The following is a 42,216-nucleotide window of genomic DNA, read 5'->3' on the forward strand; positions in this document are numbered from 1 at the left end:
CCCCCGCGCTGGCCGCCCTGACCCCCCGGGAGACCGACGTCCTGCGCCTGGTCGCCGAGGGCCTGTCCAACGCCGAGATCGCCGGGCGCCTGGTGGTCGGCGAGGAGACGGTCAAGACCCATGTGAGCCGGATCCTCCGCAAGCTCGGCCTCCGCGACCGCGCCCAGGCCGTCGTCACGGCCTATGAGACCGGCCTGGTCATCCCCCGCGCGCGCTGAGGGCGTTCAGCGGGACCCTCCTCCGGGGCGCCGGCGGCGCTCTGGACGGCCCCTTTGCCCTCGCCTACATTGCCGGGGTCAACTCATGTCAGGGACAGGCCAATTCCTCCCGCGGGGAGTCACATCGACCATGAAGCGCCTGACCGCCGCGATCGTCGCGGCCCTCAGCTTGGCCCTGACCGTCCTGGTGGGGCCCGCCGACGCCGCCCCGGCGGCGGTGGACGACCCCGCCGGGTCGGCCACCCCGTACCACCGGGCGTTCGCTCTGTTCCGCAGCGCGAACATGTCGTCCCCCGACCGGCTCGCCTCCGGCGTCGGCTTCCACTCGTTCCGGATCCCCGCCGTGGTCACCACCGCCAGTGGCAGGCTGCTCGCCTTCGCCGAGGGCCGGCGGCACAACAACAAGGACTACGGCGACATCAATCTCGTCTACAAGCGCACCAGGACCACGACCGACAACGGCGCGGAGCCGGGTGACTGGGAGCCGTTGCGGGAGGTCGTGGGGTCGGGCAACGGCACCTGGGGCAACCCCACGCCCGTCGTCGACGGGAATTCCGTGCATCTGTTCATGTCGTGGAACGCGGGCGACCGCAGCTTCCACGGCAACGAGCCCCTGCCGGACGGCTCCCTCACCAGGAAGGTCGACGCGACCGAGGAGGGCCGCCGCCGCCTGTTCCTGACCACGAGCACCGACGACGGCGCCACCTGGTCGACACCCCGCGACATGACCGCGCAGCTCACGCCCGACGGCTGGTCGTGGGACGCCGTCGGCCCCGGCAACGGCATCAGGATGAGCTCGGGGCAGCTGGTGGTGCCCGCCAGGAACCGCAACATCATCGGGACCGGGTCCCCCGGCAGCCGCACCTGGTCCTCCCAGCCCCTCAGCGGCGGGGGCGACGAGGGCACCATCGCCCAGACCCCCGACGGCAACCTCTACCGCAACGACCGGCCCACCGGCAGCGGCACCTACCGGCGGGTCGCCCGCGGCACGCCCGACGCGTTCGGCGCGTTCGCCAACGACACCGGCCTGCCCGACCCGCGCTGCCAGGGCTCCCTGCTCTCCTACAACTACGACGCCCCGGCCCGCACCGTCTTCCTGAACGCGGCCTCCACGACCAGCCGCAGGACGATGCGCGTACGCATCAGCTACGACACCGACGCCGGCACGTTCGACGTCGGCCGCGACCTCGGCGACGCCCCGGTCTCCGGGGTCGGCAACGAGGGCGGCTACTCCAGCATGACCAAGACCGCCGACTACCGGATCGGCGCCCTGGTGGAGACCGACTTCTTCAACGACGGCACGGGCGGCGACTCCTACCGGGCCATCGTCTGGCGCCGGTTCAACCTCTCGTGGGTCCTGAACGGCCCCGACAACTGAGGCCCCCGGCCACCGCCTTGCCCTCCACCCCGCTTCATCCCACCCATCCCGCCACCTCACTTTGTCTGGTGGCGGGATGAAGTGGGCGTGAGTGTGGTCAAAGTGGTTCCCCGCCGGGGCGATCGTTGTTACCTTCCTGTGGTGTAACGACCCGGCGCGACGGCGCGCGCCTGTGCAACTGCTCGATGACCTGCCCCGTTGCTTCACGGAGGACTCGCGTGCACAGGAGATTCCGAAGGCTTTCCGCTGTCGTCATGGGCGCGATGCTCGCCCTGGCGGGCACCCTCACCGCCTCGCCCCAGGCCCTCGCCGGGACCGGCGGGACCGGCGGACCCGCGGCGCCCCCGGCGCCCGCCGCGCCCGTCACGTCCCAGGCACCGCCCGCCGCGCCTGCCCCGGCCGCCGCCCCCCTGACCGACGTCCTGGTGTTCTCCAAGACCGCCGGATACCGGCACTCGGCCATCCCGGCCGGGATCGCCGCCATCGAACGCCTCGGCGCGGAACACGGGTTCTCCGTCGCCGCCACGGAGGACGCCGCCGCGTTCACCCCCGGCAACCTCGCCCGGTACCAGGCCGTCGTCTGGCTCTCCACCACGGGCGATGTGCTCAACGGCGCCCAGCAGTCCGCCTTCGAGGAGTACGTCGCGGCGGGCGGCGGCTATGTCGGCGTCCACGCCGCCGCCGACACCGAGTACGACTGGCCCTGGTACGGCGGCCTCGTCGGCGCCTGGTTCGCCTCCCACCCGGCGACGCAGGAGGCCACCGTCGTGGTCGAGGACCGCTCCTCGGCGTCCACCTCGCACCTGCCGGAGCGCTGGACGCGCACCGACGAGTGGTACGACTACCGCGCCAGCCCGCGGTCCTCGGTGAAGGTCCTCGCCGCCCTGGACGAGTCCTCGTACAGCGGGGGCGCCATGGGAGAGGACCACCCCATCACCTGGTGCCACGACTACGAGGGCGGCCGGTCCTGGTACACGGGCCTGGGCCACACCGAGGAGTCGTACGCCGACCCGGACTTCACCGCCATGCTGCTCGGCGGCATCCGGATCGCCTCCGGCGACCGGGCCGCGGACTGCCGCCCCGAGACGGGCTACACCCCGCTGTTCGACGGCACCCAGGCCAGCCTCGACCAGTGGCGGCAGGCGGGCCCCGGCGGGTTCACGCTCGACGACGGCACCCTCACCTCGTTCGGCGGCATGGGGCTGCTCTGGTACCCGGCGGCCTCCTTCGGCGACTACTCGCTGAAGGTCGACTGGATGATGCCGGGCGATGACAACGGCGGCGTGTTCATCGGCTTCCCCGATCCGCAGGGCGACCCCTGGGCGCCGGTCGACCTCGGGCACGAGATCCAGATCGACGCGACCGACGCCGACCCCAGCCGCACCACCGGCAGCGTCTACAGCTTCGCCGCCCCCGACACCGCCGCCCGGGACGCCGCCCTCAACCCGCCGGGATCCTGGAACAGTTACGAGATCACCGTGCGCGACCGCCAGGTCGAGGTCCACCTGAACGGCGTCAAGGTCAACGAGTACACCAGCGACCGCGCCATCGACCTGGGCCACATCGGCGTCCAGAACGACGGCGAGGGTCTGGACATCCACTACCGCGACATCCGGATCCGCCAGGACGGCACGCAGGCCACCGACCTGGCGCGCGGCCGTCCCGTCACCGTCTCCAGCGTGGAGCCCGGCAGCCCCCACGTGGGTGCCAACGCCGTCGACGGTGACCCCGCCACCCGCTGGAGCAGCGCGTACTCCGACCCCCAGCGGATCACCGTCGACCTGGGCGCCGTCCACACGCTCACGGGCGTCCGGCTGTCGTGGGAGACCGCGTTCGCCTCGGCCTACTCGGTCCGGACCTCGACGGACAACGCGACCTGGGACACCGTCCACACCACCGCGGCGGGCGACGGCGGCCTGGACGAGGTCGCCGTGAGCGGCGCCGCCCGCTATGTGCGCGTCGAGGGCACCGCGCGGGCCACGGCGTGGGGCTACTCCCTGTGGGACCTGGCCGTGCTCGGGCGCTGAGCCCACGCCCCACGCGCCGCCGGCGGTCCTCGACCTGGACGGCCGCACCGTCACGGGACCGGGCGTCAGCACCCCTGACCGCCGCGGGAATCCCGCGTCCCCACCCCGCCCCCGGCCGTCCCCACAGCGGCCGGGGGCGGGGCGGGTGCCGAGGGGGGCGACCTTGACAGACCGGCAATGAAGAATATATACATATAATCGAAACCCTGAGTCCGCCTTCATGAGAATGGCTCCATCGCAGGCGACTCGTATCTCAGGCGACTTCGTCACGCGCTTCGCGCGTAGAACCGATCACAGATCTGGCGCACCCACTGCCGGTGGTTGTCATCGCCGAGCCCGCGACCGCACCGCCGGCCGCGGGCTCGTTTCTGGTGGTCGATGGCCTCGATCGGACGCCACGTCGGCATCAAGCCGCTCGTAAGCGGGATGAGTACGGCACTGGGCATATACCCGAGCCCGCCCCCGGGATCGCACCGAAATCAGCGGAATGACGGCTGATTCGCTGTGCCCCGATCCGGGCGGCACCGGGAGACTGCGAGAAAGAAATCCTCACGTACCAAAGGTGAACTCTACAGAAAGTAGATTCCAGACATGCCAAGGCTATGCAAGCCGTCGGTGAGTGTGCCGGAATATGTCATCACGATGGAAGAGACCCTGGAATTTGCCGAACGGGTACACGCCGGAAAGCCGCAGCTTCCGTTGGCGCTTCGACTGATCCAGAACACGGGGGTGCGGAAGCGGCATATCGTACAGCCCATCGAGGAAACGCTTCTCCACCCGGGCTTCGAGGAGCGCAACCGCATCTACGAGGTCGAGTCCAAGAAGCGGTGCCCCGAGGTCATCGAACGAGCCCTGGGGAACGCCGGTTTAGGGGCACGCGACATCGACGCGATCATCTACGTGTCGTGCACCGGGTTCCTGATGCCGTCGCTGACGGCGTGGCTGATCAACATCATGGGGTTCCGGTCCGACACCCGGCAGATCCCCATCGCGCAGCTGGGGTGTGCGGCGGGCGGCGCGGCGATCAACCGGGCCCACGACTTCTGCCTGGCCCACCCCGAGAGCAACGTCCTGATCGTCTCGTGCGAGTTGTGCTCGCTGTGCTACCAGCCCGGGGACGACGGGGTCGGTTCCCTGCTGTCCGACGGGCTGTTCGGTGACGCGGTCGCGGCCGCCGTGGTGCGGGGCAGCGGAGGCACCGGCATAGAGCTGGAGCGCAATGCCTCCTATCTCATCCCGAACACCGAGGACTGGATCTCCTACGCGGTGCGCGACACCGGCTTCCACTTCCAGCTGGACCGCCGGGTGCCCGGGACCATGGAGCCGCTCGCCCCGGTGCTGCGGGACCTCGCCACGGACCATGGCTGGAATATCCGCGACCTCGACTTCTACATCATCCACGCCGGCGGTCCGAGGATTCTGGACGATCTCGCCAAATTCCTCGACGTCGACCGGGAGATGTTCCGCCACAGCTGGGCGACCCTCACCGATTACGGCAACATCGCCAGCGCGGTCGTCCTCGACGCGCTGCGCAGGCTGTTCGAGGAGGACACGCCGACGCCGGGTGCCGCCGGAATCGTCGCGGGTTTCGGTCCCGGCATCACCGCCGAAATGGCGCTGGGCAGATGGGACGTCGACGCACCGGGGACCACCGCCTGAGTTCAACGGGTGCGTGGGCACCCTCCCTTGAGCGAGATTCCACACAGACGACAAGGAAGCGAATCGCATGAGCGGCCTTATTGTCCCCTCCGGGCAGGGTCGAAAGCTGACCACAAAGATGCAGGAAGTCACCTTCAAGGCCACGGCCGCGGACGGCTCCTCCATATCGTGCTTCGAGGTGGTCGTCCCGCCCGGCTTCGACGTCGGGGCGCACACCCACCACCGCTCGCAGGAGTTCTTCTACATTCTCGAAGGAGAGCTGGACCTCCTGGCATTCGAGCCGACCAAGCGCACGGAGGAGAGCTGGGAGGACTGGGAGTCCTCCGGCGGAGACCGGGTCGTCCGCGCGGGCGTGGGCAGCTGCATGTTCGTTCCGCCCGGATGCCCGCACGCGTTCAGGAATGCCACCGACAAGCCGGCGCGCATGCTGTTCCAGAGCTACCCGTCGCCCGATCACGAACTCTACTTCGAGGAGATCGTGGAGATCTTCTCGGCCGGTGGACCGGTGAACGCCGACGCCGTGCAGGAGTTGCGCGACCGGTACGACGTCAGCCAGATCACGCCGCTCCGGTTCCAGCCCCCCACTCCCCCGAACGGGCGGTGACCACGATGGACACGATTCCCCTGGTTCACGCGAGTCTGGGTGAGCGCGAACTGGCTGCCGTGGCCGAGGTGTTCGCCTCGGGCTGGCCTGCCGGTCAGGGCCCGCGGGGCAAGGCCCTGGAGGCCGAGCTGGCCGAACGGTACGGCGTGGGCGGCGCGGTCGCGCTGAGCAACTGCGGCGCCGCGCTCCACCTGGCCATGCTCGCGCTCGGCGTCAAGCCGGGCGACGAGGTCATCGTCGCCGACTACACGTTCCCGGCCCCCGCCCACGCGGTGCGCTACGTCGGGGCGGACCCCGTCTTCGCCGACGTGCGCGCCGACACCGGCACCGTCGACCCGCAGGCCGTGGCGGACCTGGTCGGTCCGCGAACGGTGGGGATCATCGCGGTGGACACGGTCGGACTGCCCGCCGACTACGCGGAGTTGCAGGCGATCGCGGATCGCCACGGGCTGTTCGTCGTCGAGGACGCCGCGTGCTCCGTCGGCGCGACCTACCAGGGGCGCGAGGCGGGCGCGTTGGCGCCGGTGGCCTGCCTGTCCTTCCACGGGCGCAAGGGAGCCACCAGCGGCGAGGGCGGGGCGCTGCTCACCGCCGATCCCGCGCTCGCGGCGGACGCGAGGATACGGTCGTCCTTCGGCATAGGGAGCATCTTCGACCAGGCGCAGGTCGTCGGCCTGCCGATTCCCGTGTTCACCGAGATCGGCTACAACTACAAGCTGTCCGACATCGCCGCCGCGATCCTCCAGGTGCAGCTCGGCCGGATCGGCGAACTGCTCGACCGCCGCAGCGCCGTCGCGGCGCGTTACGCCGAACTGCTCGGTGAGGACGAACTCCTCACCCTGCCGCACGTGCCCGAGGACCGCACCCACGCCTGGCAGTCCTACATGGTGACGCTGGACGCGAGCGTGGACCGTGCGGGGGTCGCCGCCGACCTCCGCGCCCAGGGCATCGGTTGCGGGCACGGGACATGGGCGTCCCACCTTCAGCCCGTCTACGAGGCGAAGCAGTCCTGCCCGGTCTCGGCGGACCTCTTCGAGCGCAACCTCGCCATCCCGATGCACGCCGAGCTCAGCATGGCCCAGGTCGAACGGGTCGGTGAGCGCCTGCGTGCCACCATCCGGACCCACGCGCGGCCGTGACGGGACCGGAGCCGGCGGCGTGACGAGCGACCACCGGCGCCCGAGCGGCTGGTGAGCCGGTAAGGGCCCCGCGCCACCTCGGCCGTCCGCGACAGCGTCGTCGACGGCGGCCGAAGCGGCCCGCCCCTCCCACCGATCCCCGCCCCGGGTCCCGGCCGGACCGGGACACCCCGGCGCACGTCCACCTCGCCCTGCCCGCCGACGGCCTCGCGGGCCGGGGCCGGTCCTCGGGCACAGCCCGGCGCGGCGGCCCGGCGGAGGGGGAGCACCTGTACGCGGAGAAGCACCCGCACGTGTTGGAACACCCGGCCGCGACGGCCCGGGCACCCCTCGGGACTGCCCGGACCACCTGGCCGACGCCGGCGTTCCCGCCGGGGCACCCCGTGGCGCGATGGCGGCGCGGAGCTCACGGCACGGAGCCGGCAGGGAAGCGATCCCGACTTCTGAAAGGAGAAGGCCAGTGGAATCTCACAGATCACAGGACGGTTCGGCCACGACCGCCCCCGGGGGCGTCGTTCTGGCCGAGCCGAGAGGGTTCTGCGCGGGAGTGCGCCGCGCCATCGGCATCGTGGAGCGGGCGCTCGAGGTGCACGGCGCACCCGTCTACGTGCGCAAGGAGATCGTTCACAACCACTACATCGTCTCCGAACTGACCAAGCGTGGCGCGCGTTTCGTGGACAGCGAGGAGGAGGTCCCCGAGGGGGCCATCTGCGTCTTCTCCGCGCACGGCGTGTCGCCCGCGGTGCACGACGCGGCCCGGCGGCGGGAGTTGGACGTCATCGACGCCACCTGCCCGCTGGTGGCCAAGGTGCACCAGGAGGCGGTGCGCTTCGCCCGCGACGGCCGCACCGTGCTGCTCGTGGGCCACGAGGACCACGAGGAGGTGGAGGGCACCCGGGGCGAGGCGCCGGACGCCATCGTGGTGGTGGAGACCGAGGAGGACGTGGCCCGTCTCGACCTGGCCGACGACGCGCCTGTGGCCTACCTGACGCAGACCACCCTGTCGATCGACGAGACGGCGCGCGTCGTGGAGGCCCTGCACCGCAGGTTCACCAACATCGTCGGCCCCAACGGCGACGACATCTGCTACGCCAGCCAGAACCGGCAGAACGCCGTGAAGGAACTGGCCCCGCTCAGCGACGTGGTGCTCGTCGTCGGCTCCGCCAACTCCAGCAACTCCGTGCGCATGGTGGAGGTCGCCCGCGACCTCGGCGCCGAGGCGTACCTGGTGCCCGACGTGGACCACCTGGACGAGAGCTGGCTCAGCCCCGGGAAGACCATCGGCATCAGCTCCGGGGCCAGCGCTCCGGAGATCCTGGTGCGCCAACTCCTCGACCGGCTGAAGGAGTTGGGCCACAGCGAGGTGACGGTCCGCCAGGGCGAGCCCGAGGACGTGGTGTTCTCCATGCCGGGGCGGCTGGCCGACGCCGAGTACGGGCGGATCCCGCGGACGGAACTGGCCGAGGAGAGGCAGGCATGAGCACCGGACAGGCCATGGGCGCGGCCGAGGCGCTGTCTCCTCGCGAGGCCACACGGGCGATCCTGGTCGATGTGGAGCGGACGATGGAGTCCGTGCTCGCCGACGAGCGCGCCCGCTGGGCCACCGAGGCGCCTCGGGGGCTCGCGCTCGTGGACACCGTCGGGGCCCTGGTCGCGGCGGGCGGCAAGCGGCTGCGTCCGGCGTTCTGCGTCAGCGGCTTCCTCAGCGCCGGCGGCGACCCGACCGACCCCCGGCTGCCGAGGCTCGCCGCCGGGCTGGAACTGCTGCACGTGTCCGCGCTCTTACACGACGACATCCTCGACTGCGCGGACCAGCGCCGGGGGCAGCCGTCGGCGCATGTGCGGCACGAGGCCACGCACCGCGCCGCGGGCTGGCGCGGCGACCCGCGACGGTACGGCGAGAGCGTGGCCATCCTCGCCGGCGACCTGGCCCTGGTCTACGCCGACCAGGTCGTCGACGCGGCACGGGACGCGGTTCTGCGGGAGTGGACCATGCTCCGCTCCGAGATGATGGTGGGGCAGTTCCTGGATGTCACGATTGCCGCGGAGTACGACGCCGACCCCGACCGGTCCCGCTGGGTCGCGGTCTGCAAGTCCGGCAGCTACTCCATCCACCGCCCGCTGAGCATCGGCGCGCAACTGGCGGGCCGCAGCGACCTCGCGGGGGCCTTCCAGACGTACGGGGCCGCGCTCGGCGAGGCGTTCCAGCTCCGCGACGACCTCATCGACGCCTTCGGCGACGACGCGGCGGTCGGCAAGCCGACCGGGCTCGACTTCGAGCAGCAGAAGATGACGCTGCTGCTGGCGCTGGCCATCCGGCGCGACGCGCGGGTGCGGAAGCTGGTGCTGCCGAACGGCGGCGGCCCCGCGGACGGCGCGGCCGTCGACACGGACGAACTGCGCGGGCTGCTCATCAGCAGCGGCATACGCGACGAGGTGGAAGCGCACATCGACACGCTCGTCGCGGGCGCCGTCGCCGCGCTGGACGACACCCCGCTCGCCGAGCCGTGGCGGCGCGAACTCACCGCCATGGCACACGAGGTCGCCTATCGCGACCGGTGACCCGCGACCGGTGACCCGCGAGCGGCCCATCGGCCCCGCCCACCAGGAGACCGAACTCCCCGAAGCAGAGAGGAACACCATGCGGCAACTCGATGCGATCAAGGGCCCCGACGACGTTCGAGACCTCTCCCTCACCGAGGCGGAACAACTGGCCAGCGCCATCCGGGAGTTCCTGGTGGACAAGGTCAGCCGGACGGGAGGTCACCTCGGCCCGAACCTGGGCGTGGTCGAGCTCACCCTGGCCCTGCACCGGGTCTTCGACTCCCCACGCGACCGGCTGCTGTGGGACACCGGCCACCAGAGCTACGTGCACAAGATCCTGACCGGCCGGGCGGGCGCGTTCGACACCCTCCGCCAGCCGGGGGGGCTGTCCGGCTATCCCTCGCGCGCCGAGTCCGAGCACGACGTGATCGAGAACAGCCACGCCTCGACGGCCCTGTCCTACGCGGACGGCCTGGCGAAGGCGTACGAGGTGCGCGGCGTCACCGACCGCGCGGTGGTCGCGGTGGTCGGTGACGGCGCGCTGACCGGCGGCATGGCCTGGGAGGCGCTGAACAACATCGCGGCGGCCAGGAACCGCCCCCTGGTCATCGTCGTCAACGACAACGAGCGCTCCTACGCCCCGACCGCGGGCGGCCTGGCCGAGCACCTGTCCGCGCTGCGCACCGCGCCCGGCTACGAGCGGTTCCTCGCCCGGGTCAAGGACCAGCTGCCGAACGTCGCGGTCGTGGGCAGCCCGCTCTACGAGATGCTGCACGGCGCCAAGAAGGGGCTGAAGGACCTGCTCGCCCCGCAGGGCATGTTCGAGGACCTGGGCCTGAAGTACATCGGTCCGGTCGACGGCCACGACCTGCGGGGGCTGGAGACCGCGCTCACCAGTGCCAAGCACTTCGGCGGGCCGGTCATCGTCCACTGCATCACCGAGAAGGGGCGCGGCCACGCGCCGGCCGAGCAGGACGACGTGGACCGCCACCACGCCGTGCGCGCCCGGCCCGAGAAGTCGGCGCAGCCGGCCGCGGGCGCCACCCACCCGTCGTGGACCTCGGTCTTCGGCAAGGAGCTCGCCGAACTGGGCGCCACCCGGCCGGACATCGTGGCCATCACCGCCGCGATGCTGGAGCCGGCGGGGCTCGGCGAGTTCTCCCGGCGCTATCCCCAGCGCACCTACGACGTGGGCATCGCGGAGCAGCACGCGGTGACCTCCGCGGCCGGGCTCGCCCTCGGCGGCGTGCACCCGGTCGTCGCCCTGTACGCGACCTTCCTGAACCGGGGCTTCGACCAGCTCCTGATGGATGTCGCCCTGCACCGGGCGCCGGTGACCTTCGCCCTGGACCGGGCCGGCGTGACCGGCGACGACGGGGCCTCCCACAACGGCATGTGGGACCTGTCCCTGCTCCAGCTCATTCCCGGCATCCGGGTGTCCGCCCCGCGCGACGCCGCCACCCTGCGCCGCGTCCTGGCCGAGGCGGTGGCCGTCGACGACGGACCCACGGTCCTCCGTTACCCCAAGGGCAGCACCGGGCCCGACATCCCCGCCGTCGGAACGGACGGCGGAATGGACGTGCTCCACCGGCCCGCACGCCAGGACGTGCTGCTGGTGTCGGTCGGTCCCATGGCGACGACCTGCCTGGACACGGCGCGGCGGCTGGCCGATCAGGGCCACGGCGTCACCGTCGTGGACCCCCGCTGGGTCACCCCGGTGCCGCAGCGGCTGCTGGAGCTGGCCCGGGAGCACCGCATGGTCGCCACGGTCGAGGACAACGGGCGCGTGGGCGGCGTTGGTTCCGCGATCCGGCACGCCCTGCACGACCGGGGCACCTACATCCCGACCCGCGTCTTCGGCGTGGCCCAGCGCTTCCTCGACCATGGCAAGCGAGCCGCCCTGCTCGCCGACAGCGGCCTGACCGCCCGGAACATCTCCCAGGTGATCGCCGAGGACCTGCTCGCGCTGGGGGAGGGAGTTCCGGCGATCGCCGGGGTCGACGGCCCCCTCCCGGCATGAGCCGCACATTCGCGGGTGGTTGCAACCCCTCTGCCGGAACGGCTCCCTCCCGGGGCCGGCGCCGTGCCGAGGGGCCCCCGGGGCGCGACAAGGCGACCTTGACAACCTGCGGTGAAGAATCTATACACATAATAGTCCCCTGAGTGTGCCCGCATGGCCGTAGTCCCGTCCCGGGCAACTCCGTTATGTGCTCGGTGCGGAAACGTTGCCCATCGCAATCGCCATGGTCTCGTGCACCGCTGCCGTGCTGCTGGATCGACCGGCGCCCATTCCCCTGCGCACTCCCCACGAAAGAGCGGCTCTGCCGCTCGCCGGTGTGCTGAAACGACGTGTCCTCATTCAAACAGACGCCAAGATTGACGCTTGGAGGAAGAATGTCGGGAACTGATGAGTTGGCGGATCTCTACTCGGCCATTGAAGAATCAGCTGGGCTGCTGGATGTGGCCTGCTCGCGTGACAAGGTCTGGCCCATCCTGTCCGCGTACGACGTGATCCAGCAGGACATCATCGCGTTCAGGGTGGCGACTGATACGCGCAATGCGGGGGACTTCAACTGCCGCTTCTCGCTTCACAAGGGTGTCGACCCGTACGCCGTCGCGCTGTCGGAGGGGCTCATGAAGGGGACCGACCACCCGGTCGGCTCCCTCCTCTCGGACATCGACGAGCACTGCCAGGTCGACAGCACCGGTGTCGACTTCGGCGTCGTCGGCGGATTCAAGAAGATCTGGGTGTACTTTCCCGACGACGACTTCCCCACGATGTCGCGGCTGATCGACCTCCCGTCGATGCCCCGGAGCCTGGCCGAGAACGCCAGCCTTTTCGCCCGCCACGGCATGGGCGAGAGGGTGGACGTGATCGGGATCGACTACCAGGACAAGACGGTGAATCTGTATTTCCCGGAGTCACCCGAACCGGAGACCATCCTGGCGATGCACCGGGAAATCGGGCTGCCCGAGCCGAGCGAGCCGCTGCTCAAGCTCTGCGAGCTGGCGTTCGGGACTTATACCACCCTGACCTGGGATTCCCCGCGGGTCGAGCGGATCTCCTTCGGCCTGAAGGCCCAGGATCCGATGGCACTTCCCGTTGATCTCGGTCCGAAGATCGCCAAGTTCCTGGAGAGCATGCGGTACGGCAACGACGATCCGAAGAACGTCTATGCCGCCATGACGTCGACCGGCGAGGAGTACCTCAAACTCCAGTCGTACTACCGGTGGCAGCCCCGCGGTCGCCGCGCGGGTCGTGGATATCCCAAAACCCGGTCCGCGAACTGAGGTCCCTGTGCGGGCCACCGCGTTCACGTCGACACGCGGAGGCTTATTCGGATCGGGTACGCGGCCGGATGCCGGCGTGCCCGGTGGTATTCCTCACGGGAGGTAGGTGACCGGCCATGGTTCCTCGTGAATCGCAGCTGGTGGAGCTCGTCGATGTGGATGGCACCGCCGTCGGTTCGTGCACGGTCGCCGAGGCGCACGCCGCACCCGGTCGGCTGCACCGGGCGTTCTCGGTGATGATCCTGGACGAGCTGGGCCGCGTCCTGGTGCAGCGGCGGGCCGTGGAGAAGACGCGGTTCGCGCTGCGTTGGGCCAACGCCTGCTGTGGCCATCCCGCCCCGGGGGAGACGCTGTTCGGCGCCGCCGCCCAGCGGCTGGTCGAGGAGATCGGGGTGAAGAACGTCACGCTGGGCGACGCCGGCGTGTATCTGTACCGGGCCGAGGACCCGCGGACGGGCCGGGTGGAGCACGAGTTCGACCATGTCGTGGTCGGCCGGGTGCCCGTGGACTCGCCCCTGGACGTGGACCCGGCCGAGGTGGCCGACGTCCGCTGGGTGGCGCCGGACCGGCTGCGCGCGGACGTGGCGGAGAACCCGGACCGGTTCGCCCCCTGGCTGGGCGGCGTGATCGCGGTGGCCACCGAGGCGGCCGGCCGGCTGCCGGAGGCCGCCGGGCTCGCCCTTCCGTAGGCCGGTGAGGCCGTGTTCGTCGCGGCCGGTCCCCGGCCGAGTCCCGGTCCCGGTCCCGAGCAGTTCCGGGCCCGGGACGGGCTGAGACGCGTCTGCTCCGTGCGGACGCCGTTCGGCCTGCCCGTCGTGTGTGCCGACGCCGTCCTGGCGTCGGCGTTGTGTTCATGTCCTCGCGCACTGCCGGGCGGGTGACAGTCCGTGTGTCCATCGAATCACCGCAGAGGAGGCAGTCTCGATGAAGGGCTCCACGGTCTACAAGTCGATACGAGAGGGCGGTCTTTATCTCGGCATGCTGCCGGAGAAGGCCGCGGCCATCAACAGCTCGACGCCGATCACTCTCGACCACGATCTGGACGTCCTGCCCGATGTGGGGCGGCGCCTGACGGTGGCCGAGCTCGCCGGGCATGTGGACGATCTGGCGGGCCGGTTGTGGGCGGCCGGGGTCCGGCCGGGCGAGCACATCGTCATCCACAAGTCCGCCAACTCCGACGTCTGGGTGCTCGCGACCGCGGCGGGGCGCATCGGGGCGGTGCCCGTGATGCTCTCGCCCGCCCTGGACGCCGCGACCGTCGGCGCCCTGCTCAACCGGCTGGACCAGCCGAACCTCCTCACCGACGTGCGCAAGCTCGACGCGCTGGCCGAGGTGCCGGTGGCCGACCTCGCCCAGCGGGTGATCGTCGTGGCCGGAAGCAGGTCGGGCGCGGTGTCGCTCGGTGAGCTCGCCGGGTCGCCGCGGGTGGAGCCGGTGCTCGGGGCGCAGGACGATCCCGCGATGATCACCCACACCTCCGGCACCACCGGGCTGCCCAAGCTGGTCGTGCACACGCCGCGGACCATGGGCGAGCGGCTCACGCCGCAGTGGCGGCTGCTGTCGCTGATGCGGAAGCGGGAGACCGTCGCCATCCACATCTCCTTCGTGCACTCGCGGATGTTCGCGGCGATGGCCCTGGCGCTGCTCAAGGAGATGCCGGTCCTGCTCATGAACGAGTCCGATCCCGAGGAGGTCGCCGGGCTGTTCCTGGAGAACCGGCCGGGCTTCATCGAGGCGCTGCCCAACTCGCTGATGGAGTGGGAGGGACTCGCCGACGACCCGCGGAAGCCGTTCGCGTCGGTCAAGTACTTCAGCAGCACCTTCGACGCGATCCACCCCAGGACGATGAGCCGGCTGGTCAAGTCCTCCGAGCGGCGGGGGGCGCTGTTCTTCCAGATCTACGGGCAGAGCGAGGTCGGCCCGGCGGTCGGCAGGGCCTACTTCCGCAGGTCCGCCCACCGGGCCAACGGGCGCTGCGTGGGCTGGGTCATGCCGAAGGGCTGCGCGAAGGTCCGGGTGGTGAGCCGGGACGGCAAGCGGCCCTCGGAGAAGAACCCCGGCTTCATAGAGGTCGCCTGGGACGGCCTGGCGCAGACGTACTTCGCCGAGCAGGACCGTTACGACGAGAACCGGTTCGGCGACTGGTGGCGGACCGGGGACGTCGGCTACCGCACCAAGCTCGGCTGCCTGCACATGCTCGACCGCGAGGTGGACATGATCGCGGGGGTGCGCAGTTCCCTGGAGGTCGAGGACCTCGTGCTGGGCAAGATGGAGGAGCTCAGCGAGCTCGTCGTGGTGCTCGGCCCCAACTCCGAGCCGGTCCCGGTGATCTGCACCCACGACGACCGGCCGCTGGACCGGGACCGCTGGCGCGCGGCCGTCGCCGACTTCCCGCAGCTGGCCGACCCGGTCCAGATACCCCAGGCCGAACTGCCCCGCACCGCCACCCTGAAGGTTCAGCGCATCGCACTTTCCCACCGGCTCAAGGAACTGCTCGACGACCGGGCCTGACCAGGCATCAACCGATCGCCGCGGCGGTGGGGACAACCAACTCGAAAGGGATCATTGCAATGACTCCGGAAGCCACGCTCGGGCGTTTTCGTGAATACATGGTGGGGCCGGCGCGGTTCATGACCCTCCTGTCCTGCTTCGAGCTCGGCATCGTCGACGCGCTCAGGGAGAAGCCCGGCATGACCGCGGCCGAGCTCGGCGCCGCGGTGGGCGCGAAGCCGGACGCGGTGGAGCAGCTCCTGTTCCTGCTGGTCAAGGAGGGCTTCGTCTCGCACGACGAGGGTTCCGGCGCCTACGCCCTGGACGCGCTCGCGGGCGTTCCCGAGGGCGATCTGCGACGGGCGCTCACCTACATGAACATGATCAAGGTGGTCGCGCTCAGGCAGTTGTTCTACCTGACCGAGAGTGTGAAGACCGGCTCGCTCGTCGGGCTCAAGGAGCTCTACGGGGTGTCCGAGGGAACCCTCTACGGTGCCGTGGCGGAGCACAAGGACCTGCGTGAGTCCTGGGCGACGCTGATGGACAATGTCACCGCCCGTATCGATCCCTGGTTCTTCGGCAACATCGACATCCCGGCCGGCACGCGGGTCCTGGACCTCGCCGGGAACACCGGCCTGGGTGCGATCCACACGTACCAGATGAAGGAGTCCCCCGGGCTCCGGGTGACGACCTTCGACCTGCCGGAGAAGGAGAAGGAGTGCCTGGAGAACTTCCGGGCGCACGGTGTGGACGAGCACTGCTCGTTCATCGGCGGCAATGTCTTCGACGAAATCCCCAAGGGCTTCGACACCGTGCTGATCAAGCACTTCCTGGACATGTTCGACAAGGACGACGTGTTCCGGATCCTCCAGGGTGTCAACAAGTCGCTTGAGGTCGGCGGGCAGGTCAACGTGATGGTTCCGGTGTATCCGGAGAACATCCAGGACACCGACAACTACAACGTCGACTTCTTCCCCGCCTTCTTCATCGGCTGCACCATGGCCCAGGGCGGACCGCAGAAACTCTCGACCTACCGCGCCTGGCTCGAGGAATGCGGATTCACGGTCACCAAGACCATCACCAAGGACGCCGCCGAGATACCCCAGGACGTCATTCCCATTCCGGCCATCCTGACGGCGACAAAGACTGCCTGACCCACCGGGCCCGGCTGCCGTGACGGCCGACTCATCGCCGAGACGGCGTGAACGAGCGGCGGCCGGGGTGGTGATGACCAAGGCGGCGCAGAATCTTCACATGTGACCACAATGCCGGGGCGGGGCCTCTCCGGGGTGCCCCCGGCGAACACCATGGCTCGTTGAGCCGGACATTCAGCTCTTCTCTGATCAGGTGGCTGAATAGCGGAAGTTGGCGATGAATCGTCATGCGCCGGACCGTGCCGGGTCCGGAATGCGCGGGGGGGCATCGCGGGTTTGGCGGAGGGGAAGATCAGGGAATATGGATCGCGGGATTCCCTGTTGTAAGTAAGCCCTCAACACTCGGAGGAAAAATGTCCGGAACCACTGAGGTTGAAAAGACCGATCCGGGGAACGCGCCGTCGACGGCGTCTGCCGATCGAGCTCTGCAACGGGAGGCGGTCGCCGCGCTCTACGATGCGAAGACGCGTGACGGCGACGCCCTGAATGCTCGCCTGGCGTCAGGCGACCTGTTGTTCTTCAACCACAATGGAGTGGTCGATCCGAAGCGGGGGCGCAATGTCGACGAGCCGCTCGACGAGGCGGCCCGTCTGCAACTGCTGCACGAGCTCGAAATCGACCTCGTCGCGGTCGGTCTCGACCATCTCGGCCCTCTCGGGCCGTCGGCGCTCGTGCTCGACTCCGGATGCGGCGCGGGCGGCGGTGGCCTCTCGATCAACCGGCGATTCGGCTGCGGCGTCGAGGGCTTCACGCTGTCGACCGAGCAGGCGCGCTTCGGCAATGCCGCCGCCACGATCCTGCATGTCGACGACCGTGTCCGCTTCGACACCGCGGACCTGCGTGAGAAGCCCTTCGAGCCGGCGCGCTACGACGCGGTCTGGGCCTGCGAGAGCACGGAGCACTTCGAGGACCTGCCCGCGCTGTTCTCGCGTTTCCGCGCGGCGTTGAAGCCGGGCGGTCGCGTCGTGGTCATCGCGTGGTGCGCCGGCGAGGGCGAGGAGGCCGAGCGGCTCAAGGCTCAGATCGACGAGCACTATCTGACCCTGATCCACACGCCGGCCGCCTACCGGGACGCGATCCGGGAGGCGAAGATGACGCTTGTCGATCATGTCGACCTGACCGACATGACGACGCCGTACTGGCGTCTGCGTGAGCGTTCCGAGCACGCGACCGGCAGCGAGCGGTTCATGGGAGACGGTTACGCGCAGCGGCTGACGACCTACGAGCTGTTCGCGTTCGAAGCGGCGTGAGCCGTCCTCGGGGCGGCCGGCGGCCGTACCCGGTCCCCTGATGAGCAAGCGAGAACACACCGGGAAGAGGCCCCGCCCAGCCGCGTGAGCGGTTCGGCGGGGCCTCTTCCCGCGTCATCGGACGGAAAACCGCTCAGCCCTCGATCATCTGGCTCCGAACCAAGGAACGCTCGCAGGAATTCCGCACGGGAGGAGAGCACGTTGAAGGGTCACGTACACTCGCCAACCGAGCACGTGAGCGTCCTGGACAGACACAGCGGTCCGGTTTTCCAGTTCAGCCGGATGGAGAGGCTGCTCCGAGGGCACTCCGTCCGCAATCTGACGGTGGACGGCGTCGACGCCGTGTTCGTCAACGACCCCATGCTGGTCCGCTCGATCCTGGTGAAGGACAGCGGGAACTACGGGAAAGGCGAGCTCTTCCAGAAGGGCAGGAACATCAGCAAGGCGGGGATGCTCGCCGAGGACGAAGTCCTGCACCGGCACTACCGGCGGCTGGCGAACCCGTATCTGCGGGCGTCGAAGATCGGCGATTACCACGCCACCATGCGCGGCATCGCCCAGGACGCGGTGGCGTCATGGCGCCCCGGGCATGCCGTCGACATCCAGACCGAGATGTGCCGGCTCGCGGGTGCGATCGCCCTGGGCACCCTCTTCCCCGGCATGCCGCCCGGGACATCGGCGGACCTCACCGAGCGCCTTGCCGCGCTGAACTGGGAAACGATCAGGCGACCGCTCTACGGCAAGCACCTGTCCCGTGCGCGGGGGCAGGGCACGTCCGCGCATCGGCTGGCGCGGGCTCGCGCGGGCGTCCGGGAACTCCTCCTCACCTGCATCGAGGACCACCTGCGTTCCCCGGATGCCGAGAACGGGTATCTCTCCTCGCTGCTGTCGGATTCCGAGGAGAAGGGCGGCCGGTCCCTGACGGTGGACGAGGTCTGCGACGAGGCGGTCATGATGCTGACCGCGGGAACGGTCACCACGGCCTCCGTGATGTCGTGGGCCCTGTATGTGCTCTCCGAAGAACCCCTGATCGAGAAGAACCTGATCGAGGAACAGGCGAAGGCGGAGGACGGATCCGCCGGGCACGGCAGGGAACGCCGCCCGTCCGGCTACACGTTGCGCTTCCTGATGGAGATCCTGCGGCTCTATCCGCCCGTGTGGATATCGTGCCGGAAGACCCGTGCGCAGGTCACGCTGGGCGGGCATTCGATTCCCGAGGGCGCGAACGTGGTGTTCAGTTCGTATCTCCTGCACAGGAATCCCGAGCGCTATCCGGAGCCGCACCGGTTCGATCCCGACCGGTGGCTTTCCACTCGGACCAGCATCGCGGACGGCGCCATGTACATTCCCTTCGGCGCGGGGTCGAAGGGGTGCATCGGAGAATCATTCGCCTGGCAGGAGCTCGACATTCTCCTCGGTACGGTGCTGCGGACGTGGCGGCTGAGCACCGAGCCCGGCGCCCAGGTCCGCACGGCGCCGGAGACCACGCTCCATCCCCGCCGGCTTCTCATGATCCCCCGGCCGCGGTAACGCCCCCGGGCCCGGGAGCGGAGGGACGGCGGAGCCGGGGGAGACCCCGGCGTCCCCACCCGCCGCGTCGGGTGGCCCCGGTGGCGCGGACGGCGCGCGGCGCGCCCGCCCGCCCGCTCGCTCGCCCTCAGTCCTTAGATGCCGTCTCATTTGGATTGTTCGATAGCCTGGGGTTGTGGGGATCGTGGAGCGTCTGGTGCCGGACGAGTTGTGGGAGTTGTTCGAACGGGTGGTGCCTGCGGTGCCGTCCCGGCCTCAGGGTGGTGGTCGGCGGCGGTACGGGGACCGGGAGGTGTTGGCGGCCATCGTGTTCGTGGCCACGTCGGGCTGCACGTGGCGGCAGCTGCCACCCACGTTCGGGCCGTCTGGGCCGACGGCCCACCGCCGGTTCACCGAGTGGACCCGCGCCCGGGTGTGGGCCAAGCTCCACCGCCTGGTCCTGGACGACCTTGGCGCGCGGGGCGAGTTGGACTGGTCGAGGTGCGCGATCGACTCGGTGAACATGCGGGCCCTGAAAGGGGGGAGCTGACGGGTCCGAATCCTGTCGACCGGGGCAAGAACGGCTCGAAGATCCACTTGATCACCGAGCGGACCGGTCTGCCCCTGTCCATCGGCATCTCGGGGGCGAACCTCCACGACAGCCAGGCCCTGGAGCCGCTCGTGCGCGGCATCCCGCCGATCCGCTCCCGCCGGGGCCGGCGCCGCCGACGCCCCGCAAAGCTCCACGCCGACAAGGGCTACGACTACGACCACCTGCGGCGATGGCTCCGCAGTCGCGGCATCACCCACCGCATCGCCCGCAAGGGCATCGAATCCTCCACCCGACTGGGCCGACACCGCTGGACCATCGAACGCACCATGTCCTGGCTCGCCGGATGCCGCCGACTCCACCGCCGCTACGAACGCAAAGCTGAGCACTTCCTCGCCTTCACCGCAATAGCGTGCACCCTCATCTGCTACCGCAGACTCACCAAATGAGACAACGTCTTAGCCGCCCCGCCTCGCCGGCGGGGCGGTTTCCTCATGCCCGGGTACGCCCGCTCGGTGTGAGGAGATGCCCACGGCGGTCGGGGTCTTGACGATCGAGCAGCGAAGAACCTATACATATAATCGCAACCCCGGAGTCCGCCCTCTTGGCGCTGATTCCAGGTCAGACGCCCTTCGTACCGTCCGTACTCCGGCCGCCACGGTCCCCTGTGCCGGTGCCTGGTGACGGGCCGTGGACAATGCCGCGGCCGGGCCGATCGCCGCCACGCGCCACCGAGGAAGACAGCCACGCGAACCGGGGCTTTCCCGCGCCCTGTGCCATGGTGTGTGGCACCTGAGACGCTTCGCCCCGTCGAACCGGGCACGGGGCCCGGCCTCTGATCAGGTTGCCGAACCGCGGGAGTCGGCGGCGTCGGATTGTTTGCAAGCACTGAAGTCGGCACTTGGAGGATAAATGCCAGAATTCGCCGTGGCGGAAGATGTGTATTCGGCCATCGAGGAAGCGGCCCAACTGGTGGGCGCGACCTGCTCACGTGAGAAGGTCTGGCCGATCCTCACCGCGCACGGGAAGGCGCTCTCAGAGGCCGGAATAGTGTTCAACGTGACGACCGGTGGACGCCACGTGGGAGATCTCGACTATTCCATCACCATGCCTCCGGCGGTGGGCGATCCCTATGCCCTTGCGCTGTCGAACGGCCTTGTCACGGAGACGGATCACCCTGCCAGTGCGCTGATCCCCGACATCCAGAAGCGCATCTCCATCAGCGACTACCTTGTCGACTACGGAATCGGCGGCAGCCTGAACAAGATCTACCCCCACTATCCCCAGGACATGCGGACGGTGTCGAATACCGCCGACATCCCGTCCATGCCCCCCGCCCTGGGGGAGAACGCCGCTTTCTTCGCCCGCCACGGTCTGGACGACGTGGTGATGGTCGGGGTCGACTACCAGCACAAAACGGCGAATGTGTACTTCCAGCTCTCCGCCGAGAAGCGCCTTGAGTCGAAGGTCATCCTGTCGATGCTCCGCGAGATCGGGGCACCGGAGCCGGACGAGCGGTTGCTGTCCTTCGCCCAGGGGGCGTTCAGGGTCTATGTCACCCTCGACTGGGATTCCCCGAAGATCCACCGGATCTCCTTCGCCCGCCCGCCGGGCCGCGGCTTGATGAGTTCGGACGTGGCGACGCTTCCCACCCGTATCGAACCGGAGATCGTGCAGTTCCTGAAGAGCGCTCCGCACACGTACGCCGGTGAGCGTATACAGATTGTGGCCATCAAGTGGTCGCCGGACGGAGAAAGCCTCAGCTTCGGGTCGTGCTATCAGCTTTCACCTCTCCAGCGGAAGATACTGGCGCCCAACGAGGAATAGATATCCGTTCTCGGCGAACAACCGGCTACAACCTGGGGCGAGGTCCGTTCACGGACCTCGCCCCAGGTGCGTAGAGCCCCCTTTTACAAAGAAGAGGAAACAACCCATGACGACGACGTCCGGACGTTCTCCCGTATCAGGCTTGTCACCGCGGCGCAGGTCGGTGCTGCTCGGTGGGATCGGTGGTGCCTCGACCGCGGCGCTGGCCACCCTGGGTCACAGTGGAACGGCCGCGGCCAGCCAGTCGACCGGATCGGCGGCGGAGCCGGCAGCCCAGCCGGCCCAGATCGAATTCGACTTCGACAACGACAACTTCATGCGGGACCTGCTCTCCAACCCCGACGGTGCCTCGCCGGTGCTTGAGGCCATCGCCCCGATGGACGTGACCATATTCATCCGGATCACCAATCTGATGCAGGTCGCGTGGTTCGACGCGCTGGCGCCCTACCACCCCACCGCGGTCGGCGTGTACTCCCGGCTCGGCCGGCGGCCGTCCAGCGAGTCGGCGACCAACCGGAACATGAACATCGCCGGCCTGCACGCCTCGAACCAGGTGCTGAAGAGCGCGTTCCTGGAGCGGCTGCCGGTGCTCCGGGACCTGATGGCCGCGATCGGGCTGAACCCCGACGACGAGTCGGAGGACCCGACCACCGCGGTCGGCATCGGCAACCTGGCCGGCAAGGCCGTCATCGCGGCCCGCGAGCGGGACGGCATGAACCAGATCGGCGACGAGGGCCGCAAGTACAACTTCCAGCCCTACCGGGACTACACCGGCTACCGGCCGGTGAACACCGCCTTCGACCTGGTCAACCCCTCGCGCTGGCAGCCGCAGCTGGGCCCCCACAACCGCCGCCTGGGCCCGGGGCTCGGCGACAAGGGCATCTTCATCGTCCAGCACTTCATCACCCCGCAGTTGCGGCTGACCAAGCCCTACACCTTCGATGACCCGAGCGACTTCAGGCTCGCCGCTCCCCGGCACAGCGACCACACCCGGGAGAGGGACTACAAGCGCTCGGTGGACGAGATCCTGGAGGTCTCGGCCAACCTCACCGACGAGCAGAAGGTGATGGCCGAGTTCTACGACAACAAGATGCTGGGCATCGGGCTCTCGGTGCTCGCCGCGGCCCAGGCCCACGACCTCGACATCCACGGCTGGGCCCACCTGCTCCTGACGAACTCGGTGGCGCTCTTCGACACGCTCCTCGCCGCCTGGCACCACAAGAACCATTACGACGCCGTGCGGCCGATCAGCGCGGTCCGGCACGTGTACGGCGACCGCCGGGTGACCGCCTGGGGCGGACCGGGCAAGGGCACGGTCAGGGACATCCCCGCCAACGAGTGGACCAGCTACCTGGCCGTGGGGGACCACTCCGAGTACCCCTCCGGCTCCACGACGCTCTGCTCCGCCGAGGCGCAGGCGTCGCGGCGCTTCTTCGACGACGACGTCCTGGCCTGGACCCAGAGCTTCCCCGCCGGTTCGACGCTCGTGGAGCCGGGGGTCAGCCCCGCCAGGGACCTCGAACTGCACTGGGAGACCTGGACCGACCACGTGGAGGACTGCGCCACCAGCCGGGTGTGGGGCGGGGTGCACTTCTCCAAGACGGTCGAGAGGTCCGTCGTCTTCGGCGAGCAGTTCGGCGACCTGGCCTACGAGTTCGCCCAGCGGCACATCAACGGCGACGTCGAGGACTGACCCACCCACCGCGGCGGCGGGCACCGGACGACGGGCCCGCCGCCCTCCGTGTACGGCACCCCTTTTAAAGAAAAGGAAGCAACCCATGACGACGACGTCCGGACGTTCTCCCGAATCAGGCTTCTCGCCGCAGCGCAGGTCGTTGCTGCTCGGCGGGATCGGTGGTGCCTCGACCGCGGCGCTGGCCCTGGGAGGCGGCGGAACGGCCGCGGCCAGTCAGTCCACCGGCTCGACGGCCCAGTCGGCCGCCCAGCCCCCCGAATTCGACTGGGACAACGGCAACTTCCTCTCGGACTTCAGGGACGTCGACGCCATGGGGGCGGGGGACATCGCCCCCATGGACGTGACTCCCCTGATCCGGATCAACGACTTGATGACGCACTCGTGGTTCGACGCGGTGGCGCCCTACCACCCGACCGCGGTCGGCATCTACACCCGGATCGAGCGCCGTCCCGCCAGCGAGGGGGAGACCAACCGGAACAGGAACATCGCCGTCATCTACGCCACGTACCGCGTGGTGCAGGGCGTGTTCGAGGAGCGCGAGCCACTCCTCCGGGAGGTGCTGGTCTCCCTCGGCCTGGACCCCGACGACGAGTCGGAGGACCCGACCACCGCGATCGGCATCGGCAACATGGCCGGGAAGGGCGTCATCAACGCCCGCCTCGGGGACGGCATCAACCAGCTCGGCGACGAGGGCCCCAAGTACAACGGCCGTCCCTACGAGGACTACACCGGCTACCGGCCGGTGAACACCGCCTTCGAGGTGGTCAACCCCTCGCGCTGGCAGCCGCAGTTGGGCCCCCACAACCGCCGTCAGGGCGTGGGGCAGGGCGACAAGGGTGCCTTCGCCGTCCAGCACTTCGTCACCCCGCAGCTGCGGCTGACCGAGTCGCACACCTTCGATGACCCGAGCGAGTTCGAGCTTCCCCCGCCCCGGTTCACCGACCACACTCGGGAGAGGGACTACAAGCGCTCGGTGGACGAGATCCTGGAGGTCTCGGCCAACCTCACCGACGAGCAGAAGGTGATCGCGGAGCTCTTCGACAACAAGGTGGTGGGCATCCGCCTGCCGATCTTCGCCGCGGGTGACGCCCACCCGGGACTGGACATGGACGGCTGGGTCCAGGTCTTCCTGATGCACACGGTGGCGATGTACGACTCGCTGATCGCCGTCTGGCACAACAAGGTCCTGCACGACGCCGTGCGTCCCTGGACCGCGGTCCAGCACGTGTACGGCGACAGGCCGGTGCGGTCCTGGGGCGGCGTGGGCATGGGGACGGTCAACGACATGCCCGCCGACGAGTGGGCCAGCTACCTGAAGGTCGGGGACCACGCCGAGTACCCCTCCGGCTCCACGACGATCGCCTCCGCCGAGGCGCAGGCGACGCGGCGCTTCTTCGGTGACGACAAGCTGGACTGGTCCTACGCCGTCGAGGCCGGCGGGGCCGTGGTGGAGCCGGGCGTCACGCCGGCCCGCGACATCGAGCTGCGCTGGGAGACCTGGACCGAGTTCGTCGAGGACTTCGGCTACAGCCGGGTGTGGGGCGGGGTGCACTTCTCGAAGACGGTCGAGAGGTCCATGGAATTCGGCAAGCAGTTCGGCGACATGGCCTACGACTACGTGACGCGGTACGTCAACGGCGACGTCGAGGACTGATCCCCGACGCGGCGGCGGGCCTGAGGAACGACGGCCCGCCGCCGCCCGTTGCCCTGTCCTCCACCGCAACCCGGTCGGCGCGGGAGGACACCACAGCTTCCCTCTCAGAGACAAGGACACACCCCCATGACGACGTCCGGACGTTCTCCCGTCCCAGGCTTCTCACCGCGGCGCAGGTCGGTGCTGCTCGGTGGGATCGGTGGTGTCTCGACCGCGGCGCTGGCCACGCTGGGGCACAGCGGAACGGCCGCCGCCGGCCAGCGCGCCGGCTCGACGGCACAGTCGGCGGCCCAACAACCCGGATTCGACTTCGACAACGGCAACTTCATCCGGGATCTGCGAGGCGAGGACGCCCAGGGCGGGGCGACCTCCAGCGTCGCCTTCATGGACGTGACCGTCGTCATCCGGGACAACGTCCTGATGAACCTCGCGTGGTTCGACGCGCTGGCGCCCTACCACCCGACCGCGGTCGGCATCTACTCCCGGATCGGCCGCCGCCCCTCCAGCGAGTCCTCCACCAACAGGAACCTGAACATCGCCGGCCTGTACGCCACCTACCGGGTGGCGCAGGGCGCGTTCAAGGACGAGCGGGCCCCGGCCCTCGGCGCGGCGCTGACCGCGTTCGGCCTGGACCCCGACGACGAGTCGGAGGACCCGACCACCGCGGTCGGCATCGGCAACATGGCCGGCAAGGGCGTCGTCGCGGCCCGCGAGCGGGACGGCATGAACGCCCTCGGCGACGAGGGCCGCAAGTACAACCCCGTGCCCTACCGGGACTACACCGGCTACCGGCCCGTGAACGGCGCCTTCGACCTGGTCGATCCCTCGCGCTGGCAGCCGCGGTTGACGACCCACAACCGCCGCCTCGGCCACGGGGTGGGTGACAAGGGCGTCTTCACCGTCCAGCACTTCATCACCCCGCAGCTGCGGCTGGTCCAGCCCCACACCTACCAGGACCCGGCCGAGTTCCGGCTCGCCGCTCCCCGGCACAGCGACCACACCAGGGCCAGGGACTACAAGCGCTCGGTGGACGAGGTCCTGGAGGCGTCGGCCGCCCTCACCGACGAGCAGAAGGTGAAGGCCGAGTTCTTCGACCACATGCTGCTGGGCATGCGTCTCTCCCAGTACGCCGCGGCCGACGCCCACGACCAGGGCACCGGCGGCCTGGACATGCACGGCTGGGCCCACCTGTTCCTGACGCACTCGGTGGCGCAGCACGACGCGTTGATCGCCGTCTGGCACCAGAAGCACAGGTACGACGCCGTGCGGCCGTTCAGCGCCATCCGGCACGTGTACGGCAGCCGTCCGGTGAGTGCCTGGGGCGGAGTCGGCGAGGGCATGGTCAACGACATCCCCGCCGACCAGTGGGCCGGCTACCTGAACGTGGGCGACCACCCCGAGTACCCCTCGGGCTACGTGGCGATCGGCTCCGCCGAGGCGCAGGCGACGCGGCGCTTCTTCGACGACGACGTGCTGGCCCTGACGCGTCAGGTCCCGGCCGGCTCCGGGGTGGTGGAGCCGGGGGCCACCCCGGCCGGCGACCTCGAACTGCGCTGGGACACCTGGACCGACTTCGTCGAGGACTGTGCCACCAGCCGGGTGTGGGGCGGGGTGAACTTCACGAAGACGGTCGAGAGGGCCATCCCCTTCGGCGAGCAGTTCGGCGACCGGTCCTACGAGTACGTGCAGCGGTACGTCGACGGGGACGTCGAGGACTGACCCTCATCGCGGCGGCGGGCACGGCGCACGACGGCCCGCCGCCGCCCCGAAGGGCACAGCCCTCTGGAAAATCCGGTGCCCCCGCTGGTCGTCCCCGAAGACCGCGCCTCGGACGTGCAGAGCCACCTTTTCAGAGATAAGGACACAACCCCATGACGATGCCCGGACGTTCTCCTCTATCAGGCTTCTCACCGGGGCGCAGGTCGCTGCTGCTCGGCGGGATCGGTGGTGTCTCGACCGCGGCGTTGGTCCTGGGGCACGGCGGCTCGGCCGCGGCCGGCCAGGCGACCGGCTCGGCGGCGCGGTCGGCGGCCCAGATCGACTTCGACTTCGACACCGACAACTTCATCCGGGACTTCACGAGCTTCGACGTCGGTGACCCCGACGGGGACCAGGTCACGGGGTTCGTCGCCCCGATGGACGTCACGCACCAGATGCGCATCAACAACATGGTGTATCTCGCGTGGTTCGACGCGCTGGCGCCCTACCACCCGACCGCGCTCGGCGTGCACACCCGGTTCGAGCGCCGCCCCTCCAGCGAGTCGGCCACCAACAGGAACATGAACATCGCGATCGTGTACGCCACGTTCACGGTGATCAAGGGCCTGCTGCCGGAACGGGTCGCGGTCTACCGCGAGATCCTGACCCTGCTCGGCCTGGACCCCGACGACGAGTCGGAGGACCGGACCAGCCCGATCGGCATCGGCAACGTGGCCGGCAAGGGCCTCCTCGCCGCCGGCGAGCGGGACGGCATGAACTCCCTCGGCGACGAGGGCCGCCGGTACAACGGCCGTCCCTTCGAGGACTACACCGGCTACGAGCCCGTCAACAGCGCCTTCGAGCTGAGGAACCCCTCGCGCTGGCAGCCGCAGCTCACCACCCACAACCGCCGCCACGGCGAGTCGCTGGGTGACAAGGGCGTCTTCACCGTCCAGCAGTTCCTCACCCCGCAGCTGCGGGTGGGCAGGGCCTACACCTTCGACGACCCGGCCCGGTTCGGGCTCGCCCCGCCCCGGCACAGCGACCACACCAGGCCGCGCGAGTACAAGCGCTCGGTGGACGAGATCCTGGAGGCGTCGGCCGCGCTCACCGACGAGCAGAAGATGATCGCGGAGTTCGTCCACAACAAGCTGCTGGGAGTCGGCCCCCCGGCGTACGCCGCGGCGCACGCCCACGAGCTGGACCTGCACGGCTGGACCCAGCTGTGGGTGTCGTACTCGATGGCGAGCTGGGACGCGATGGTCGCCACCTGGCACTACAAGGCCCTGTACGACGCCGTGCGGCCGTTCAGCGCGGTCCGGCACGTGTACGGCGACAGCAAGGTGACCGCCTGGGGCGGTCCCGGCAAGGGGACGGTCGACGACATCCCCGCCGACCAGTGGGTCGGCTACCTCAACGTGGAGGACCACCCCGAGTACCCGTCCAGCTCCGCGGTGGTCTTCGCCGCCGAGGCGCAGGCGACGCGGCGCTTCTTCGACGACGACGTCCTGGACCTCACGCTGACCTTCCCCGCCGGCTCGGGGGTGGTGGAGCCCGGGGTCACCCCGGCCGGCGACCTCGAACTGCGCTGGGACACCTGGACCGACTTCGTCCAGGACTGCGCCGACAGCCGGCTGTGGGCCGGGGCGCACTTCTCGAAGACGAACCAGACGTCCATCCCCTTCGGTGAACAGTTCGGCGACCTGGCCTACGAGTACGTGCAGCGGCACGTCAGGGGCGACGTCGAGGACTGACCTCCTTCGTGGCGGCGGGCACGGGCACCACAGCCCGCCGCCGGGCCAGTGGCGCGGTCCACCACCGTGCCGCCGGCCGCCGAAACGGCGCCGCGTCCGCCGGGCCTCGGAAGGTCCAGACGCGCAGAGCCGACCTCTATATAAGAAAGAAAAGGACAACCCATGACGATGTCCGGACGTTCTTACCTCCCAGGCTTCCTCCCCGGGCGCAGGTCCCTGCTGCTCGGCGGGATCGGTGGTGTCTCGACCGCGGCGTTGACCCTGGGGCACAGCGGCTCGGCCGCCGCGGCCCGGTCGGCCGGTTCGACGGCGCAGCAGCCGCCCCAGATCGACTTCGACTTCGACACCGGCAACTTCGTCCGGGACATGCCGACCTTCGACATCGGTGAGCCCGACGGGGACCAGGTCGGCGGATTCATCGCCCCGATGGACGTGACCCTTCAGATACGCACCAACAACATGGTGCACTTCGGGTGGTACGACGCCCTGGCGCCTTACCACCCCACCGCGGTCGGCGTCCACACCCGGATCCCCCGCCGCCCCTCCAGCGAGTCGGCGACCAACCGGAACATGAACATCGCCGGCCTGCACGCCACCTATCACGTGATCGCGGGCATACTGCCGGAGCGGCTGCCGGTCTACCAGGAGATCTTCACCCTGCTCGGCATGGACTACGAGGACGAGTCGGAGGACCTGACCAGCCCGGTCGGCATCGGCAACGTGGCCGGCAAGGGCGTCGTCGCGGCCCGCCTGCACGACGGCATGAACCAGCTCGGCGACGAGGGCCCCCGGTACAACGGCCGTCCCTACGAGGACTACACCGGCTACGAGCCCGTGAACACCGCCTTCAAGCTGAGGAACCCCTCGCGCTGGCAGCCGCAGCTCACCACCCACAACCGGCGCCTCGGCCCGCCGATCGGCGACAAGGGCGTCTTCACCGTCCAGCACTTCGCCACCCCGCAGTTCGCGCTGGTCAAGCCCTACACCTTCGACGACCCGGGCCAGTTCGAGCTGGCCGCGCCCCAGCACAGCGACCACACCAGGCCGCGTGACTACAAGCGCTCGGTGGACGAGATCCTGGACGCCTCGGCCAATCTCACCGACGCGCAGAAGGTGATGGCCGAGTTCTTCGACAACAAGCTCCTGGGCATCGGCTTCTCGGTGCACGCCGCGGCGCACGCCCACGAGCTGGACCTCCAGGGCTGGGCCCAGCTGTTCCTCACGCACTCGATCGCGCTCCACGACGGGCTGGTCGTCGCCTGGCACAACAAGAACAGGTACGACGCCGTGCGGCCGTTCAGCGCGGTCCGGCACGTGTACGGCAACAGCAAGGTGACCGCCTGGGGCGGAGTCGGCAAGGGGACGGTCGACGACATCCCCGCCAGCGAGTGGGCCAGCTACCTGGCCGTGGGCGACCACTCCGAGTACCCGTCCGGCTCCACGACGCTCTGCTCCGCCGAGGCGCAGGCGACGCGGCGCTTCTTCGACGACGACGTCCTCCAGTGGACGCACCCCGTCCCCGCCGGTTCGACGCTGGTGGAGCCGGGTATCAGCCCCGCCGCCGACCTCGAACTGCGCTGGGACAGCTGGACCGCCTTCGTCGAAGACTGCGCCACCAGCCGGGTGTGGGGCGGGGTGCACTTCAAGACGACGGTGGAGAGGTCCGTGGAGCTCGGCGAGCAGTTCGGCGACCTGGCCTACGAGTTCCTGCAGCGGTACATCAACGGCGACGTCGAGGACTGATCCTCATCGCGGCGGCGGCGGGCACCTGCACGGCAGCCCGCCGCCGGCGCCCGCAGCCGTCAGTGCCCCTGCGTGTTCACCGCCATCGGACGTGGTGCGCGCGGCCGTCCGGGCCACCCCCGGCCGGCCGCACCCACCTCGGCTCTCAGCCATCTGTCTCTGCACAAGCGGAATGCCCCACAAGAATTCTGCACGAGAGGTGAGCGCATTGAAGAGTCACACAGACTCGACAGCCGATTACTTAAGTGCCTCGCATGGACAAGGCGGTCCGGCTTTCCGATTCAGTCGAATGGAGAAACTCCTCCAAGGTCGTGCGACCCGCGGTCTGACGGTGGACGGCATCGATGCCGTATTCGTCAACGACCCGCTCCTGGCCCGCTCGATCCTGGTGAAGGACAGCAAGAACTACGGAAGGGGCGAACTCTTCCAGAAGGGCAGGAACTTCAGCAGGGTGGGAATGCTCGCCGAGGACGAGGCCGTCCACCGCCACTACCGGCGGCTGGCGAATCCCTACCTGCGGGCGACGAAGGTCGACGAGTACCTTCCGACCATGCGCGGCATCGCCGAGAAGGTGGTGTCCTCATGGCGCGCCGGCCAGCCGATCAACATCCAGGTCGAGATGTGCCGGATCGCGGGCTCGATCGCCCTGGCCGCGCTCTTCCCGGGCCTGCCGTCCGAGACGACGGCGGCTCTCGACGAGCGCCTCGCCGTACTGAACTGGGCGACGATCAAGCGACCGCTCTACGGCAAGGCGGCGATCCGCGCACGGGTGCAGGGGCCATCGAGGGAGCTGGTCCGCGCGCGCGAGGACGTCCGGGCCCTGCTTCTGACCTGTATCAAGGACCAACTGAACTCCCCCGACTCCCACACCGGCTATCTCTCGGCGCTGCTGTCGGACGCCGACGGCAAGGGGAACCGCCTCCTGACGGCGGACGAGGTCTGCGACGAGGCGGTCATGATGCTGACCGCGGGAACGGTCACCACGGCCTCCGTGATGTCCTGGGCTCTCTACAAGCTCTCCGAGGACCCCTCGATGGAGGAGAGGGTCATCGCGGACCTGGCGACATCGGGGAACGACTCCGCCGCGCCCGGCATCGAACGCCGTGAGCACAGCTACACCATCAGGTTCCTGATGGAGGTCCTGCGGCTCTACCCGCCCGTGTGGATCTCGTGCCGCATGACCCGTTCACCCGTCACCCTGGGCGACGAGTCGCTTCCCGAGGGCGCGAACGTGGTCATCAGTTCGTATCTCCTGCACAGGAATCCCGACCGCTATCCGGAGCCGAACCGGTTCGATCCCGACCGGTGGCTCTCCCTTCGGCCCGGCATCGCGGAAGGCGCTCTGTACATCCCGTTCGGGACGGGGCCGAAAGGGTGCGTCGGAGAACCGTTCGCCTGGCAGGAACTGGACGTTCTCCTCGATACGGTGACGCGGGCGTGGAAGCTGAGCACCGAGCCCGGCAGCCAGGTCCGCACGGCGGCGGAGACCACGCTCCATCCCCGCCAACTCCTCATGACCCCCCGGCCGCGGTCGCACTGACCCCACCGGCGCGGGCGCGTCCAGCAGCGACAACAGGGCCTCCCGGCGCCCGGTGGAACATGTGTTCCCCGAGTCGCCGGGAGGCCCTGCTCATGCCCCCACCGTGAGAGAAGACCGGCCGGAGCCCCGCCCGACGCCCTACAGCGTCAGGCCGCGCTCCAGCACCGACAGCGCCCGGTCGATCATCTCCAGGAGGTTGCCCTCCTGGCCGTCGTCGCCCCAGTCGAGCAGCACCTGGTGGAGTGCGCCCATGATGGCGCCCACCACGACCCGGAGTTCGAGGTCGTCCTCCGGCCGCCCGGTCCGCTGGGCGAGTGCCGCGCTCATGGCCCCGACCAGCTTGTGCTGCGCCTCGTGCATCAGCGCCCGCACCGCGGGCACCTCGCGCACCAGCTCCATCCGCCACGTGTACTCCGCGCTGAAGTCCTCGTAGAGGATGCGCATCATCCCCGTCACCGCCGCCCGCATCGCCACCAGTGGAGGCTCGTCCGCCGGGCGGGCGAGGAGGAACCCGATGCTGGAGACGGCGTAGTCGTTCGTCAGAACGATGTGTTCCTTGCTGGGGAAGTAGCGGAAGACGGTGCTGGGCGAGACCTCGGCGGCCGCGGCGATCAGCTCGATGGTGGTCTTCTCATACCCTCGCTCCTCGATCAGCCGGTGGGCCGCCTGCCGGATCGCCTGACGCGTGCGCAGCTTCTTGCGCTCGCGCAGGCCGAGGCCGGCTTCGGTGGCGGCGATCCCCGGCGACGTCGGTTCGGTGGGCATACGGCTCATTGTCCGGCAACACCACCCGCGCCCGGTAGCGACTCGGCCTGGGGCGAATCCGGCCCCGGCGCGGATTCGAGTGCCTTCTGCTTCCGCTCGTCCGGCAGCACGAAGGCGCCGAGGACGGCCGTGACGAGTGCGGCGATGCCGCTGACCACCATGACCACCCCCATGCCGCTCATGAAGGCCGACTGGGCGGACTCCGCCAGTTGCGGGAGGTCCAGCTGCGCGGCGACCGCCTGTGCCGCCACGATCGATTCCTCGGCGGTCTCCGCCGCCTCCGGCGGCAGCCCGTCCGTGTCGATCCGGTTGGTGAAGACCGCGTTGAGCATGCTGCCCAGCGCGGCGATGCCGATCGCGCCACCGACCTGCCGCAGGGTGGTCAGCAGCCCGGTGCCGGTGCCCTCCCTGCCCTTGGGCAGCGCGCCGAGGGCGGCGTCCATGGTCAGCATCATCGCGAAGCCGAGGCCGAGTCCGGTGACGGTCAGCCACAGCGCCACGTATCCGTACCCGTCGCCGGCGTCCGTACGGGCGCCGAGCAGCAGTCCGACGCCGAAGAGGGCCATGCCCCCGACGATCACGGCCCGTGTGCCGAAGCGGGCGATCAGCAGTGGCGCCGCGCGGGCCACGACGATCATGCTGGCCATGAGCGGCATCAGCCGTAGGCCGGTGTCGAAGGCGTCGTTGCCCTGGATGGCCTGGAGGAACAGCGGCAGCACGAACATCAGGCCCATCATCACGAACATGACGAGCACGGTGATGATCGTGTTCCACCGGAAGGTGGGGTTCCCCAGCAGCTCCAGGTCCAGCATCGGGCGGGTCTGGCGACGCTCGCGCACCACGAGAGCGGCCAGCATCAGCAGGCCGCCGATGAGCGCGGCGAGGATGAGAGGACTGGTCCATCCCTCGACGGGTCCCTCGATCACGCCGTAGACGAACGCGCCGAGGCCGAGGACGCCCAGCGTGGCGTTCAATGGATCGACCGCGGTGGCCGACGGATCGCGGGTCTCGGGGATCAGCATCACGCAGGCGACGATGCCGATGGCGACCAGCGGGATATTGAGGACGAAGATCGAGCCCCACCAGAAGTGGTCGAGCAGCCAGCCGCCGACCAGGGGGCCGAACGGCATGCCGGCCGACATGCCCACGGTGACGGCTCCGATGGCCTTGGTGCGTTCCTCGCCCTCGAAGAGGGTCGGGATCACGGAGAGGGCGAGCGGCATGATGAGCGCGCCGCCGACTCCCATGATCGTGCGGGCCGCGATGACGGGCCCTGGGGTGGACACGACAGCCCCGAGGATGGAGCCGCCCAAGAAGATCACGAGCCCGGCAACCAGCATCTTGCGCCGCCCGAAGCGGTCACCGAGCAGCCCGGCAGGGAGCATCGCGGCGGCGAAGACGACGGCGTACGAGTCGACGATCCACTGCAGCTCACCCGTGTCGGCGCCGATGTCAGCGGCCATGGTGGGCAGGGCGACGTTCAAGATTGTCAGGTCGAACCCGAGTACGAGCACACTGATGGTCAGAGCAACAAGTGCTAACCAGCGCCTTTTGTCAGTCATGCTTAAATGATAGTCCCTCTCACCACGCGGGCGGTAGAGGTTCCGGCGTCTCGAACGGCCGAACGCCCCCCGCTCCCGGAGGAGTCGGGGGGCGCACGGCGGCGGGTCCGTCGGGTCGGTGCCCGCCGCCACGGCGGGGCACGGTGGGGAGGGTCAGTCCTCCACGTCACCGTTGATGTGCCGCTGCGCGAACTCGTAGGCCATGTCGCCGAACTGCTCGCCGAACTCGGCGGACTTCTCGACCGTCGTCTTGAAGTGCACCCCGCCCCACACCCGGCTGATGGCGCAGGTCTCGACGAACTCGGTCCAGGTGGCCCAGTACATCTCGACGTCGTTGGCGGGGGTGATCCCCGGCTCCTGAAGCGCGGAGCCGGCGGGGGCGACCTCCCGCCAGTCCAGGCGGTCGTCGCCGAAGAAGCGCCGCGCCGCCTGCGCCTCGGCGCCGCAGAGCGTCGTGGAGCCCGAGGGGTAGTCGGCGTGGTCACCCACCTTCAGGTAGCTGGCCCACTGGTCGGCGGGCATGTCGTTGACCGTTCCCATGCCGGGGCCGCCCCAGGCGGTCACCTTGCGGCTGCCGTACACGTGCCGGATGGCGCTCCACGGGCGCACGGCGTCGTACGTGAGCTTCTGGTGCCAGGCGGCGATCAGCGCGTCGTACACGGACGTCGAGAGCGTGAAGAACAGGTGGATCCAGCCGGCCAGGTCCATCTCGTCGTGGGCGTGGGCCGCGGCGAGGCCCGACATGCCGATGCCCAGGAGCTTGTTGTCGAAGAACTCCGCCTCGATCTTCTGCTTGTCGGTGAGATTGGCCGAGGCCTCCAGGATCTCGTCCACCGAGCGCTTGTAGTCCCTGGGCCGGTGGTGGTCGATGTGCCGGGGCGGGGCGAGCCTGAACTCGCCGGGGTCCGAGAAGGTGTGGGCCTTGGTCAGCCGCAGCTGCGGGGTGGCGAACTGCTGGACGACGAAGACGCCCTTGTCACCCTTGCCGACGCCCTGCCGGCGGTTGTGGGGGCCCAGCTGCGGCTGCCAGCGTGAGGGATTCCTCAGCTTGAAGGCCGTGTTGACGGGCTCGTAGCCGGTGTAGTCCTCGTAGGGACGGCCGTTGTATGTGCGGCCCTCGTCGCCCAGCTGGTTCATGCCGTCGTGCACGGTGTCCGCGAGGACGCCCTTGCCGGCCAGGTTGCCGAGGCCGACCGCGGTGGTCCGGTCCTCCGACTCGTCGGTGGGGTCCAGGCCGATCGCCATCAGCAGCCCGCCGATGACCGGCTCCCGCTCCGGCATCAGACCCTTGATCACCTGGTATGTGGCATGCAGGGCGGCGGTGTTCAGATTCCTGTTGGTGTTCGACTCGCTGGAGGGGCGGCGGCCGAGCCGGGAGTGAACGCCGACCGCGGTCGGGTGGTAGGGCGCCACCGCATCGAACCACGCGGTCGTCGTCAAGTGGGTGACCCGCTCCACTATGGTCACGTCCATGGGGGCGACGAATTCCTCGAACTCCTCCCGGTCCTGGCTGGAGACCAGGTCCCGGATGAAGTTGCCGGTGTCGAGGTCGAAGTCGATCTGGGGCGGCTGGGCCGCCGAGCCGGCCGACTGGCTGGCGGCGGCCGTGCCGCCGTGACCCAGGGTGGCCAGCGCCGCGGTCGAGGCACCGCCGAGGAGCCCGCCGAGCAGCGACCTGCGCCCCGGCCTGAAGCCCGAGAAGGGAGAACGTCCGGACGTCGTCATGGATTATGTCCTTTTCTTAAGAAGGGGACTCCACATGTCTGAACATGTCTGAACATGTCTGAGGCGAGGTCCCTGGAGAAGGACCACGCCTCAGAGAGAGTCGGCTGCGTCTCGACCGGATCGTGAACTCCGTCCACGTCCCGTGGGAGAAGTCCAGCCGGCCGCCGTCCGGTCCCTGCTGTCCCGGACGGCGATGAGCGGAACCCGGGTGTTATATCTCTTCCTTGTGGATCGCCATCCACATCTTCCGCTGCATGGGCGACAGCGAGTGGTATGAGGCGAATTCGAGGACTTCCCCCTTGCGCGTCCACTTGGCGCCGAGCAGGTTCACGCGCTCGCCGGCGTAGGTGTAGGGGGTGTTCCTGAGGAAGCGCTCGAACTTCGGCTCGATCGGAGCGGAGAGGACCGACGGGTCCAGGCCGCGGGCCGGCGCCTGGGCAAGGGCGATCCGTACGATCTCCGAAGTGTCCCAGCCGAGGGTGACATTGACCCGGAACGCCTTCCGGGCGAAGTCCAGCATCCCCTCGTTCGGTTCCGGCAGTCCGGCTTCGCGGAGCATCGCGAGGATGGTCTTCGGTTCGAGGGGGCTCTCCGGGGAGAGCTGGAAGTACAGATTCAGCGTCTTGTTCTGGTAGTCGATCCCCAGCATCGCCACGTTGTCCAGGCCGTGGCGGGCGAAGAAACCGGCGTTCTCGGCCACGGCGCGCGGCATGGACGGGATGTCGGCGAGCTCCGAGGCGCTCTGGAGCTCGCGGGGGAAGTGCACGTAGACCTTCCGGAAGCCCCCGACGACTCCGCAGTCGACCAGGTACTCGTTGACGGCGCATCGCTCCCGGAAGTCCGAGAGCAGGCTGCCGACGGGGTGGTCCGTTGCCTCGACAAGGCCGTTCGCCAGGGCGTGGGCGTAGGGGTCGTCGATCGTCGGAGGCACGGTGAAGGTGAAGTCGAGCTCGCCTGTCCTGCCCGCGCCGGTCGTCACGTTGAAGTGAATCCCGACCTCGCTGATCGGGTCTCCGTACGCGGTCAGGATGGGCACGACCGTGTCGCGTGAGCAGGGCGCTTCCAGCAGTCGAGCCGTTTCCTCAAAGACCGAATAAACATCGTCTATCTCAGCGGCTCCGGACATTTATCCTCCAAGTGTCAACTCTGGTGCTGTGATGCGGCAAGGCATTCCGCGATTCACCGCCGACGTGTGCGGGTGCTTGTGGTGCTCCTTCCTGGCGGCCGTTCCCTGTCCGGCCCCGGTCACGGCCGGATGGTGGAGAGGGGCCCGGGCGCCGGGCAGGAGGTCGAGGAAGTCGAGGAGGTCGAGGAGGTCGATGGTCCGGTCGGCCGGGTCGTGCGTCCCCGCGACGCGGCGCGGCGACCGGCTTCCTGAACGGACGCGGCGCCGGCCCGGTGAAGGGGTGGGGGCGTCCAGCACGGCTCCGAGGCCGTGATCACACCAGCTGCCGCGGCATGGCCGCCGCGGTGGGAGCCGCCTGGCATTGAGTCAGAGCCAAGAGGACGGACTCCGGGGGATGATTATATGTATAGGTTCTTCGCCGTCTGATCGTCAAGACCCCTGCATTTCGCCCGGTCCGTGATGACGGCCACCCGCTCATATCGCCCCCGGCCCGGGTTCTAGCGACCCTTGACGAGCGGGCGCAGATGGCGCGTGGGTTGTTCGATCAGCACGTACGACAGCCAGCCGAGGGTGATCGACAGGGCCAGCGTCAGCGGGTAGAGCAGCAGGAAGTCGCTGATGTCCAGGGTGCCGATCTCCTTGTCGGTGTACTTGATCCACCCCAGGATGATGACCATGTGCCACAGGAAGGTGCCGTAGGAGATCCGGCCGAGCCACGCCAGCACGGGGAAGGCCATCATGCGCGCGGGGCGGCTGCCGTTGGCGAACAGCAGCGGAGCCGCGAGGCACACGGCCGTCACGAGGTGGCACACGTGCTCGACGACGGCCTCGGACGCCGTCGGGACCATGACGATGTCACCGGCCAGGGACGTCGAGTTGACCAGGTGCGCTGCCAGCGCGACGCCCCAGCACGCCCACGGGTGACGCGAGACGAGGACGACGATCGCGGGCGGGTTCGCCGACCGTGTGGAGTGGGAGGCGAGGAGCGCGAGCGCCATCCCGGCGGCGAAGTAGCTGATGTACGCGGGGAGCCAGCGCCGCTCCAGCGGCGGCACCATCGGCTCCGGCGACATGAACAGCACCGCCACCCACACGACGCTGAGCACCACCAGGGCGCCGAGGAGCATGAACGCCGGTCCCGTCCTGCCCTTGCGCAGCAGGCGGTGCAGCACGAACGCGAGGATCGGGAGCAGCGCGTAGAAGGAGACCTCGGTGGCGAGGCTCCACGTCGGGGCCAGACTGGCCGTCAGGGTGTCGTTGTCGTAGATCACCCACAGCAGAGCGACCCGCGCGGTGCGCGCCGCCTCGTCCAGCCGCTCGGCCTCGAACATCAGAAGCGCCGCCAGGGCGGCCAGCCAGTACGCCGGGAAGATGCGCAGGACCCGGTGCCAGTAATACCGCTTGCTGCTCGGGGATTTCCGGCCGTCCAGGGCGGCGTCGGCCCAGGAGCGGTAGAGCAGCAGCCCGGATATGACGAAGAAGATCGGTACCGCGACCGTGAAGCGGTTCAGCACCGGTCTCAGCGGGCCCTCCGTGCCGAGCACCGGCACCTGCCCGGTGTAGATGCCCACGTGCATGGCGATCACCATGAGGTTGGCGGAGGCGCGCAGGCCGTCGATGGCCGGGGCGTACGCCTTGGCCGTGTCGACCGTCCGCGCGGCGACGTCGCTGCCGGTGCGCCCCGTTCCGGCCTTCGCGCCCGCGGGTTCAGGGGGATGCAGTGCCATGTGCCATCTCCTTCACGAGGCCCGGGACGCCGGTGCGCCCAAGCAGGGGTGGATTGCCTTGCCAGGGGAAACGCACGCTCCGGCGTCCCGCCCGACGTCGACGAACCGGGGGTCGGGGAACCGCCTCTCAGGTGGTAACTCCGCCTTGTGTGCCACGCGTACCTCCTGGTCATCCTGCCGCTCTAGGGGCCTGATCCGTTGTGCAGGAGGCTAGGTGCACAGGCTCTCGGCGTACACCCCTAGCAACCCCCGGCCACAGCCGACACGTTGTGAACCTTTCAGGCGTCCGCTCCGTGTACTACAGCGCCTACTACAGCGCCACCGTCCCACTCGCAGAGGAGAAGCCCATGCGTCCCCACAGGATCGCCCTCGCCGCCGGCCTGGTGTCCGCGGTCGCCCTCGCCCTGCTGAACGCGCCGACGGCCTCGGCGACCAACGCCACCGCCGCCACCGCCGACCCCGCACCGGGCAGCCTCACCTTCTACACCGAGCCCGACCTCACCGGCACCGAGGCCGTCTACCCCGGCGGCCCCTCCGACACGTGCACGGAACTCCCCTTCGTCGTCCACGGCCATCTGAACCTGAGCCAGCGGGGCTTCACCGTCTACGAGTCCACCGACTGCTCGGGCCACGGCCTGACCTTCCCCGCCAACGACCTGCACAGCTACCAGAACCACGAGATGCGCAGCTTCCGCGCCACCGGCTGATCCGGGGAGAACGAGCGCGCCGTGAGGCGCCCATGGGGGCGTGCGGGGCGGGACGGCGGGCAGGCGCGGGGGAGGACACAGCGGCGCACCCGCGCCCGAGACGGCAAGGGAGGACGATCATGCCGGCCGGTTCCAGCAGCAAGCGCGAGCGGCAGTACGAGCACATCAAGGAGGGCGCCACGGAACGAGGCACCTCCACCGGGCGCGCGGAGGAGATCGCCGCGCGCACCGTCAACAAGCAGCGGGCCCGCTCGGGCGAGGCGAAGCGCGCGAGCACGACCTCCACCCGCGACCCCAAGTCGGCGCCCCAGCGCGGCGGCGAGCGCTCCCACCGCGGCCCCCAGGGCCCCACGCGCGACCAGCTCTACCAGGAGGCCAGGAAGGAGAACGTCGAAGGCCGCTCCTCCATGAACAAGCAGCAACTCCGCGACGCCCTCGGACGCTGACGCGAACGAGCCACCGCACCGCACCGCACCGACGGCGAGGGCTCCGCCTCGCCGTCGGTGCGGTGACTCCTCGCGCACCCCGCTTCCGTCCGGTCCCTCAGTCGCGCACCTCGGTCAGATGGGGCACCCCCAGCAGCCCCGAGGGCATCGGTTCCCACTGGTCGGGCGGCGCGTCCCGCCAGCTCATGTAGAAGTCGGCCACGAATTCGCCTCGTCGCGCGAGGGCGCGTACGCGGTTGGCCGCGAGGTTGGTCACCTCCAGCTCCAGCACGTTCCGGCCGGGCCGGAGCGACGGCCCCACGGCGAGGCGGAACGGGATGGCCCAGGCGGTGCCCAGGTCATGGCCGTTGAGTGTGGCGCGGGCGCACTCGCGCACGTCTCCGAGATCGAGCAGCCAGTTCCGGCGGGCGTCGGCGGCGGACAGGGAGCACTCCGCGGTGTAGCGGGCGGTGCCGGAGAACTCCGCCTCCGACTCGCCCAGTTCGGTCCAGGAGACGAGCTCCGTCAGCGTGCGCTCCGGTGGCAGCGTCGGGCCGCCTTCGAGGAAGGTCAGGGTCCACGGCCCGCTCAGCGGCAGCCGCCGGCCGGTCGGCACCGGCACGGGCCTCTCCGGCGCCTGGACGCGTCGCCGGTCGAACGTCCGCAGGATCAGGGACTCCCCGGGATCGAGCCGGAGCCTGACCCGCACCCGGCGGCCGTCGCGGCGCGTCGGCGCCAGCCCGCTCACGTCGTGCAGCGGGTCCAGCGCGGTGACGGACGCGGCGTCGGTGCCCAGCGGGAACCAGCCGTCGACCGGGTCGGCCGTGGCGTTCGCGAAAAAGTAGTGCCTGCCCTGCCCGTGCCGTCTGCGGAGCACCGACAGGCCGGATTCCGCGGCGGGTTCGCGCGCGGCACCGGCGTCCGCCAGCGCCCGGTCCAGGTCGGCGCCCTGGGCGGTCACCACGATCCGGCCGCGGCCCACCGCGTGGACGCCGTCCCGTCCGCGGTCCGCCCGCAGGGGGCCGCACAGCGCCGCGAGCCGCGTGCGGCGCTCGGCGAGGTCGGCCCAACCGGGCACGTCGGCCGGGAGATCGCCGTCGAAGACGACCGTCGCGCCGGCCGCGGCCAGCTCGCACAACTTCTCCATGGTCGGCAGCGGAACGAGCCGCGCCCCCGGGACCACGACGACCCGGTAGCGGCTGTGGTCGTTGCGGACGCCGGAGCGGCCGCGGCGGAACGCCGCCAACTGCCGGTCGGACACCCAGTCGAACTGCCAGCCCCTGGCCGCCAGGCCCGCCGCGGCGGCGCCCGCCCCCGCCGGGTGATCGTCCATCCACGGGTCGCCCGACCAGTGGTAGTCCGGCGTCAGCTCGATCTCCTCGGCACCCTCGCCCGCGCCGCCGTGGTCCTGCGCCCACAGGTCGTGCTGCGGCCAGTACACGAGGACGTCGTTGTCGTGCTCGCCGGACTGGAGCACGGACTGGCAGCGCGTGATGTAGTCGGTGAGCCGGGGCAGGTCGCGCCAGAGGGTGTTGGCCGGCTGGACCTCGGTGGCGGCGTAGAAGGACAGGCCGGGCCAGGGGGCGTCCTCGGGCGAGTACGCCGTGCCGTGGAACACGATGTGGTTGATCCCGGCCGCGAACAGCAGGTCCACCGTGGGCTTCGCCTGGGACAGCGACACGTGGTAGTGCTCGTCGCGCCAGGTGATCGTCTCCGCCGCCACGAGCGGCTTGCCCAGGACGTGCGCGGGCGAGGAGGCGAACCGCCAGGTCAGGGACGTCGGCCGGGTGGCGGTCCCCGCCCCCTGCCGGAGGCCGGGGATCGGGATGATCTCGCCGCCCGTGTACTCCGTCTCGGGAATGTCCGCGGCACCGTAGACGTCGAGCAGGTGCGCCGGGGAGCCGTGCGCCTGGTTCCGGCTCAGCAGGCCACGCCGCGCGCTCCAGTCGGAGAAGGGCCCCGCGAACCGTTCGAGGAACAGGTCGGAGAACGTCTCGCGGACGTCGGAGAGCACGCGGGTGCGCACGTCGGCCGCACCCGCCCCGGCGAACACCTCGGGAAGGTGCGGGACGAGGTCGTATCCGCGCAGCCGGGCGAATTCGGACAGGGCCGCGCGGGTCCAGTCCGTGCGCTCCAACTCGAAGGAGTCGTGGAACATGGCCCGCAGGCCGCGTGGCCCGTCGCCGAGCGCCTCGTTGAGGCGGTCCAGGTGCCGCCGCACGGAATCGGGGGAGAAGCAGTCGGCCATCAGCCCCTTGCCGCCCGGCCCCGCACGCTCGACGCGCTTGAGCGCCAGCCCGCTGAAGACGCCGACGAGCTCCCAACGGCCCGGTGGCGCGACCCAGTCCAGGACCCGGTCGGAGCCGACGTGCGGGGTGAGGTCGACCGTCTCCCCGCTGTCGCGCTCCCGGCCGACGAGGGCGGCCAGCGGGGGGTCGGGAAGGGGGTCCATCG

The 42,216-nt window shown here is 69.7% G+C and carries 31 protein-coding genes; 25 read left to right on the plus strand and 6 right to left on the minus strand.

From position 1 onward, the window contains the following. The 23 genes from ADY01_RS04545 to ADY01_RS04660 all read left to right on the plus strand — a co-directional run. Positions 1–218 (plus strand): response regulator transcription factor (locus ADY01_RS04545; protein ID WP_049565785.1); only part of this gene is annotated, 218 nt, incomplete at its 5' end. Positions 219–348: 130 nt separating this feature from the next. Then, the gene (locus tag ADY01_RS04550; RefSeq protein WP_049565790.1) at positions 349–1,596 is read left to right on the plus strand and encodes an exo-alpha-sialidase; all 1,248 of its coding nucleotides are present in this window, start codon (positions 349–351) and stop codon (positions 1,594–1,596) included. 254 nt (positions 1,597–1,850) lie between these two features. Beyond that, positions 1,851–3,623 carry a ThuA domain-containing protein gene (locus ADY01_RS04555; RefSeq protein WP_063784115.1) on the plus strand — a complete coding sequence of 591 codons (1,773 nt, stop codon included), beginning with the start codon at positions 1,851–1,853 and terminating at the stop codon, positions 3,621–3,623. A 591-nt stretch (positions 3,624–4,214) separates the two neighbouring features. Beyond that, complete coding sequence (locus tag ADY01_RS04560) at positions 4,215–5,282, plus strand: type III polyketide synthase (RefSeq protein WP_078899993.1); 1,068 nt, start codon at positions 4,215–4,217, stop codon at positions 5,280–5,282. 67 nt (positions 5,283–5,349) lie between these two features. Continuing rightward, positions 5,350–5,886 carry a cupin domain-containing protein gene (locus ADY01_RS04565; protein ID WP_049565797.1) on the plus strand — a complete coding sequence of 179 codons (537 nt, stop codon included), beginning with the start codon at positions 5,350–5,352 and terminating at the stop codon, positions 5,884–5,886. 5 nt (positions 5,887–5,891) lie between these two features. Further along, complete coding sequence (locus ADY01_RS04570) at positions 5,892–7,025, plus strand: DegT/DnrJ/EryC1/StrS family aminotransferase (protein WP_049565889.1); 1,134 nt, start codon at positions 5,892–5,894, stop codon at positions 7,023–7,025. A gap of 460 nt (positions 7,026–7,485) precedes the next feature. Further along, complete coding sequence (locus tag ADY01_RS04575; RefSeq protein WP_049565801.1) at positions 7,486–8,505, plus strand: 4-hydroxy-3-methylbut-2-enyl diphosphate reductase; 1,020 nt, start codon at positions 7,486–7,488, stop codon at positions 8,503–8,505. Then, positions 8,502–9,587 (plus strand): polyprenyl synthetase family protein, encoded by a 1,086-nt coding sequence (locus tag ADY01_RS04580; protein ID WP_078899995.1) that lies wholly within the window; start codon positions 8,502–8,504, stop codon positions 9,585–9,587. Before ADY01_RS04575 ends, ADY01_RS04580 begins: the two co-directional genes overlap by 4 nt. Before the next feature lie 79 nt (positions 9,588–9,666). After that, positions 9,667–11,589: a 1-deoxy-D-xylulose-5-phosphate synthase gene (gene dxs / locus ADY01_RS04585; protein WP_049565894.1), complete on the plus strand. Its 1,923-nt coding sequence runs from the start codon at positions 9,667–9,669 to the stop codon at positions 11,587–11,589. Positions 11,590–11,963: 374 nt separating this feature from the next. Continuing rightward, positions 11,964–12,860, plus strand: coding sequence for an aromatic prenyltransferase (locus tag ADY01_RS04590; protein WP_063784116.1), 897 nt, complete (start codon positions 11,964–11,966; stop codon positions 12,858–12,860). A 116-nt stretch (positions 12,861–12,976) separates the two neighbouring features. Next, positions 12,977–13,549 (plus strand): isopentenyl-diphosphate Delta-isomerase, encoded by a 573-nt coding sequence (idi, locus tag ADY01_RS04595; RefSeq protein ID WP_049565809.1) that lies wholly within the window; start codon positions 12,977–12,979, stop codon positions 13,547–13,549. Between the two features lie 235 nt (positions 13,550–13,784). Next, complete coding sequence (locus ADY01_RS04600; protein ID WP_049565814.1) at positions 13,785–15,371, plus strand: class I adenylate-forming enzyme family protein; 1,587 nt, start codon at positions 13,785–13,787, stop codon at positions 15,369–15,371. 98 nt (positions 15,372–15,469) lie between these two features. Further along, entirely contained in the window at positions 15,470–16,504 is a 1,035-nt protein-coding gene (locus tag ADY01_RS04605; protein ID WP_049565819.1) for a methyltransferase, read from the plus strand. 353 nt (positions 16,505–16,857) lie between these two features. After that, positions 16,858–17,754 (plus strand): methyltransferase domain-containing protein, encoded by an 897-nt coding sequence (locus ADY01_RS04610; RefSeq protein WP_078899996.1) that lies wholly within the window; start codon positions 16,858–16,860, stop codon positions 17,752–17,754. A gap of 282 nt (positions 17,755–18,036) precedes the next feature. Continuing rightward, complete coding sequence (locus tag ADY01_RS04615; protein WP_049565822.1) at positions 18,037–19,284, plus strand: cytochrome P450; 1,248 nt, start codon at positions 18,037–18,039, stop codon at positions 19,282–19,284. Positions 19,285–19,468: 184 nt separating this feature from the next. After that, positions 19,469–20,262 (plus strand): IS5 family transposase gene (locus tag ADY01_RS37915; RefSeq protein WP_420715580.1). Its coding sequence is split into 2 segments (ribosomal slippage): positions 19,469–19,801 and positions 19,804–20,262, totalling 792 coding nucleotides; the frame shifts between segments, so codons are not numbered across the junction. Positions 20,263–20,725: 463 nt separating this feature from the next. Then, entirely contained in the window at positions 20,726–21,640 is a 915-nt protein-coding gene (locus ADY01_RS04630) for an aromatic prenyltransferase (RefSeq protein ID WP_063784117.1), read from the plus strand. A 106-nt stretch (positions 21,641–21,746) separates the two neighbouring features. Beyond that, positions 21,747–23,333 (plus strand): DUF6851 domain-containing protein, encoded by a 1,587-nt coding sequence (locus ADY01_RS04635; RefSeq protein ID WP_234320058.1) that lies wholly within the window; start codon positions 21,747–21,749, stop codon positions 23,331–23,333. A gap of 85 nt (positions 23,334–23,418) precedes the next feature. After that, entirely contained in the window at positions 23,419–24,990 is a 1,572-nt protein-coding gene (locus tag ADY01_RS04640; RefSeq protein WP_234320059.1) for a DUF6851 domain-containing protein, read from the plus strand. A gap of 126 nt (positions 24,991–25,116) precedes the next feature. Continuing rightward, a complete protein-coding gene (locus tag ADY01_RS04645; RefSeq protein ID WP_234320061.1) occupies positions 25,117–26,709 on the plus strand; it encodes a DUF6851 domain-containing protein in 1,593 nt (530 codons plus the stop codon). Positions 26,710–26,861: 152 nt separating this feature from the next. Then, positions 26,862–28,442, plus strand: coding sequence for a DUF6851 domain-containing protein (locus ADY01_RS04650; protein ID WP_234320063.1), 1,581 nt, complete (start codon positions 26,862–26,864; stop codon positions 28,440–28,442). Between the two features lie 162 nt (positions 28,443–28,604). Continuing rightward, on the plus strand, positions 28,605–30,185 hold the full coding sequence (locus ADY01_RS04655) for a vanadium-dependent haloperoxidase (protein ID WP_234320064.1): 1,581 nt from the start codon (positions 28,605–28,607) through the stop codon (positions 30,183–30,185). 331 nt (positions 30,186–30,516) lie between these two features. Continuing rightward, complete coding sequence (locus tag ADY01_RS04660) at positions 30,517–31,725, plus strand: cytochrome P450 (protein WP_049565841.1); 1,209 nt, start codon at positions 30,517–30,519, stop codon at positions 31,723–31,725. Positions 31,726–31,863: 138 nt separating this feature from the next. Here the strand turns inward: ADY01_RS04660 and ADY01_RS04665 are convergent, their stop codons facing one another. The 5 genes from ADY01_RS04665 to ADY01_RS04685 all read right to left on the minus strand — a co-directional run bounded on the left by ADY01_RS04665 (position 31,864) and on the right by ADY01_RS04685 (position 38,630). Next, positions 31,864–32,499 (minus strand): TetR/AcrR family transcriptional regulator, encoded by a 636-nt coding sequence (locus ADY01_RS04665; RefSeq protein ID WP_049565850.1) that lies wholly within the window; start codon positions 32,497–32,499, stop codon positions 31,864–31,866. After that, a complete protein-coding gene (locus ADY01_RS04670; protein WP_049565859.1) occupies positions 32,496–34,052 on the minus strand; it encodes an MFS transporter in 1,557 nt (518 codons plus the stop codon). Before ADY01_RS04670 ends, ADY01_RS04665 begins: the two co-directional genes overlap by 4 nt. A 153-nt stretch (positions 34,053–34,205) precedes the next feature. Next, positions 34,206–35,777, minus strand: a complete 1,572-nt coding sequence (locus tag ADY01_RS04675; RefSeq protein WP_049565862.1) for a vanadium-dependent haloperoxidase — start codon at positions 35,775–35,777, stop codon at positions 34,206–34,208. A gap of 211 nt (positions 35,778–35,988) precedes the next feature. Next, positions 35,989–36,903: an aromatic prenyltransferase gene (locus ADY01_RS04680; protein ID WP_078899998.1), complete on the minus strand. Its 915-nt coding sequence runs from the start codon at positions 36,901–36,903 to the stop codon at positions 35,989–35,991. A 497-nt stretch (positions 36,904–37,400) separates the two neighbouring features. Further along, positions 37,401–38,630 (minus strand): acyltransferase family protein, encoded by a 1,230-nt coding sequence (locus ADY01_RS04685; RefSeq protein ID WP_049565868.1) that lies wholly within the window; start codon positions 38,628–38,630, stop codon positions 37,401–37,403. 347 nt (positions 38,631–38,977) lie between these two features. Here ADY01_RS04685 and ADY01_RS04690 point away from each other — a divergent pair, with 347 nt between their 5' ends. Together ADY01_RS04690 and ADY01_RS04695 are read left to right on the plus strand one after the other, a co-directional pair. Further along, on the plus strand, positions 38,978–39,337 hold the full coding sequence (locus ADY01_RS04690) for a hypothetical protein (protein WP_049565874.1): 360 nt from the start codon (positions 38,978–38,980) through the stop codon (positions 39,335–39,337). Between the two features lie 119 nt (positions 39,338–39,456). Next, positions 39,457–39,783, plus strand: a complete 327-nt coding sequence (locus ADY01_RS04695) for a hypothetical protein (protein WP_049565878.1) — start codon at positions 39,457–39,459, stop codon at positions 39,781–39,783. A gap of 97 nt (positions 39,784–39,880) precedes the next feature. Here ADY01_RS04695 and ADY01_RS04700 read toward each other — a convergent pair. Beyond that, positions 39,881–42,216, minus strand: a 2,336-nt coding sequence (locus tag ADY01_RS04700; RefSeq protein ID WP_049565881.1) for a glycosyl hydrolase, incomplete at its 5' end; no start/stop codon positions are given.

Source organism: Streptomyces sp. SBT349, assembly GCF_001083795.1.
GTDB lineage: Bacteria > Actinomycetota > Actinomycetes > Streptomycetales > Streptomycetaceae > Streptomyces.

Excerpts from the sequence above, each read along its gene's own strand:
- ADY01_RS04655 (WP_234320064.1), top strand. The coding sequence starts at position 28,605 with ATGACGATGTCCGGACGTTCTTACCTCCCAGGCTTCCTCCCCGGGCGC.
- ADY01_RS04600 (WP_049565814.1), top strand. The coding sequence starts at position 13,785 with ATGAAGGGCTCCACGGTCTACAAGTCGATACGAGAGGGCGGTCTTTAT.
- ADY01_RS04685 (WP_049565868.1), bottom strand. The coding sequence starts at position 38,630 with ATGGCACTGCATCCCCCTGAACCCGCGGGCGCGAAGGCCGGAACGGGG.
- dxs (WP_049565894.1), top strand. The coding sequence starts at position 9,667 with ATGCGGCAACTCGATGCGATCAAGGGCCCCGACGACGTTCGAGACCTC.
- ADY01_RS04670 (WP_049565859.1), bottom strand. The coding sequence starts at position 34,052 with ATGACTGACAAAAGGCGCTGGTTAGCACTTGTTGCTCTGACCATCAGT.
- ADY01_RS04680 (WP_078899998.1), bottom strand. The coding sequence starts at position 36,903 with ATGTCCGGAGCCGCTGAGATAGACGATGTTTATTCGGTCTTTGAGGAA.
- ADY01_RS04580 (WP_078899995.1), top strand. The coding sequence starts at position 8,502 with ATGAGCACCGGACAGGCCATGGGCGCGGCCGAGGCGCTGTCTCCTCGC.
- ADY01_RS04560 (WP_078899993.1), top strand. The coding sequence starts at position 4,215 with ATGCCAAGGCTATGCAAGCCGTCGGTGAGTGTGCCGGAATATGTCATC.
- ADY01_RS04630 (WP_063784117.1), top strand. The coding sequence starts at position 20,726 with ATGCCAGAATTCGCCGTGGCGGAAGATGTGTATTCGGCCATCGAGGAA.
- ADY01_RS04565 (WP_049565797.1), top strand. The coding sequence starts at position 5,350 with ATGAGCGGCCTTATTGTCCCCTCCGGGCAGGGTCGAAAGCTGACCACA.
- ADY01_RS04570 (WP_049565889.1), top strand. The coding sequence starts at position 5,892 with ATGGACACGATTCCCCTGGTTCACGCGAGTCTGGGTGAGCGCGAACTG.
- ADY01_RS04695 (WP_049565878.1), top strand. The coding sequence starts at position 39,457 with ATGCCGGCCGGTTCCAGCAGCAAGCGCGAGCGGCAGTACGAGCACATC.
- ADY01_RS04665 (WP_049565850.1), bottom strand. The coding sequence starts at position 32,499 with ATGAGCCGTATGCCCACCGAACCGACGTCGCCGGGGATCGCCGCCACC.
- ADY01_RS04605 (WP_049565819.1), top strand. The coding sequence starts at position 15,470 with ATGGTGGGGCCGGCGCGGTTCATGACCCTCCTGTCCTGCTTCGAGCTC.
- ADY01_RS04650 (WP_234320063.1), top strand. The coding sequence starts at position 26,862 with ATGACGATGCCCGGACGTTCTCCTCTATCAGGCTTCTCACCGGGGCGC.
- ADY01_RS04635 (WP_234320058.1), top strand. The coding sequence starts at position 21,747 with ATGACGACGACGTCCGGACGTTCTCCCGTATCAGGCTTGTCACCGCGG.
- ADY01_RS04640 (WP_234320059.1), top strand. The coding sequence starts at position 23,419 with ATGACGACGACGTCCGGACGTTCTCCCGAATCAGGCTTCTCGCCGCAG.
- ADY01_RS04555 (WP_063784115.1), top strand. The coding sequence starts at position 1,851 with ATGGGCGCGATGCTCGCCCTGGCGGGCACCCTCACCGCCTCGCCCCAG.
- ADY01_RS04610 (WP_078899996.1), top strand. The coding sequence starts at position 16,858 with ATGTCCGGAACCACTGAGGTTGAAAAGACCGATCCGGGGAACGCGCCG.
- ADY01_RS04590 (WP_063784116.1), top strand. The coding sequence starts at position 11,964 with ATGTCGGGAACTGATGAGTTGGCGGATCTCTACTCGGCCATTGAAGAA.
- ADY01_RS04550 (WP_049565790.1), top strand. The coding sequence starts at position 349 with ATGAAGCGCCTGACCGCCGCGATCGTCGCGGCCCTCAGCTTGGCCCTG.
- ADY01_RS04690 (WP_049565874.1), top strand. The coding sequence starts at position 38,978 with ATGCGTCCCCACAGGATCGCCCTCGCCGCCGGCCTGGTGTCCGCGGTC.
- ADY01_RS04615 (WP_049565822.1), top strand. The coding sequence starts at position 18,037 with ATGGAGAGGCTGCTCCGAGGGCACTCCGTCCGCAATCTGACGGTGGAC.
- idi (WP_049565809.1), top strand. The coding sequence starts at position 12,977 with ATGGTTCCTCGTGAATCGCAGCTGGTGGAGCTCGTCGATGTGGATGGC.
- ADY01_RS04645 (WP_234320061.1), top strand. The coding sequence starts at position 25,117 with ATGACGACGTCCGGACGTTCTCCCGTCCCAGGCTTCTCACCGCGGCGC.
- ADY01_RS04675 (WP_049565862.1), bottom strand. The coding sequence starts at position 35,777 with ATGACGACGTCCGGACGTTCTCCCTTCTCGGGCTTCAGGCCGGGGCGC.